Consider the following 54,870-nt stretch of genomic DNA (forward strand, 5'->3'; position numbering starts at 1 on the left):
GCGGCGCGGGGGGCTCGGGCTCGGGCCGCACGGCAGCGGCCGGCGGCGGGGTGCTGGCGGCGGCCAGGGCGACGGGGGCGGTCTCGGAGGGCTGGCGTGACAGCGGCACCGCAAACAGCGAGGGCGCGCCGGCGAAGGCCTGGGGCGCGTTGACGCGGCGCGGCAGGTCGGCGAAGCGGACGAACTGGGTGGGCGTCATCGGTTCCAGCACCAGGTGGCGGGCGACGACCTGGCGAAGGCGGTCCGGCTCGTTCAGCAGCGCCCATTCGGCGCGCAGCACCTGGGCGCGCTCCAGCGCCGCCTCGGTCTGCCGGCGCACGTCGCGCAGCTCGCGTTCGAGCTGCGCGACCGACTGCTTCACCTGGTACAGGTAGTACCCGGCGCCCGCGGCGACGAACATGCACAGGAAGGTCAGCGGTCGGAACATGGCAGTCGCTCCATCGCGCGCAGGCGGGCACTGCGCGCGCGCGGGTTCATCGCCAATTCGGCGGCGCCGGGCCGCACGGCCCGGGAGGTCAGCAGCGAGAATTCCGGCTTCGGCGGCGCCAGCAAGGCGGCCGGGTCGTGTCGGGAGGGAAGGCCCTCGCGCCCGGTGCGGGCGGCGAAGAAGCGCTTCACGATGCGGTCCTCGAGCGAGTGGAAGCTCACCACGACCAGGCGGCCGCCGGGCGACAGCAGGGCGGCCGCGGCGGCGAGCCCCTGTTCGATTTCCGGCAATTCCTCGTTCACGGCCATGCGCAGTGCCTGAAAGCTTCGCGTCGCCGAATCGAGGCCCGACGGATCGCGCGGTATGGAGCTTCGCACAATCGACGCCAAGCGCCCTGTTGTCGTGATGGGCGCGACGGATCTTTCGCGCAGGATGGCCCGCGCGATCTTGCGCGCATGCCGCTCCTCGCCGAGCTCGGAGAGGATCTTCGCCAGCGACTCCGCGTCGAGGCCATTGACCAGCTCGGCGGCCGACGGCCCGTCGCGGCCCATGCGCATGTCGAGCGGCCCCTCGGCGCGGAAGGAGAAGCCGCGCTCGCCCTCGTCGAGCTGGAAGGAGGAGACGCCGAGGTCCATCACCACGCCGTCGAGCGTCGTGACGCCGCGTTCGGCGAGCGCCTCGAGCATGGCGCCGAAGCGGGTCTCGACCAGGTGCAGCCGGCCGGGGAAGCGGGCGGCGAGCGCGGCGCCGCGGGCGATCGCCGCCGGGTCGCGGTCGAGCGCCCAGAGCGTGCAGGGGACGGCCTCGAGGATCGCGGACGCATAGCCGCCGCCGCCGAAGGTGGCGTCGAGATAGGTGCCCTCGGCGCGCGGCGCGAGTGCGGCCACGGCTTCGTCCAGCAGCACCGGGATGTGGCCGCGCGCGCTCATGGGCGGGGCCCGCGCGGCAGGCTGGGACGCTGGGCACGCAGCAGGGCGAGCGCCTCGATCTTGCGGCGCTCGAGCCGGACGGGCTCCCAGATCTGGAATTTCTCGCCCAGGCCCACGAACACCAGCGCTTCCTCGATATGGGCATGCGTCTGCAGCTTGGGCGCGAGCGAGAAGCGCCCCTCGGCGTCGTAGGTCAGCGCCGAGGTGTCGCCGAGCAAGGCGAGGGAGAGCAGCTCCTGCTCCTCGGAATAGGCGTCGAGTGCGGCGAGGCTCGCATCGACCTGTTCCAGGGCAGGTTCGGAAAACCCCTCGATGCAGTCAAGAAGGTGGTGCGGGCGCAGGTAGAAGCTGCGATTCTCGAAGCGCTCCAGGGCCGTGCGAAAGCTTGCCGGGAACGAGACCCGGCCCTTCTTGTCGAGCCTGGCGCTGTGGCTGTCGAGAAACAAGCGCATGAAGCTGAAACGCTGCCCCCCGAACCAGCCGGCCCGCCCGGTTCCCGCGCGGCGGATGCTCCGCTGTACGACCCGGCGGTGCAGCGGCCGACGGAATCCCCCGATTCCGCCGGCTCGCCCGACCATCCCGCCTCTCGATCCCTCGCCCCCCCGAGCTGCGGACCGTCAACGGGATGACATGGGATAGCATGGGAAAATCCGGGAAATCAAGCGTGATTGTCGGTTGGGAAGAAAAGCGATTCGGCCGAGGTGCAAAGCTTTCCAAGGTCTTAACCGGCGCTGCGAGTCTCCGCCGCGTCACGAAGCCGTGCCAACAGCCGTGAGAACTAGCGTTGACTGAATAGACCCTATTTGTTCTTTGAGGGTAAGGTTATCCACAGGGTGTGGATCCCGTGGATAAGTGGTGCCAGATGGCCTGTAAGCCGGGTTCTGTCCCTGCCCGAAGACAGGGGACGACCATTCCTCTGGAGCCTGCGTCACCGCAGGCTTCGCGCGGCCAACCCGAGGGACAGGGCGGAAACGCCCCAGCACCTACGCCTTGCGGCGCTGCGCCGGCCCCTCCTATTCGGCCTTGCTCCCGGTGGGGTTTACCCTGCCGCCCCCGTTGCCGGGGGCGCGGTGCGCTCTTGCCGCACCGTTTCACCCTTGCCTGATGGCCTTGCGGCGACCCGGCGGTTTGTTTTCTGTGGCACTGTCCCTGGGGTCGCCCCCGCCGGTCATTGACCGGCACCGTGTTTCCGTGGAGCCCGGACTTTCCTCCGGCGACGCGATCTCTCGCCCCGCCCGCGGCCGTCCAGCCATCTGGCACCGCGCCGGGTGTGCACTTGGCGGGGGGCGGGGTCAATGTCTAGGTGAGGCTTTTTGGGCATCGGCGCGGCGCTTTTTTGTGCCCTCAGGCGCCGGGCGCCGCCTCCGGCGGCTTGGCTCGCCGGACGACCGGCGTTCGGCCATTCTGCCTCGCGGTCCGCTGCGCGGCCCGATGTGGTGCTTTCAGGCGCCGGGCGCCGCCTCCGGCGGCTTGGCTCGCCGGACGACCGGCGTCGGCCATTCGGCATCGCGGTCCGCTGCGCGGCCCGATGTGGTGCCCTCAGGCGCCGGGCGCCGCCTTCGGCGGGTTGGTTCGCCGTGCGACCGGCGTTCGGCCATTCGGTTTCGCGGTCCGTTGTGCGGCCCCAAGAGTGCGTTCAGGTGCTTGGGTGCTCCACGAGGATGCCGCGGCCGGCGAAGAAGCGGGCGAAATCGGCGAGAGGGACGCGGGCATCGGCCTGCGTCTCCGCGCAGCCGCCCGAGGGGTTGTGCAGCAGCAGCGCGCCATCCGAGACGCCGTGCACCAGCACCAGGTGCCCGCCCTTACCGGGCGCGGGCGCCTCGGGCGTCCGGATCGCGGGATGGACGGAGGCGATGAACACCCCCTCATCCAGCAGCGCCGGGATCGCCGCCGCCTCGAGATCCAAGACGATGCGCGACGCGAGGCCATGCACCTCGGAAAGCCACGTTACGGCCGGTGCATAGACCAGGCCGCGGATGGCGCCGTCCTCGGCCTCGACATAGCCACCACGCGCCCGAAGCGCCCGCATCACCTCAAACGCCGAGGCCTCCACGCCGCGCGCGGCCAGCGCCATGCGCAGACACGCGACGCCGCAGAGGTGATCGGCCCAACGTGCATATTCGCGTGCCGTCGCCGCCCCGGAATTCGCCCATAGCGGATCCTCAGCCGCGTCGCCACCGGCGAGAAACCCGCCGATCAGCGCCGGGCTCTCCCACTGCGCGCGATACGGGATCACGGCCGCGGCAGCGCACTGTCCTGCCGGCACCGCGCCAGCGGCAGCTGTTCGACCGCCAGGATGCGCGTGACCAGCATCGACTTGCGGTCGACATCGACGGCGATGCAGGCACACCCATAGCCATAATAGCCATTGGTCCGCACCCAGTCCCGGGTGGTAAAATCGGGCATCAGATTCATCCCGCGTGCCTCGTGCCCGCCCTGGGCCATCATCGTCCAGGTTCCGTCGCGATCGACCAGCCAGTGATTGCCCGGCGTCGGATTTTGATACCAGCCGCAGCGCCGCTCCGAAGCTTGCGCGACACCCAGCGAGAGCACGAACGCGATGGCCACGCCGAAACAGAGCCGAAGGGGCATGCTTGATCTCCTCACCACCTTGGGGTAATATTCCTAGATCAAAGAGGGGCCTGCGTGGCTGGCTCGCCAACCGGTAAGTTCTTCCGAAAGTAAGGTAAACGCGAAACATTCATTGGCCGATCAGCCGCTTGACCTCCGCCATCAATGTAAGGGATTCGGGATCCCTTACCCCGGTCACCGCCTCCGGCCGATACCGTCGCTGAAACGCCGTCACCGCAGCGGTCAAATCCGCGACGTCGTACCCGATCGCACTCAACAACGCCGCGGCATCGCCATCGTCGCCCACCCCATCCCCTGCCGGAAACACCCCCACCCCCTCCGCCGCAAACTCCGCCCACGGAAACAACTCCCCCGGATCCTGCTTCCGCGTCGGCGCGATATCGGAATGCCCCACTACATTCGCCGCCCCAATCCCGTGTCGCCCGATCACCTCCAGGCACAACTCCAGCACCGCCGCCAACTGCAAAACCGGAAACGCGCGGTACCCCCACTCATGCCCCGGATTGACGATCTCGATCCCCACCGAACTGTCGTTCAGCCCCGTCTCGCCCCGCCAATACGACACCCCCGCATGCCACGCCCGACGCCCCTCCGGCACCAGCCGAAACACACACCCATCCTCCTCCACCACATAATGCGAAGACACCCGCGCGACCGGATCACACAAGCGCGCCAACGCCTCCGCCCCCGTCCGCATCCCCGTGTAATGCAACACCAAATGCCTCACCGATCCCACCCGAGCATCATGGTTCGGCGACACCACCTCCCGGACAAACATCAGACGCGGACGAGACTGGGAGGGAGGGAGAAAGCAAGGCGAGGGGCGCTGCCCCTGGACCCCGCGAGGATCGTGTCGATCCTCGCCCTCCCTTTGTGGGTACTAGTTCTGGGAGCGGTGTGCTTGCTGAAAGGGCCGGGCTGGGGAGGGGGCGCATCGCGCGGACTCCCTCGATCAAGCGAGCTCCACGCGCCCCCTCCCCAACCCGGTTCGCCTCCGGCGAGGCTCAACCCCTTCCCAAGACCCAGGACCACAAACGCGGATCGAGCGGCCACAGGCTCCTCGCGGGGGTCCAGGGGGCAGCGCCCCCTGGCCTCGCTTCCTTCCCCTCTCACAGTTTCCGTTCGCGTTTGATCTTGTCCCAGGCGGCGTTGATGTCGGCGACCTTGTCGGTGGCGCGTTTGATGAATTCGCTGGGGACGCCTTTGGCGGCGAGGCCGTCGGGGTGGTTTTCGCGCATCAGTTTTTTCCAGGCTGCGCGGACTTCCTCGTCCTGGGCGCCGGCGTGGATGCCCAGGACCGCGTAGGGGTCGGGGCCGCGGTCCTGGCCGCGGGGGGCAGCACCTTTGGCGCGTTCCCAGGCGGCGGCGTCGAGGCCGAAATGCGCGTGGACTTTGCGCAGGTAGGCGCCTTCGGAGGTGTTCACGGGGCCGTCGGCGCGCGCGATCTGGACCAGGGCGGCGAGCACGTCTTCGAGCATGGCGCGGTTGTCGGTGAAGGCGGCGCCGAGTTTCTGCGCGAAGGGTTCGTAGTCATCGGCGCTGTCGCGCGCCGCGTCGAACAGGCGTCCGACTTCGGCGAGGTTTTCGGGCGGGACGTGGAAGCTGCGTTTGAAGGCGTCGATTTCGGCGCGTTTGACGGTCCCGTCCACCTTCGCGAGTTTGGCGGAGAGGACCACGACCGAGACCGCGAACAGGCTTTCGCGCCCGCCGATCAGTCCGGCGATGTCGGCGGCGGAGGCGGTGACGCGGGCGGGACCGAGGCCGCCATCGGCCGCGTGCCCCATCGCCGCGCCGACCAGGGCGCCGAGAGGGCCGCCCATGGCGAAGCCGGCGGCGCCGCCGAGAATTTTGCCCCAGAAGCTCAAGGTTCTTCGATGCTCCGCAGAAGTGTCGTGTCTAGCACGTGGCGTGGACGGCCGGCCAACCGGACGATGGCGCGCTGTGGCTCTCGGTCGCGCCCGATGGCGCGCCTTTGCTGATTGTCGTAAGGCGTCAGGGACTTGCTCTTCGGGAGTGGATGGATGGCGGGCTGGCAGTTCTGGGTCGATCGTGGCGGCACTTTCACCGATATTGTTGCCCGCGCCCCGGATGGAAGCCTGACCACCCGCAAGTTGCTGTCAGAAAATCCTGGCCGGTATCGCGATGCGGCGGTGGCCGGGATCCGTGCCGAGCTCGGGCTTGCGGAGGGCGCGAGCATCCCCGCCGGCCTGGTCGAGGCGGTGAAGATGGGCACCACGGTCGCGACCAATGCGCTGCTGGAGCGCAAGGGCGAGCGGGTGCTGCTGCTGGTCAATCGTGGTTTTGGGGACATGCTGCGCATCGGAAACCAGGCGCGGCCGCGGCTGTTCGACCTCGACGTGAAGCTGCCGGAGCTGCTGCATGAGCGGGTCGCCGAGATCGGCGGTCGCGTCGCGGTGGATGGCGAGGAACTGGAGCCGCTGGACGAGGCGGGCGCCCGGGCCGCGCTGGAGGCGGCGTTTGCGGAAGGCCTTCGCGCCGTCGCGATCGTGCTGATGCACGCCTGGGCGCATCCGGCGCATGAGGTCCGGCTCGGCGAGCTGGCGCGCGAGGCGGGCATTACGCAGGTGTCGCTGAGCCATGCGGCGAGCCCCTTGCCGCGCATCGTGCCGCGCGGGGATACGGCGGTGGTGGACGCCTATCTCTCGCCGATCCTGCGCCGTTATGTGGGCCAGGTGTCCGAGGAGCTCGGCCCCGACACGCGGCTGTATTTCATGCAGTCCAATGGTGGGTTGGCCGAGGCCGGCAGCTTCCAGGGCAAGGATGCGATTCTGTCGGGTCCTGCGGGCGGCATCGTGGGGGCCGCGCGCACCGCGGCGATGGCCGGGATCGAGCGCATCATCGGTTTCGACATGGGCGGCACCAGCACCGATGTGGCGCTCTATGCCGGCGAATTCGAGCGCGCCTTCGAGACGATGGTGGCCGGCGTGCGGATGCGCGCGCCGATGATGGCGATCAACACGGTGGCGGCCGGGGGCGGGTCGATCCTGGCCTTCGACGGCGCGCGATTCCGCGTGGGGCCCGAGAGTGCCGGCGCGGTGCCTGGCCCCGCCTGCTACCGGCGCGGCGGGCCGCTGACGGTGACGGATGCCAATGTGATGGTGGGCAAGATCCAGCCCGCGCATTTCCCGGCGATCTTTGGCGCCAATGGCGACGAGCCGCTGGATGCCGGCGTGGTGCGGGCGAAATTCGCGGCCCTCGCGACGGAGATCGGCACCGCGACCGGCACCGCGCCGGACCCGAGGGCGGTGGCGGAGGGGTTCCTGCGCGTCGCGGTGGCGAACATGGCCAATGCGATCAAGCAGGTCTCGATCCAGAAGGGCCACGACGCGACGCGCTTCGCGCTGCAATGTTTTGGCGGCGCCGGCGGCCAGCACGCCTGCCTGGTGGCCGATGCGCTGGGCATGGAGACGGTGTTCCTCCACCCCTTCGCCGGCGTGCTCTCCGCCTATGGCATGGGGCTCGCCGACCAGAGCGTGATCCGCGAGGCCGCGGTGGAGGCGCCGCTGGATGCGGCCACCATGCCGGCGTTGGAAGCGACCCTGGCCACTCTCGAAGCCGAAGGCCGCGACGCCTTGCTCGCGCAGGGGGCGGACCCCGCGCGCTTCGCGGCGGCGCTGCGCCTGCACCTGCGTTACGCCGGCACCGACAGCTTCCTGCCGGTGCAATTCGGCGCGCATGAGGCGGTACTGGAAGCCTTCACCGCCGCGCATCGCCAGCGCTTCGGCTTCGCCACGCCCGAACGCGGCGTCATGGTCGAAGCCTGCGTCGCCGAGGTCACCGCCGCGGGCGAAAAGGTCGAGGAAGCGGCGCTGGCAGAGCGCGCCGTCGGCGAGGCGCCGGAAGCGATCGACCAGGTCGCGCTTTATTCCGATGGCGCCGAGCACAGCGTGCCGGTCTTTGATCGCGCTGCGCTGTGCGCGGCCGACCGCATCGCCGGCCCCGCGCTGATCCGCGAGGCGACGGCCACCACCGTCATCGAGCCCGGCTGGGCGGCGGAGGTGACGGCGCTCAACCACCTGATCCTCCGCCGCGTCGAGCAGCGCGAAGCCGCGCGCATCACCGACACCGGCCGCCCCGACCCGGTGGTGCTGGAGCTGTTCAACAACCTGTTCATGAACATCGCCGAGCAGACCGGCGCGGTGCTGCAGAACACTTCGCTGTCCGTAAACATCAAGGAACGGCTGGACTTCTCCTGCGCTCTGTTCGACGCCACCGGCGCGCTGATCGCCAACGCCCCGCATGTGCCGGTGCATCTGGGCGCGATGGGCGAGAGCGTGCGCACCGTGATCCGCTCGCGCGGCGCGACGCTGCGGCCTGGCGACGTCGTGGCGCTGAACAACCCATACAATGGCGGCACGCATCTGCCCGACGTCACCGTCATCACCCCCGTCTTCGACGCGGCGGGGAGTGAGATCCTGTTCTTCGTTGGCTCGCGCGGCCACCACGCGGATATCGGTGGCCTGACGCCTGGCTCGACGCCGCCCGACAGTTGCACGCTGGAGGATGAGGGCGTTGTTATCGATGACTTCCTTCTCGTCGAGCAGGGCCGCTTCCGTGAGGCGGAGTTCCGCGCGCTGATGGCTGCCGCGCGCTACCCGGCGCGAAGCCCCGACGTGAATGTCGCCGACATCACCGCGCAGATCGCGGCCAATGAGAAGGGCGTGCAGGAGCTGGGCCGCGCCATCGCGGAATGGGGGCTGGAGACGGTGCGCGCATACATGCGCCACGTCATGGACAATGCCGAGGCGAGCGTGCGCCGCGTTCTCGAACGCCTGCCCGATGGCCAGTTCTCGACCACCATTGACGACGGCACGCCGCTCGTCGTTGCCGTGCGCGTGGACCGCGAGAACCGCCGCGCGGTGATCGATTTCACCGGCACCGGCCCCCAGCGCCCGAACAATTTCAACGCCCCCGCCGCAGTCTGCCGCGCCGTGGTACTCTACTGCTTCCGCTGCCTCGTCGGCGAGGACATCCCGCTCAATGATGGCTGCCTGAAACCGCTCGAGATCATCACGCCCGAGGGCTGCTTCCTCAATCCCCGCGCCGGCGGCCCCGGCGGTGGTGCCGCCGTCGTCGCCGGCAACACCGAGGTCAGCCAGATGACGGCCAATGCGCTGCTCGCCGCCCTCGGCGCCTGTTCCTCGGCGCAGGCCACGATGAACAACCTGCTCTTCGGCGACGCGACCTACCAGTATTACGAGACGATCTGCGGCGGCACCGGCGCCGGCCCGGGCTTCCACGGCGCCGGCCCCGTGCAGACGCACATGACCAACACCCGCATGACCGACCCCGAGATCCTGGAACTGCGCTACCCGGTGCGGCTGGAGGCCTTCGCCATCCGCCGCGGCTCGGGCGGTACAGGGGAATGGCATGGCGGCGACGGCGCGTTACGGCGCATCCGCTTCCTCCGCCCGATGCAGGCGGTGATCGTGGCGTCGCGCCGCACCGTGGCGCCGCACGGGCTGCATGGCGGCGGCGATGGCGCGCCCGGCCGGCAATGGGTCGAGCGGCTCGATGGCTCCATCGAATGGCTCGCCGGCAGCGCGAGCGCGACCCTGGCCGCGGGCGAGGTGCTCGGCATCGAAACCCCCGGTGGCGGCGGCTGGGGTTGATGCACGCGGCCGCATGCGAGGGTCCTTCATGACCCGTCGCCGCGCCGCGTTCCTGGTCGGCATCCTCGCCATCCTGGCGCTGTGGCTGGCACCACGCGCCATCAACTGGGAAGGGCAGCGCGAACGCATTGCCGCGCTGGCGACCCGCGAACTCGGCCGCCCGGTCGCGATTTCCGGACCGCTGCGCCTCACCTTGCTACCGCAGCCCATGATCGAGGCGAGCGACGTCGTCGTCGGCGGCGCGCCGGATGATATCGGCGTCGCGGCCCGCGCCCTGCGCGTGACGCTGGCGCTGCCCGCCCTGCTGATCGGCCGGCTGGACCCGCGCGAGGTGGTGCTCGTCGGCGCCGAGATCCGCCTGCCCTGGCCGCCCGGCAATGCGCCGGCGCTGCGGCCTCCCCCCTGGCTCACCACCTTCGATGCGCGCATCGAGGAGAGCCGCGTGCTGATGGGCGAGGTGGCGTTGGAGGATGTCGCCGCGCGCGTCACCTCCGGCGGCTCGCTCGACGCGGTGCGCGCCACCGGCGCCTTTGCCTGGCGCGGCCAGGCGATGAATTTCGCGGCCGCCATTGGTCGCCCCGGCTATGACGGCATCGCCACCTTCGAGCTGAGCGTCGCGGCCGATGGCGCGCGCGCCCAGGTGCGCGGCGTGCTGGTGGAGGATGGCGGCTTCGACGGCCGCATCGAGGCTTCCGGGCCCGACCTCTCCCTTGTGCTGCCGGCGCCGCCCATCGCCTTTCGCGCCGCGGGCAAGCTGCAGGTCTCGGCCGAGCTGCTCGCCGCCGACGACATCGCGATCGACCTCGCGGGCGTCCCGGCAAGGGGGGCTCTTGCGCTGCGGCTGGTGCCGAGTCCACGCCTCGACATCGCGCTCAGCAGCGCCCGGCTTGATCTCGATGCCTGGGCCGCGGCCCTGCGCGCGGCGCCGCCGCCGGTGCTGCCCACCGCGCTCGACCTCGCGGCCGAGGTCGCAAGCTTTCGTGGCGTGCCGCTGCGGCGCCTGCGTGGCGGCGTTTTCCGCGAAGGCGAGCGGGTGACGCTGTCCGACGTCGCCGCCATCCTTCCCGGCGAGATGGCGGTCGATATCGCCGGCGCCTCCGCCGGCCAGCGGCTGGAATTGTCGCTGCGCTTTGCCGGACCCGATCTGCGCACCGCGCTGACCGCGCTTGGCCTGCCGCTGCCGGGCACGCGCCCGGACCGCCAGCGCGCTGTCGAAGGACGCGCGCGACTGGTGCTGGAGGAGGCGCAGTTCGCAATGCCGGAAATGAATGCCCTGGTGGATGGCGCGCGCCTGACCGGCGGCGGCGTGTGGCGCTATGGCGCGCGGCCCTCGGTCGGCATCGGCATCGCGGTCGATCGGCTGGATCTCGACACGCTGCTGCCGGACGCGGCGGATTGGCAGGTGGCAGGGCAGCGGCTGGGCGGCATCGACGGCAACCTCCGCATCGCGGCCGAGGTCGTGGCACTCCGTGGCCAAGCCCTGGAACGCGTCACGCTCGATGCCGGCTTCGAAGCGGGGCGGATTGCGGTACGCCGGCTCTCGGCGCGCGCGGCGGGGGCTGACTTGGCCGTCTCCGGCAGCGTGGCGCTCGGCGCAGTGCCGCGCTTTGCCGACCTGTCCATCGAGGCAACGGCGTCGACAGCGGGTGGGCTACTCGCCCTGCTGCCGGCGACGTGGCAACCAGGCGCCGCCTTTGCCGAACAGCCTCTCGCCCTCCGCTTCAACGGCGCCGGCCCCGCCGATGCGCTGGCGCTGCGCATCGAGGGCGACCTCGCCGAGCTGCGCGTGGAGGCGCAGGTGACGCTCGACCTGGCGCAGGCCCGCGGCCAGGGCGCGCTCACGCTGCGCCACCCCGGCGCGCCGCGGCTGCTCGCTTCCCTCTGGCCCGGGCAGGAGCTCGGCTGGATCGGCGAGGGTTCGCTGTCGGTGATCGCCGGCTTCCTGGTCGGCCCGGCGGGCGCCTCATCGGAGAATTTCGAACTCGTCGCCGGGCAGATCCGCACGCGCGGCACGCTCACGCTTGGCCTCGACGGGCCGCGCCCGGTACTCGCCGGGCGCATCGCCGCCGAGCGCCTGATGCTGCCCGAACCGCCCTGGCGGGGGCGCGAGCCGCTGAGCCTCGACCTGCTCGGCCGATTCGACGCCGAGATCGCGCTCACCGCGCAACGGCTCGAGGTGCCGGATCTGCCGGTGATGGAAGATCTGCGGGTCGGCTTGCGGCTCGCCGGCGGCGAGTTTCGCGCGAGCGGCATCGAGGCACGGATGGCCGGTGGCGCGCTCGCTGGCGAATGGAGCCTGACGCTGGCGCCAGCCGAGGCGCCACGGCTGCGCGCCTCGCTTCGCCTGACCGATGCCGCGTTGACCGGTGCGCTGCTCGGCCTGCCGATCGACGTCACGTCCGGGACGATCAGCGAGGCGGCGCTCGCGCTGGAAGCGATCGGCCACAGCCCGGATGCGCTGGCGGCGGGCCTCGCGGGCCGCGTTCGCATCGGCATCCGTGACGGCGCGCTTCGCGGCATCGATCTCGCGGCGCTGCAAGCCGCCTTCGACCTGCCCGAGCCGGAGGCCGCGCTGCGCCAGTCCCTGCTCTCCGGCAATACCGGCTTCGATCGGCTGGACGTCGTGGCCGAACTCGCCGGTGGCATCGCCCATATCGAACAGGCTGCGATCGCCGCGGGCAATGCCGGGCTCGCCACCGCCGCGGGCCAAGTGGACGTCGCGCGCGGCACGCTCGACGTGGCGATCACGGCGCGACCGGGTGCTGCGGAGGCGCCGGAGGTCGCGCTGCGGGTGCAGGGGCTGGTCGCGGACCCGCGCCGGACGCTGGAACTGTCCGATTGGTTGCGCTGGCGCGCCGCGCGCTAGATCGTTTCGCTTCGCTTGCGCTGCCTTGCGCGCGCGACACGGTCGGATGAATTCGGCACCCGGTGCGGATCGGCGATTGTCGCGCCGGGCCCGACGTTGTTAAATCCCTTCGCCTACTCTCAGGGAAACCGGGAGGGCGATGCTTGAGCGCGCCGATAGGCCGCCTCTGGTCGCCATCCGGTTCGCATTCGCTGGGGAGGGGTTGCATCGCCAGATCAGGGTCGTGCAACGCTTGGCGGCGTTTCGTCGGAGTGCCGAACCATGTTGCCTGTCGGCGACGCGCCGATGCTGTGCTTTACGCCCGAGACCCGTATCGCGACCCCTCGCGGCGAGGTGCGGATGCGCGACCTGCGCGTGGGTCACCTCGTGCTGTGCCAGGGCATCGGCGGCGCGGTGCAGCCGATCAAATGGATCGGCAAGGTCCAGGCGGAAATCGCGCGGCACCCGCGCCCGGAACGGGTGCGCCCAATCCTCATCAAGGCCGGCGCGCTCGAGGATGGCGTGCCGTCGCGCGACCTCCGCGTCTCCCCCGATCACGCGATCCTGCGCGGCATCGTGTTGGTGCCGGCGCGGCTGCTGCTGAACGGCGTGACCATCCTGCAGGAGCAGGACTGGCCCCAGATCACCTATTACCACCTCGAATTGCCGCGTCATTCCGTGGTGATCGCCGATGGCGCGCCGGCGGAATCCTGGCTCGATGACGGCCGGCGGTCGCAGTTCAGCAACAGCGGCGTCACCGTGCGTTTCGTCGATTTCGAGGGGGCCTGCGCCTCGCGCGGGCTGACTTGCTTCCCGGTGCTGCGCGACGAGCGCAGCACCGCGCCGCTGCGGGCGAGCCTTGCCGCCCGCGCCCGCGATCTCGGGTTCCAGGAGGTCGATGAACCCGATATGCGCCTGCGCGTGGGCGAGAGCGTGTTCAAGAGCCAGCTCGCGGGGCCTGGCCGCTACGTCTTCCGGCTGAACGCGGAAGCCGCGACCACCGCGCAGCGCCTCGGCCTCTCGCTCACCTCGCGCGTCTCCACCGAAACGGCCGCGGTCGGGCGCCAGCTGGGTGCCGCAATCTCCGGCCTGATGCTGCGGGCCGGCCATGCCTCGGTTAGCATCGGCGCCGGCGACCCTCGGCTGCGCTCGATCCGCGGACTCGGCGCCCCCGAGGCGCCGCCGCCCGGCGTGCGGGGCGGGCTGCGCCGCTGGATCGAGGGCATCGTCCGCCTGCCGCCGACTCTGCTCGCGGGCCTGCCGCGATTGTTCTCGGCGCAGGGCAACGTGCCGGTCCTGGAGATCGAGGTGTTCCTCGCCGAGCAGGATCCGTTCTGGCTGCCCGCCGAAGCCGGTCCGCCGGCGGCCCCGAAGAAGCGCCGGACTCGCAACACCAAGCTGGCAGCCGCAGCCGCACCGATGGCGCCGCCGATCATGCTGCGCGCCGGGGCGCTCGACCCAGACGACAATCCCTTCAACGTCGTCACGCTGCCCTCAGCGACGGGCATCGCCCTCGCCGAGCGCGAAGACGCGGAGCGCGCTGGCTAGCGGCGCGCCGCCCTCCGCGCGCGCGGCATCCACCTGCCCGATCAGCCCCGTCAGGCTCACGCCGCGATGCTGCGCGATCCGCTCCAGCGCCGTCCAGAAGGCCGGTTCCAGCGCGATTGAGGTGCGGTGGCCCGCCAGGCTGACGCTGCGCTTGGCCAGATGCGGCCCGCTCATCCCGCCTGGTCCCCGCCGGGCGCAAGCATGGCCTCGGGCCGCACCCACTGGTCGAAGGCCTCGCCGCTCAGCGTGCCCAGGCGCACCGCCGCCTCGCGCAAGGTGATGTCCTCGGCGAGTGCGAGCTTGCCGATCGCGACGGCCTTGTCGTAGCCGATATGCGGGTTGAGCGCGGTCACCAGCATCAGCGACTTCGCGACGTTCTCCGCGATGCGGCGCCGGTTCGGCTCCAGCTTGGCCACCATGTGCTCGGCGAAGCTCTCCGCCGCATCGGCGATCAGCCGCGCCGATTGCAGCACCGCCTGGATGATGACGGGCTTGAACACGTTGAGCTGCAGATGGCCCTGCGCACCGGCGATGGTGACGGTGACGTGGTTGCCCATCACCTGGGCGCAGACCATGCTCAACGCCTCCGACTGGGTCGGGTTGGTCTTGCCGGGCATGATGCTCGAAGACAGGCCATCGGCCGGGATCACCAGCTCCGCAATGCCGGCGCGCGGACCCGAGCCCAGCAGCCGCACGTCATTGGCAATCTTGTTGAGCGAAACGGCCACGGTGTTCATCGCACCCGAGAGCTCGACCAGCGCATCATGCGCGGCCATGCCCTCGAAGGGATTCTCACTGGCGCGGAACGGCAGGCCAGTGCGGCCGGCGATGATCTCGGCGAAGACGCGCGCGAAATCGGGGTGGCTGTTCAGCCCGGTGCCGGCGGCCGTGCCGCCCTGGGCCAGCGGCATGAGCCGCGCCATCGCCTCGCGCAGGCGCTCGGCGCCGAGCCGCGCCTGCAATGCCCAGGTGCGGGCTTCCTGGGCGAGGGTCATGGGCACCGCGTCCATCATGTGGGTGCGCGCGATCTTGATGATCTCCGCCCAGTCTTCGGCGCGGGCCTCGAGCCGGGCGGCGAGTGTGAGCAGCGCCGGGATGGTGCGCTCGCTGACCAGCATCGCGGCCGCCATGTGCATCATGGTGGGGAAGTTGTCATTCGAGGACTGGCCTCGATTGACGTGATCATTGGGGTGCACCGGCTTGCGGGTGCCCAGGGGCTCGCCGAGGATCTGGTTGGCGCGATTCGATATCACTTCGTTGGCGCACATGTTGGTCTGGGTGCCGCTGCCGGTCTGCCAGACGACGAGGGGGAATTCCTCGTCGCGTTCGCCGGCGATGATCTCTTCGGCCGCCTGCGCGATGGCATCGGCAACGGTCCCGGAGATTTCACCCAGGCGTCGATTGGCCTCCGCGGCCGCCCATTTATGCAGGCCGACGGCGCGAATTAGCACCGGTGGGAAGCGCTCCGTCCCGATGTTGAACAGGCGCCGGGCGCGTTCCGTCTGCGGTCCCCAAAGCCTTTCGGCCGGGATCTCGATGCTGCCGAGGCTATCTGTTTCAAGCCGTGTGAGGGTCATCGGTACACCTTCATGCCGGCCGTGAATCGCAGCGATGCCGGTCGAACGTCCCGCCATGCACGATGCGGGGCCGACAGTGACATGGCCTAGGCGCCGGAGAAGATCGAGGGCGTCAGGGCGGTCTATGCCGCGAAATTGCTTGCTTCCGGCATCAAGGAATCGGGGGGCCTGCTCGCCCGTCCGAGCAAGCCGCCCATCGGGCGCCGACGCGCGCCGAGGTCGAGGCGTGGATCGATCACGCGCTCGATCGTCGAACCATTCGCCGCAAGGGCGGCGTCAATCCTGGTAGCTGGAGATCTCGATGAGGTTCCCGTCGGGGTCGCGGCAATAGACCGAACGGATCGGTCCCAGCGCGCCATCCTTGAGCTCCGGGCCGGAGGCGATGGTGACGCCGCACCGTGTCAGATGATCGGCGACCTCTTCGGCCGCCACGGTCACGATGAAGCACAGGTCCTGGCTTCCCGGCGCCGGGGCGACGCCCGACCACCATTCCTCCTGGCTCATGCTCGCCGGACGGAGGTTGATCTTCTGCCCACCGAAGGAGAGAGCGGTGCGGTTATGCGGCCCGAATGCCACCACATCCATGCCCAACACCCGCTGATACCACGATGCCATGACACCCACGTCGCGGCAGGTGATCACCAGGTGGTCGAGCCGATCGACTGCGAAGCGCATGCGGACCCCTATTTTCGCGGACAGCACCCCATAGCCGTGCCCCGCGACCGTGTCACGCATGCTCACCCCAGGCGGAGATCCCGCCTGGTTCGCGCGCGGGATGGTGCGCTCAGCGACGCCAGGCGCCCGGCGAGTAGCGCCAGCGCTCCCCTTCCTGCTGCCAGGCCGGGCCTTCGTAGCGATAGCCGCGGCGCTCGGGAACGTGCCGCGCGCGGACCCAGTCATGGCGGTTGTTGCGCCACTGCCAATGGCCGGGCACCGCGACGTAACCGCGGCGCGGCGGCAGTTCGCGCGTGTCGCGCGGCGGCGGCGGTGCGCGATCGACGAAGACCGGTCCGCGCTGGGCCTGGGCGTCCTGCGCCAGGGCAAGGGAGCCAGCGATCGTCCCTCCGGCGAGTGCGAAGAACAGCGAGCGACGTTCGAGCATAGCATTGGTCCCTTTCCGGGATTGGAAAGGATAACAAGCGAAACGGTTCAGGGTTTCCGCGCGGTGACCTCGATCTCGATGCGCATGGCATCGGTCTGCAGCCCGGCATGGATCAGCGTCGAGGCCGGCTTCGCCTTGCCGAGGAAGCGCTTGACCACCGGCCAGCACGGCTCCCAGTCGGCGCGGTTCGGCACGATGAACAGGACGCGCACGACGTCATCGAGGCTTGCGCCGGCCTGGGCCAGCGCCGCGGCGATGTTCTCGAAGCATTGCGTGGCCTGGCCCACGACGTCATCGACGATGGTCATCTTCGCATAGTCATAGCCGGTGGTGCCGGAGACCCAGATGTCCTGACCGATGACGACGGCGCGGGAGTAGCCGATTTCCTCCTCGAAGCGGGAGCCCGAGGAGATGAGGGTTCGCGTCATGCGCAGCGCTCCGGACGGTGTTTGCGTTGAGTGGATGCGGGGTTGGTCAGCAGCTTGCCCGGCGGCCGGATCGGGCGCGAGACGAGGTTGCCGCCGCAGTTCGGGCAGGCATTGCCGAGGCGGGTCTCGGCGCATTCGCTGCACCAGGTGCATTCGAAGCTGCAGATGAGGGCGAGGGGGCTGTCGGGCGGCAGGTCCCGGTCGCAGCATTCGCAGTTGGGGCGGAGTTCCAGCATCGGTGGTCTCCGGTCAGGGCGCAGGCAGCGCCAGGTGCAGGGCCGCGACCAGCAAGGCTGCGGCGAGGAGCAAGGCGATGCTACGCAGGTGGTTCCACGCGGTCCAGCGCGGCGCGTAGGCGCGCCAGAGATCGGTGGCCGCCCCGGTGCCGCGCTCGAGCGCCGTGTTCAGCGGAAGATGCACCGTCATGGTCACCGCGATCGCGCCCAGAGCATGGATGACGCTGGCCGCGCAAGCGCACGAGGCGGCGTCACTGCGCCCCTCACGCCAGGCCGCGAGGGCGCCGAGCAGCGCAAATATCGAGGGCCCGAAGAACACGAAGGCGAAGAGTGGCGTCATGATGCGCGAGTTGATCGCGCGCATCACCGCCACTGCTGTTTCGGGTGTCCCCGCCGCGAAGCCCCGCATCACCGGTCCGGAGAAGGCATAGTAGAGGCCAGCCGAGAGGATGGCCGCGATCAGCGCGATCCCGATGAGGACCAGCGTCAGCATCGCGGCCTCTCTGGCTACTCCAGCCCCTCGTAGAAATCATTGCCCTTGTCGTCGACGACGATGAAGGCGGGGAAATCCTTCACCTCGATCCGCCACACCGCCTCCATGCCGAGCTCGGGATATTCCAGCACCTCGACCTTGGTGATGCAGTCCTGCGCGAGCCGCGCGGCCGGCCCGCCGACGGAGCCGAGATAGAAGCCGCCATGCGTCTTGCAGCTCTCCCGCACGGCGCGCGAGCGGTTGCCCTTGGCGAGCATGATCAGCGATCCGCCGGCCGCCTGGAAGGTCGGCACGTAGCTGTCCATCCGTCCGGCCGTGGTGGGCCCGAAGCTTCCCGTGGCCATCCCCGTCGGCGTCTTCGCGGGGCCGGCGTAATAGACCGGATGGTCCTTGATGTAGTCGGGCAGACCAAGCCCCGCATCGAGGCGTTCCTGCAGCTTCGCGTGCGCGATGTCGCGCGCCACCACGATGGTGCCGGTCAGCGACACGCGCGTCTTGACCGGCAGCGCCGAAAGGGTTGCGCGGATCTCGGCCATGGGCCGCGCAAGGTCGATGGCCACGACTTCGCCGCCCAGTATGTCCTCGGTGTGCTCGGGCAAATACTGAGCCGGGTCGTGTTCCAGCTGTTCGAGGAAGACGCCCTCGGCGGTAATCTTCGCCTTCACCTGGCGGTCGGCCGAGCAGGAGACGCCGATGCCGATCGGCAGCGATGCGCCGTGCCGCGGCAGCCGCACCACGCGCACGTCATGGCAGAAATACTTGCCGCCGAACTGCGCGCCGATGCCGAGATTCTGCGTGAGCTTGTGCACCTCCGCTTCCAGCGCGCGGTCGCGGAAGGCGTGGCCGGACAGGTTGCCGCTCTCCGGCAGCGCGTCGAGCCATTTGGTGGATGCGAGCTTCACCGTCTTGGCCGTCGTCTCCGCGCTGGTGCCGCCGATGACGATCGCCAGGTGATAGGGCGGGCAGGCGGAGGTACCCAGCGTCTTCACCTTCTCCTCGATGAAGGCGAGCAGCTTGGGCTTGTTCAGCACCGCGCGGGTCTGCTGGAACAGGAAGGTCTTGTTGGCCGAGCCGCCGCCCTTGAGCACGAACATCAGGTGCAGCTCGTCGGCATGGTGCTCGCCGGGATTCGCATAGATGTCGAACTGGACGGGGAGGTTGTTGCCGGTGTTCACCTCCTCGAACATCGAGAGCGGGGCCATCTGCGAATATCGCAGGTTGGTCTCGGTGTAGGTGCGGTGGACGCCGTAGCTCAGCGCCTCCTCCTCGTCGCCCTCGACCCAAACGCGCTGGCCCTTCTTGCCGAATACGATCGCCGTGCCGGTGTCCTGGCACATCGGCAGCACGCCGCCGGCGGCGATGTTCGCGTTCTTGAGCAAGTCGAGCGCGACGAAGCGATCATTCGCGCTGGCTTCGGGATCATCGAGGATCCTGGCGAGTTGCTGGAGATGCGCGGGGCGGAGAAGATGGCTTACCTCCCGGCACGCGGCGAAGGCGAGCTGCTCGAGCGCAGCGGGCGTCACCTTCAGGACGCGCTTGCCCTCGACCTCGATGGTGGAGACGCCGCCGATGTCCAGCTTGCGATACGGCGTCGTGTCCTCGCCCAGCGGAAACATCGGGCTATAGCGGAAGCCCGCCGGGCGGGGCGCTGCGGCGGTGTCGAGCGGCGGTGTCATGGCACTATCCTGCGGCGAAGCCGGTCTCGGCTCAGCCCTCCTTGGCGGGGCGGCGACGGAACGCGTCGAGGCTGACGACCTGCGCGGGCGGCGTCTCCTCGGCGACATCGGGGAATTGCGGCATCTCGGGTGCGGCCGGCACCTGCTCGACGGCGGACTGGAAGCGCAACCCGTAGCGGATCTGCGGATCGGCGAAGGCGGTCAGCGCGGCCAGCGGAATGCTCAGGGCCGAGGCGACGCCGCCGAACGACAACCCGACCGAGAAGCGCTGCGCCGCCCGGTCCACGATCAGATCCCAGAAGCGGTGCTGCAAGACGATGGTCATCTCCTGCGGATAGCGCGCGCGCAGGTGACCCGGCATCTCGACGCCGGGGAAATCGGTGCGGAAGGTGATATAGAAATGATGCTCGCCGGGCAGGCCATGCGCCGCCGCGTGCTCCAGCGCGCGCACCACCACCTCGCGCAGGGCCTCTTCGGTCCAGCGGTCGTACGGCAACAGGCTTTCGGGCGTCGGTGCGTCGTCGGTCATGGGAACCCCTGAACCTCAGGAAGTCAGTGTAGGGCGGAAGCCTTAACCAGAAAAGACCGAAGCAAAGTGGGGGGCTTCTGTTGCCCGGTGCCCCCCGAACCGCGCTTACCTATCTCTAGGCAGCGAGCGCCACGTTCTCACGAACGTTATCGTTGGCACTTGTGATTTAGCCCGATGACGGCGGTACAATGCCGGGCAAAAGCAGCGTCTTTACCGCGCGCGTCGAAGCTATTTCGTCCCCCCTGGCCGCCCCCGATAAAGGGTCTGGTCAATTTGGTGGAGACGCCGAGTACTGCCCCCGGGTCCGCAACGCTTATTCCACGCAACGTTTATCGCCATAGCCGCAAGCGGCAGGAGCGATATAGGGCATCGCCGCGCGGATTGCGAGGGCGCTGGGCCAGGGCTATGCCGGACCTCCACCACCCCCCGGAGTCGTCCGCATGGCATTGAGCAGCGAGCAGCAGGCCGAGATCGACCTCTCGCGCGCAGCACCCACGCCGACGCTGCGCCCCACGGTGCCGGCGCTGGAGGCCATGCTGTTCCAGGCGATGCCCGTGCTCGACCACGGTTTTGTTCGCGTCGTCGACTACATGGGTGATGACGCCGCCGTAGTGCAGGCCGCCCGCGTCTCCTATGGCCGCGGGACCCGCGCGGCCAACGAGGATCGCGGGCTGATCCGCTACCTGATGCGGCATCGGCACTCCACGCCCTTCGAGATGTGCGAGATCAAGTACCACGTGAAGCTGCCGATCTTCGTCGCGCGGCAATGGATCCGCCACCGCACCGCCAACGTGAACGAGTACTCGGCCCGCTACTCCATCCTGGACCGGGAATTCTACATCCCCGCGCCGGAGGCGCTGGCCGCGCAGTCGGACGACAACCGCCAGGGCCGCGGCGCGGTGCTGGAAGGCGAGGAGGCGACGCGCGTGCTCGCCCTGCTGCGCGAGGACGCCAGCCGCAATTACGACCACTACGCCTGGATGCTCAATGCTGACGATGCCGGCCGCGTGCTGGACCCCGGCCGCCAGGGCCTGGCGCGCGAACTGGCGCGGATGAACCTGACACTCAACGCCTATACGCAGTGGTATTGGAAGACGGACCTGCACAATCTGCTGGGCTTCCTGAGCCTGCGCGCCGATGCCCATGCGCAGCACGAAATCCGCGTCTATGCGGACGCCATGCTCGACACCGTGCGCGCCTGGGTCCCGCATTGCTTCGAGGCGTTTTCCGACTACCGGATGGGTGCGGTCTCGCTCTCAGCGCAGATGCTGGACATCGTGAAGCGGCTGCTCGCCGGCGACCCGGTCGAACAGCCCGGCAGCGGCCTGTCCAAGCGCGAATGGCGCGAGCTGATGGCGATGCTGGGGCGCGACGCCTGAGCGGCAAGCGCGCCCCCGCACGCCGCGCGAAGGCGCCGGCGCGCATCCGTGGCGTGCGCTGGTGGGCGGTCGCCGCCATCGCCGCGACGGTGCTGATCGGGCTGCCGCTGGCGCATGCCTTCATCGGCGAATTGGGCGCGGTGCTGCTCGGCACCTTCATCGGTGGCTTCGCGCTCGGCCGTGCGACGGCGCGCTGACGCCACGGCCTCGTGACGCGGCACGCGGGTGACACGCCCCATATCCGACGCGTGGCCAGGGTCCTGCTCATTGCTGTGGCATTTCTCGGTGCGGTGGCGCTGCTCGCGCGGTTCCTGCCGCCCGCCTGGCATCCGCGCACGCCGGTCGACCTGACGGCGGCGCCGAACTGGCTGGCCGCGAGCAAGCTCGCCTGGATGCGCCAGGATCCGGAGGCGTGCTTCGCCGCTTTCGCGGCATCCGCCATTCCCGTCACGCGGGTGCCGGATCGCCCCTCCACGACTGGGTGCGAGACGGAGAACGCGGTGCGCCTGCCCAGCGTGCTGCGCACCATCCCGGCATCACCGACGCTCAGCTGCCCGATGGCCGCCGCCTGGACGATGTTCGAGCGCCATGGCCTGCAGGCGGCGGCGCGCACGCATCTGGGGCAGGAGGTGGCGGGCATCCGCCATCTCGGCACGCAATCCTGCCGCAACATCGGCGGCGGCACGGTGCGCAGCCAGCACGCGACCGCGAACGCCATCGACATCGCCGGCTTCATCTTGCGCGACGGGAGGGAGGTGCGCGTGGCGCCGGACTGGCCAGGGAGTGGCCGCGACGCCGCCTTTCTCCGGGCGGTGCGCGACGCCGCCTGCCGCTGGTTCCGCGTGGTGCTCAGCCCGGACTACGACGCGGCGCACCGCGACCATTTCCACCTGGACATGGGACCCTGGAGCAGCTGCCGCTAGTCGATGACGATGCGCGGTCCCGCCGGTGCCGCCGCGCCCTCCAGCTTCGCCCAGAGCCGCGCCGCGATGGCGCGGTAGGTGGCGGCCGCGTCGCTCTCCGGCCGGGCGGCGACGATCGGCGTCCCGGCATCGGCGAGTTCGCGGATCTCGAGCGTGAGTGGCAATTCGCCGAGGAACTCGGTGCCCAGCCGCACGGCCTCGCTGCGCGCCCCGCCATGGGAGAAGATCTCCGAGCGGTGGTTGCAGTTCGGGCAACAGAAATAGCTCATGTTCTCGATCAGGCCGAGCACCGGGACACTGACCTTCTCGAACATTCGCACGCCGCGCCTGGCGTCGATCAGCGCCACGTCCTGCGGCGTGGAGACGATCACCGCACCGGCCAGCGGTACGCGCTGGCTCATCGTCAACTGGGCGTCGCCGGTGCCTGGCGGCATGTCGACCACGAGGATGTCGAGCGGCCCCCAGGCGACCTGGCCCAGCATCTGCTCCAGCGCGCCCATCACCATCGGGCCGCGCCATATCATCGGCGTTTCCTCCTCGACCAGGAAGCCGATCGACATCGCCTTGAGGCCCCAACGCGAGAGCGGGATCAGGCGGTTGCCCTCGCTGCGCGGCTTCTCGCGCGTGCCCAGCATCTGCGGCAGGGAGGGGCCGTAGATGTCGGCGTCGAGCAGCCCGACCTTCAGCCCCTGCGCGGCCATCGCAACGGCGATGTTCACCGCCGTGGTCGACTTGCCGACGCCGCCCTTGCCCGAGGCGATGGCGATGATGAAACGCGTCTCCGGCATCAGCATCGGCCCCTGGCCGGCCGGCGCGTGCGGCGCGCGCTTCGGCGCGGCGGCCGGCGCCGCGTCGCGATGGGCCGTGAGGATCACCGTCGCCGAGAGCACGCCCGGCACCGAAGCGGCGGCGCGCTCCGCCGCGGCGCGCACCGGCTCCATCGCCGCGGCGCGCGCGCGCGGCACTTCCAGCGTTACCTGCACCATGCCCTCGCGCGCCAGCACGCCTTGCACGAAACCGCCCGCGACGATGTCCTGGCCGGTCTCGGCATCCCGCACGCTTGCCAGGGCGGCCCGCACCCGCGCTTCCAGAGTTTCGCCCATCGCTTGAAAAATCCCCGATCCCGGACAATATCCCGAAGAACGGGCGTCCCTTTGATGACCCGCGCCCTACATGGTGGGGCGCGACCAGACAATCACCCCATCGGTCACACCGCACGCGGTTGACGCAACGGGCTTCCGCTGGAACACCAGCGCCATACTAGGCCGCTTGCCCGCACAGGGGCCGGCGGCCAACGACGAGAGCGGAGAGACACGGCCCGATGCCCTGGAACAACAGCGGCGGCAACAGCCCCTGGGGCAATCCGCGCCCGCAGGGCCCCTGGGGTGCGCCGCCCCCGCCCGGCGGCAACAACCAGGGCGGCGGCAGCGGCCGCGGCCCGGACCTCGACGACCTGATCCGCCAGGCGCAGGACACGGTGCGCCGCTTTCTGCCCCGGCGCGGCGGCGGCAAGGGTCTTGGGCTGCTCGCCATCCTGCTGATCGGCGGCTGGGGCCTCACCGGCTTCTACCGCGTGGAGCCGGACGAGGTCGGCGTCGTGACCCGCTTCGGGGCCTTCACCGGGCGCCTCGCGCCCTCGGGCCTCAATTATCACCTGCCCTGGCCGATCGAGGCGGCGGCGACGCCGCGCGTCACCACCGAGAACCAGATCTTTATCGGCTTCCGCCCGAGCGATCCCGCCGCGACCCGTGCCGTCGCGGTCCGCGACGTGCTCGAGGAATCGCTGATGCTCACCGGCGACGAGAACATCATCGACATCGACTTCGTGGTGCGCTGGCGCATCCGCGATGCCGGCGAGTTCCTGTTCAACACGCGCAATGTCGAGCAGACCATCAAGTCCGCCGCCGAGAGCGTGATGCGCGAGGTCATCGGCCGCACGCCGATCCAGCCGGCACTCACCGAGGCGCGCGGACAGATCGCCGAATCCGTGCGTCTGGGCACCCAGACCATCCTCGACCAGTATCGCGCAGGCGTCATCGTGACCTCGGTCGAGCTGCAGAAGGTCGACCCGCCGGCCGCCGTCATCGACGCGTTCCGTGACGTGCAACGCGCGAACGCCGACCGCGAGCGCCAGCGCAACGAGGCCGAGGGCTACCGCAACGGCATCATCCCCGCCGCCCGCGGCGAGGCCGAGCAGATGATCCAGGCCGCGACCGGCTTCCGCGACAGCCAGACCGCGCGTGCGCGTGGTGAAGCCGGGCGCTTCATCGCCGTGCTCACCGCCTACCAGGCCGCGCAGGACATCACCGTGCGCCGCATGTATCTCGAGACGATGGAGGAAATCCTCCGCCGCAATCCGACCGTGCTGGTCGATGACCGGCTGCAGGGCCTGGTGCCCTTCCTGCAGCTCAACGACCAGGGCGCCCCGCGCACGCCGAGCGCGCGCCCGGGCGAACCCGGCACGCGGCCACCGCCGCTGCCCATCGCACCCACCGGTGCGCTGATGAACACACGCCCGCCGGGGGCCACACGATGAGCCGTTCCATCGCCGCGATCGGCTTCATCGCCATCGCGCTTCTCATCCTCGCCACGTCCTTCTTCACGGTGCACCAGACGCAGCACGTGCTGGTCACGCGCCTGGGCGAACCGGTGCGCGTGATCAGCACGCCGGGCCTGCAGATGAAGATCCCGTTCATCGAGACGGTGATCTCCTTCGACCGCCGCCTGCTCGACTTCGACGCGCAGGGCACCGAGGTGATCCTGGGCGACCAGCGCCGGCTCGTGGTCGACAGCTTCACGCGCTATCGCATCACCGATCCGCTGCGCTTCTTCCAGGCCTCCGGCGGCACCGAGGGCGGCATCCGCCTGCGCCTGCAGCCGATCGTCTCCTCCGCGATCCGCAACGTGCTCGGCAACGAGCCGCTGCTTGCGGTGCTCTCGACCGAGCGTGCCCGCGTCATGGGCGAGATCCGCAACCGGGTGAACGAGCAGGCGCTCGGCTTCGGCCTCGAAGTGGTCGATCTGCGCATCCGCCGCGCCGACCTGCCCGAGGAGAACACGCAGGCCATTCTCAGCCGCATGCAGTCCGAGCGCGAGCGCGTCGCGCGCGAGGCCCGCGCCGAGGGCGCCGAGCAGGCGCAGCGCATCCGGGCTAATGCGGATCGCGAACGGACGGTGCTGATCGCCGAGGCGCAATCCTCCTCGGAAATCCTGCGCGGCGAAGGCGAGCGCGAGGCCATCCGCATCTTCGCCGAGGCCTTCCAGCGTGACCCGGTCTTCTACCAGTTCTATCGGACCATGCAGGCGTATCGCGAAGCCTTTTCCGGCGGAGAGACGCGCCTGATCCTGACGCCGGACAGCGAGTTCTTCCGCTACCTGCGCGAAAGCCCCGCCGGCAACGCGCGCTGATTGCGCCGGGGGCGGTAACGCCCCCGGCTGCGCGGCGCCGGTGTCACGCTTCGTTGCAGCGCAAACCTCTTCCCCTGGGCGCCGCGGCGCACAATTGTAACGTCGCCAACAAACCGAGGTGGCCACCCTTGCGCATTTCCCCGATCGCCGTCGCCCTTGCCCTCGCCTTCACGGGTGTCGCCCACGCGCAACCGGCCCCAGCGCCGAACGCGGCGCAGCCCGCGCCGCTGCCCAACGCGCCGCAAAGCTTCGCACCGCTCGCGCGGCAATTGCTGCCGGCGGTGGTGAACATCTCCACCTCGCAGAACGTGCAGGCGCGCGCCGGCCGGCCGGATGCGCCTGAGACGCCGCAGGCGCCGCCGGGCAGCCCGTTCGAGGAATTCTTCCGCGACTTCTTCAACCGCAATCGTCCGCCAGGTGCGCCGGGCGCGCCGGGCGCACCCGGCCCCGATGCGCAGCGCCCGCGCCGCGCGCAGTCCCTGGGTTCGGGCTTCATCATCGACACCTCGGGCCTGGTGGTCACCAACAACCACGTCATCGATGGCGCCGACGAGATCAACGTAATTTTGGCGGACAACACCTCGATCCGCGCCGAGCTCGTCGGCACGGATACGCGCACCGACATCGCGGTGCTGCGCATCCGCACGGACCGCACGTTGACCGCGGTGCCCTGGGGCAATTCGGACGAGGCCAGCGTCGGCGACTGGGTGCTGGCGATCGGCAATCCGTTCGGCCTGGGTGGGACGATGACGGCTGGCATCGTCTCGGCCCGTGGCCGCGACATCCGCCAGGGCCTCTATGATGATTTCATCCAGACCGATGCCGCCATCAATCGCGGCAATTCGGGCGGCCCGCTGTTCAACATGCGCGGCGAAGTCGTGGGCATCAACACGGCGATCTACTCCCCGACCGGCGGGTCGATCGGCATCGGCTTTTCCATCCCGTCGAACCTCGCGCGCAACATCGCCTCGCAGCTCGCCGATGGTGGCCGCGTGCGGCGCGGCTGGCTCGGCGTGAACATCCAGCAGGTGACCGACGAGATCGCCGAGAGCCTGCGCGTCCCCGGTGGCACGCGCGGCGCGCTGATCGCGCGTGCGCAGGAAGGTGGGCCGGCGGCGGCCGCCGGCATCCGCAGCGGCGACGTGGTGCTGCGCTTCAACGGTGCCGAGGTGCGCGACATGCGCTCGCTGCCGCGCATCGTGGCCGACACCCGCGTCGGCAGCACCGCGCCGGTCGTCATCTGGCGCGATGGCCGCGAGGAAACCGTCACCATCACGGTGGGTGAGCTTCCCGCCGAGCAGGCTGCCGCTGCGAGCACGCCCGCGACACCGCCCGGCCAGCCGCCGCGCCCGGCGGAACTTGCCGGCCTTGGCCTGCGCGTCGCCCCGATCTCGGCCGAGCTGCGCGAGCGCTTCTCGCTGCGTGCCGAGCAGCGTGGTGTCGTCATCGTCGAAGTGGCACCCGACAGCCCGGGCGCCGAGCGCGACCTTCGCGCCGGCGACGTGATCGTCGAGGTCCAGCAGGAGCGCGTGAACACGGTCGCCGAATTGCAGGAGCGCATCGAGCGCCTGCGCCGGCAGAACCGGCCGAGCGCACTGCTGCTGGTCGAAAGCGGCCAAGGCCAGCGCTTCGTCCCGCTCCGGCTCGGCATCCCGCGCCCGGCGCAGTAAGGCATGGCGCGGCGCGCGCTTAGCGGCGCGCGCCGCCCAGCAATCCGCGCAGGATATCGACGGCGTTCGGTGCGCGCGGTGCGTCCGAGCTGCCGACTGGCGGTGCAGGGGTCGGTGCTGGTGCCGTCGGCGCCGTACCTTGCCGGCCACCGCGGGCTGCCAGCAGCGCGGCGCCGCAGTCGGGCAGGGCAGGATTGCCGCCGCCCAGCGCCTCGGCGGCGCCTTCCAGCGTGCGGTCCGGGGTGCGCTGGGCACCGAGCAGGGCGCCCAGCCCGGCCGCTGCCGCCGCGGCGGCATCGATCCGCCCCAGGCGAGGTGCGGTCAGTGTGCCCGAGATGGGCACCGGGGCGCGCAGGTTGATGATCGCCGTGCGCAGATCCGGCAGCATGCGCAGGTCGATGCGCTCGTCGCCCAGGTTGACGGTGCCGGTGGCGCCGATCCGTCCCAACGAGGTCTCGGCCAGGAAGGTCTCGGCGCGCAGGATCCCGCGCGCGGCCGGGGCGCGTAGGGCCAGGCATCTCAGCGGCAAGCCCTCCGGCGGGACGCCCTGCGGCACCAGCACCCGGATCAGGTCGGGCGGGATGCCGGCGAGCATGGACGGCGCGATGCGCCCATCCACGAGCGCCAGGCCGATGAAGCCGTCGAGCGAGGCGGCCAGGGCACGCGTATTCGATCCGGCGCCGCTGAGCGCCAGATCCACGTCGAGGCGGCCATTGCCGAGCCGGTCGCCGACCGCCGCCCGCAATGCCGCGAGGTCCAGCCCCTCGGCATGCAAGGCGAGGCGCATGGCTGGCGGCGCGACGCTCGCATCCACGCCAATGCTGCCCGCAATGGGACCGCCAGGCGAGGTCGCCGTGATCGGATCGAGCAGCAGCCGGCCCTCGCGCAGCACCAGATGCGTCGTGACGGCGCGCAGCGGCAGCTCCGCACCAAGGATCAGCGTGCTGATGGTGAGCTGCAGATCCGCATCCGCGCCGCGCAGCGAATCGACGTTCAGCGCCACGTCCGGGATGACGCGGCGTGGCCCGGGGGCGGGCGGTGCCGCCGCGGCGGGTTGCGCCGGCGCCACCGGAACCGTGGCCGGCGTTGCCGGTGCGGTCGTCGGCGCCGAACCGGTCGCCCCTGTGAGATCAAGCCGTTCGGAGGCGAGCGTTCCCGAGATGCCAAAACGCGCACCTAGAGCCAGCGTCACCGCGCCGGCGACATCGCCGGCGCTGCTCGTCGCGCGCAGGTCGGCGATCGCGACCTGTCCCGGCGCCGGGATCGTCACCCGTCCGGCGGCGGTCAGGTCGCGCAACGGCGGGACCCGCACACCGGCCAGCGCGCCGAATGCGGCGGCATCGGGGATGCGCGCCGTCATGGCCAGATCCAGGCCCGCGCCCGTGAACACTACGCCGCTCATCCCCTGCGCCCGGACCTCGGCATTCGCCGCGGCCAGCGTCAGGTCGACCGGCATGGAAGCATCCGGCGACGCCTGCTGAAGCACAACGAGCGTGCCGGCCGTTCCGCGCAGCGTCAGCGGCGTGGTACCGAGCATCGCCTCGGCTGTCAGGCTGATGGGCGCGTCGCTCGCCTCGGCCAACATTGCCAGCCGTCGCAGCGCCAGGCCGGGCCGCAGCGCCCCGAGATCGACGCCGCCGATGCCGAGGCGCAAGCCGTCGATCACCGGCGCCCCCGCCACCTCATGCGCCGTAAGGCGGAAGGTGACGTCGGCGCCCGGTGGCAACGCGGAGAGCCGCGGCAGCAGCGCGGCCAGGCGATCCGTCCGGTCGAGCGTGCCCTCCGCGGTCCCGCGCCAGCCGCGCAGGCGGGCCGGCTCGCTCGCCTCGCCCTCAATGGCGAGGGTGGCGCCCTCGGCGTCCAGCGCCAGCCGCAGCGGCCAGGGCGCGACCGGCGCCATGAAGCCGGCGATGGTCCCGCTCTCGCCCTGCAGGCGGATCGCGGTGCCGTTGACGGTGACGCGCGCTTCATGCGCCAGCCGCTGCCCGGAGGCGCGGGTCGCGAGGCGTTCGATCAGCAGGGTATGCGCGGTACCGGTCGCCCCGTCGCGATAGATGACGCTGCCGCCGGTGAGCGTGAGCGCGCGCAGGCCGAAGGCCATCCCGGCGCTGGGCTCCCGCGGTGGTGCGGGCACGCTGTCCGCGGGTGGCGGGCCAGGCGGGCGGTTCGCCGCGAACAGCCAGTTCGGCCGTCCCTCAGCATCGGTCTCCAGCAGCAGATGCGGCTCGACCAAAGTGAGGCTGCGGATGTCGATCTCGCGCGAGAGCAGCGGCAGCAGCGCGAGGCGCAACTCGATGCGCCGGGCGGTCAGCATCTCAGGCGCCGACCCACCGGGTGCATTGGCCAGCGCGATGTCGTCGATGGCGATGGTGGGCACGATGGAGGTGGTGAACGAGATCGGCCCGCTGAGCGTGAGGCGCCGTCCCGTCGCTGATTCCACGGCCGCGGTGATGCGCGGCTTCAGCGCCTCGGTATCGAGCGTGAGGACCAGGACCGTCGCACTCGCAACCGGCAACAGCAGGATGATCGCGAGGACGATCAGCAGGCGGCGCCAGATCCGGCGTGGTGTGGCTTGCGGCATCGGCGACCCCTTCTTCGCCTGAAGATGGGGTCGCCGCGTCGCGATGTCAGGCGGCGATCTCGACCAGGACGAGTTCAGCATCCTCCTGCGCGGTAATTGCGATTTCGCGCTCATCGCGGATCGCCGCACCGTCGCGGGCCTGGAGCGCGACGCCGTTCACGGTCACGGCACCCGTCGCCGGCACCAGGTAGGCGGCGCGGCCGGGGGAGAACAGCTGCGTCAGGGTCTGGCCCTTCTTCAGCGTCGTCGCCATCACCGCCGCATTGGCGTTGATGTGCAACGCGTCGCCCGCGGCATCCTCGGGCCGACCGGAGGCCAGCACCTCGAAGCCGCCTTCGCGCGTCGTCTTCGGGAAGGCCTTGGCACCCCAGCTGGGCTTGGCGCCGCGCTCATCCGTCTCGATCCAGATCTGGAAGAGGCGGGTTGTCACCTTCTCCTTGTTGTACTCGGCGTGGACGACGCCGCTGCCCGCCGACATCACCTGCACGTCGCCGGCTTCGGTGCGGCCTTCGTTGCCGAGGCTGTCCTGGTGGGTGATCGCGCCTTCGCGGACATAGGTGATGATTTCCATGTCGCGGTGGGGATGCGGGTCGAAGCCCTTTCCGGCGGCGATCTCGTCATCGTTCCAGACGCGCAGCTTGCCCCAGGAGTCGCGGGCGGTGTTGCGGTAGTGGCCGAAGGAGAAATGATGGTTGGCGTTGAGCCAGCCGAAATTGGCCTTGCCGAGGCTGGCGAATGGGCGGTGCTCGATCATGGGTCTGTCTCCGATGCCGCCTATGGGGCGGCGTTGCGGATGAGATAGGGCGCCGGGTGCAGGCTCGCCATAGCGGCCCGGCGATGGCCGTAATGGCGTGCCGGTGATGACGCCGTCGAGCCGCCAACGCCACGAACACCAAAAATCAAGAATGAAAGAACGGGGCCGGGGAAATTCCTTACCCCGGCCTTCTTCCTTGCTCAATGCGCTCCTAGCGGCACATCAGAACGGGAATATCCGCATTCTCCAGCACGTGCCTCGTCACCCCGCCCAGGATCAGCTGGCGCAGGCGCGAATGGCTGTACCCGCCCATAACCAGAAGGTCGGCGGCGAAGTCGCGCGTGGCGCCGAGCAGCCCCGCACCCACTTCGCGCGTCATCGGCTTGAAGGTGGTGATTTCGGCGGCGATGCCGTGCCAGCGCAGGTATGTCTGGATACCCTCCGCGGGCGGGCCGCGGCGCTGGTATTCGGCAGCCGTGAGGATGCGCACCGCATTCGCCTTGTGCAGCCAGGGCAGGGCGGCGGCGACGGCGGCCGCACTTTCGGCGGTGCCGTTCCAGGCGATGCAGACCCGACTGCCGATTTCGGCGGGCGCCTCTCGCGGCGCGATCAGCACGGGACGGCCGGAGTCGAACAGAACGGCGTGCAGCGCGTCGGAGGAGGAGACATCCTCGCCGGCCTCGGGGTGCGGCACCACGGCGATGTCGTAGAGGCGCGATTGCTGCGCCACGACCTCTTCCTCACGCCCGGCGACGGAGGAGAAGGACAGCGTCGGCGCGTCGGCCTTGGCGGCGGTGTCCGGGTCCTCGGCGAGGGTCACGCCGGAGGCGGCGGAGGCAAAGCGCTCGAACAGGCCGCGCACGCGGCCGGCGCGGTCGCCGCTTTCGCGTTCGGTCGCAGCCATCATCTCCTCGATCATCGCGCCCGACAGGCCTTCGCCCGCGAGCGGGGCCACGTCGCGCGCATCCACGCGCACATGCAGGCAGTGGACATGGGCGTGCCAGATGCGCGCGGTGATCAGCGCGGTGGCGAGCGCCGATTCACCCGCGGCGGTGCCGGTGAGCGGCAGCAGCAGACGACGATAGGCCATGGCGATGCTCCCGTTGGGCGAGTGTGCGCGACTATCGCGAGAGGTGCGCGGCAAAGGCAAGCGTTTCGCAGTATACCATCGTGTCGCCGCATCCGCGATCACCCTGGCACGAGCGCGAGCGCCTTGGTGAGAAGTGCCGGATCCAGCGCATCGACGCGGTGCCAGGCGATGGCGCCGGGATCGGCGGCCGCGGTCCGCGCGAGGACCGCGGCATCGGCATCCGACGCATCCCCGCGCCGCGCCGCAATGCGCGCCTGCAGCACGGGCAGCGGCGCCTCCAGCCACAGCCCGGTGAATACCGCGCCGGCGCGCCGTGCCGTTGCCTCGATCTCCGCACGCATGGCCGGGTCGTACCAGACCGCGTCTGCGACGACGCCATGCCCCGCCGCCAGCGCCGCGCCGGCTGCGGCGAACAGGTCCGCGTGCACCTTCGCCGATGCCTCGGGCCGGTAGGACTCAGGCGGCAACCTGGTCTCCGGCGCGACGCCGTGCTGGCGCTTCCTGATCTCGTCGGATCGCAGCAGCAGGGCGCCGGGCGCGGCGCCGATCGCCGGCGCCAGCGCGCGGGCCAGGTGGGACTTGCCGGTGCCCTGCAGCCCGCCGATCGCGACCAGGTGCTGCGGGCGCGGCTCCAGGTAGTCGAGGGCGGCCTTGCGATACGCCTCGGAGGGATGGCCGCGCCGGGCTTCCACATGTGCGCGGATCAGCGCGCGCAGCGACAGGAAGATCGGCAGCGCGGCCAGGAACCCGCCGTCGCCCGTCACGGCCACGTAGCGGTTCAGCACGCGGTTCGCCGCCGCCCGGCCGTGGCGATGCTCGAGGTCCATGAGCAGGAAGGCGAGGTCGTATCCGGTGTCGATGGTGGCCAGCTCCTCGTCGAATTCGAGTGCGTCGAAGGGCGTGGGCCGTCCGTCGAGCAGGCAGAGATTGGCCAGATGCAGGTCGCCATGGCAGCGGCGGAAAAACCCCTGCGCGACGCGGGCACGCAGCAGGGGCGCGACGGCGGCAAGCATGGCCTCCGGCCGCCATTCGTCGAGTGCGAGGCCCACCGCAAGTCCGGCCGCTCGATTGCCCTCGATGACCCGTTGCATGGCGGCGGGGGCATCGCCCGCGCGGCGCGGTGCGGCCGCGTGCAGCGCGGCGACCGCATCGGCGATGGCGTCCAGCATCTCGGGCGGGATTTCCTCCATCACATCGAGGAAGGTTCCGGGCGCGAGGGGTGCCATGCGCAGCACCCATTCGAGTGCCTCGCCCTCGCCGCCCAGGCGCAAGCCGCCACCGGGTGCGCGGGTCACCGCGACCACGTCGCGGTACAGCGCCGGCGCGGTTGGCGCGTTGAGCGCCAGTTCGCGGCGGCAGAACGCCTCCCGCGACCCAAGGGTCGAGAAATCGAGGAAGCCGAGAGCGACGGCCTTCTTCATCTTCAGCGCCTCGGCCGCACCCACGTAGACCGCGCTGATATGCGTCTCGATCGGCGTTGCGCCGGTGTGGCGGGCGAGGAACGCCGCCACCTCGGCCTGCGACGCCGGGATGGTCACGGATACAGCGCTTCGATCGACCAGCCTTCGGAAGCGCGATGGAAGACGCGGCGCTCATGCAGGCGGAAGGGCATGTCGCGCCAGAACTCGATGCGCGACGGCACCACCCGGAAGCCGGACCAGAAGTCGGGGCGGGGGATCTCGCCGATCGGGTATGTCATGGTGATCTCCGCCACCCGCTTCTCCAGTGCGAAGCGCGACTCGAGCGGGCGCGACTGCCGGCTGGCCCAGGCGCCGATCCGCGAGCCGCGCGCGCGGGAGGCGTAGTAGGCATCGGCCTCCGCGGCGGTCACGGCCTCCACCTGGCCCTCGACCCGGACGGAGCGCGCCAGCGTCTTCCAGTGGAAGCAGAGTGCGGCCTGCGGGTTGGCCGCCAGCTCCCCGCCCTTGCGGCTTTCGAGGTTGGTGTAGAAGACGAATCCGCGCGCATCGACATCCTTGAGCAGCACCATCCGCGCCGACGGCGCGCCGGTCGCCGTGCTGGTCGCCAGGCACATCGCGTTGGGGTCGTTGGGCTCGGAGGCCGTGGCCTCCGACATCCAGGTGCCAAACAGGGCGATCGGGTCCTCGGTGGTGGGGTCCATGCGGTATCCTGGGTGGCCTTGGGGGGTTGAAGGGGGTATGGCGCATGTGCCACCACACTCCCCGCTCTACAACCAGGCGAGACCTCCGGCGCCATGAATGACGCGACCCCGATGACCTCCCTGCCGACCGGTACGCTGATGCAGGGCCGCCGCGGTCTGATCATGGGCGTGGCGAATGACCGTTCCATCGCCTGGGCGATCGCGCGCGCCGTCGCGGCGCAGGGGGCGGAGCTGGCCTTCACCTATCAGGGCGAGGCGCTGGAGAAGCGCGTCCGGCCGCTGGCGGCGAGCGTGCAGTCCGACATCGTGCTGCCCTGCGATGTCAGCTCGGACGAGGACATGGACCGCGCCTTCGCGGTGCTGGCCGAGAAATGGGGCAAGCTCGATTTCCTGGTCCACGCCATCGGCTTCGCCGACAAGCAGTTCCTGCGTGGCCGCTTCATCGACACGCCGCGCGAGGCGTTTCTCCAGGCGCTCGACATCTCCTGCTATTCCTTCGCCGCTGCCGGACGCCGCGCCGCGGCGATGATGCGCGAGGGCGGGTCGTTGCTGACGCTCAGCTATCTCGGTGCGGAGAAATGGGTGCCGCACTACAACGTCATGGGCGTGGCGAAGGCCGCGCTGGAGGCCTCGGTGCGCTACATGGCGGCCGACCTTGGCCCCGACGGGGTGCGGGTGAACGCGATCAGCGCGGGGCCGATCAAGACGCTGGCGGCGAGCGGGATCGGCGATTTCCGCTACATCTTGAAATGGAACCAGTACAACGCGCCGATGCAGCGCAACGTGACGCTCGACGAAGTGGGCGGGGCGGGGCTGTACCTGCTCTCGCCGCTGTCCACGGGCGTGACGGGCGAGGTGCATCATGTTGATTGCGGCTACCACGTCATCGGGATGAAGCACCCCGACGCGCCGGACCTGACGATCGAGAAGGGCTGAGGTCCGCGCCATCGCGGCCTTCGACGACCATGTCGCACAACACCTTCGGCCACCTGTTCCGCGTCACCACCTGGGGCGAAAGCCATGGGCCGGCGATTGGCTGCGTCGTGGATGGCGTGCCGCCGCGCATCCCGCTCACCGAAGCTGATATCCAGCCCTTTCTCGACCGCCGCCGTCCCGGCCAGAGCAAGTTCGTGACGCAACGGCAGGAGCCCGACGTCGTCCGAATCCTATCCGGCGTCATGGACGGCATGACCACCGGCACGCCCATCGCGCTGCACATCGATAATGAGGACCAGCGCTCCCGCGACTACGGCGAGATCAAGGACCGGTTCCGGCCTGGGCACGCCGACATCACCTATGAGTTGAAATACGGCATGCGCGATTATCGCGGGGGTGGCCGTTCCTCGGCGCGGGAGACCGCGATGCGGGTCGCCGCCGGTGCCATCGCGCGCAAGGTGCTGGGCGCGGGCGTGGTGTTGCGCGGGGCGCTGGTGAATATTGGCGGCGACGCGGTGGACCGGAACCACTGGGATTGGGCAGAGGTCGAGCGCAACGCCTTCTGGTGCCCCGACCCGGTCGCCGCCGCGCGGTGGGAGGCGATGCTGCTGGAGGCGCGCAAGGCCGGCTCCTCGCTCGGCGCGATCATCGAGATCGAGGCGACCGGCGTCCCGCCCGGCCTCGGCGCGCCGATCTATGCGAAGCTCGATGCTGACATCGCCGGCGCGCTGATGGGTATCAACGCGGTCAAGGGTGTCGAGATCGGTGACGGCTTTGCCGCCGCTGCGCTGTCCGGCGAAGGCAATGCGGACGAGATGCGCATGGAGCCCGATGGCCGCGTGCGGTTCGAATCCAATCATGCTGGCGGCATCCTGGGCGGGATTTCGACCGGGCAGCCCATCGTCGCGCGCTTCGTGGTGAAGCCCACCTCCTCGATCCTGACGCCGCGGCGGTCCGTCGATCGCGCGGGCAGGGACGTCGAGATCGTTACCAAGGGTCGGCACGACCCGTGTGTCGGCATCCGCGCGGTCCCGGTGGGTGAGGCCATGCTCGCCTGCGTGCTGGCCGACCACCTGCTGCGCCACCGCGCGCAGAACCCGGACGCGCCGGACGTGGCACGGCTTCCACGAAACTGACGCATCCGTGAATACTTGACGGCTGCACTCGGACAAGCGAACATTCTGTTGCAAAGCAACATGGCGTCGTGACGTCGCGTGCCGGGGCAATCCCGGTGACGCGGTCGGCGGTGTCATGGTCAGCAAGGAAGATCCGCAGTGGACGACATGCCGCCCGCAGGCCAGGCGCTTTCCGGCTTTCTCCGGCTTTGTGGGACTCGCGTGTTCGAGAAACGGCTCACGGAGCTGGGCCGGCGCACGCAATCGGGTGCCTTGCAGGGCCGCGCGGCCCAGCAGCGCCATGCGTTGGAATTCGCCCTCGCCCGCGTCGCCGACCCGCGCACGCCGAACCGGGCGAGCCTCGCCGAGCGCCGCATTGGGGATTTCGCCCGCGGCGTGACCGCACTCGCGACATCCCTGCCGCCCATCGCGCGCCGCCGCCTGAAGGACCAGGTCGAGGCGGCGCTGCAGGGAGAGGCGACCCTGGTGCCGCTGTTCCACCTCGTCCGCACCGCCGCCCTGCACAAGGCGCGCGGATTTACCGTGCGCTTCTGCGGCCTGCTCGACGAGGCGCCGTTCGACCTCACCATCGCGCGCGACGGCGTCGAGGCGGAGATCGCATGCGAGACCATCTCCGCCGAGGAAGGCCGGCCGCTGCACAAGGGCGACTGGTACGCGCTGGTCGACCGGATCAATCCCGAGCTGCAGACCTGGCTCGCGGCGCATCCGGGCCGCTATCTTCTCAAGATGACGCTGCCCGAGGGTGTGAGCTCGGGCCAGCAGCTGGCCGAGTTGCACCGGCGCATCTCCGACCTGCTTCAGGCGGAGAAGCGCCAGGACCACAGCGCCGGCGCCGTGCTGAAGCTTGATCCCCTGGTGCTCGCCGGGGCGCAGGCCGCGCCCGGTCTTTCGGCGCAGCTGCGCGCCCAGTTCGGGCGCGAAGCGCATCTCGCCGTCACCACGTCGGCCGAGGGGCGCGGAGTCTTCGTCATGGCAGCACGGGCCGGGCGCGAGGATGAGATTTCCGCCGCCGTGTGCCGACGCATGGCGATGGCGGCGCCCACGCGCCTGTCCGGGCGCAAGCCGGGCATCCTGGCGATGTTCCTCGACGACCTCGACCGTGCCGAATGGCGGGCGCTGCGCTCCACACTGGAACTTGAAGGAGCGGCGCGCCGCTTCCTGACGGACCCGGCGGCGCGGCCGCTTGTTGCGATCACCTGCGCCTCGCGCATGGAGCTTTATGGCCTTGCGGAGCCCGATTCGGCGCCGGGCGGCGAGCTGCGCTTCCGCAATCCGCTGCACCCGGCGGCCAAGAACGCGGCGCTGGCGGCGGCGGTCACGTCTTCGGTGTAGTGCCACAATCCTGAAACCGCCCTGACACCGGCGCGTTTCCGTCATGTTCATCACTGCATATTCAGTCTGACGGAATGGCGTGCGGCCCCCGACGCAAAGGATTTGTCTGGCCATGAGCGAGCTGGTTGTTGATCGGAAGCGCGAGGAAAAGCTCGCGGAGATCGAGCGCCTGCTGAACGACCCCGAGGCGGAGATGGACGCGCATCGCGTCTGGGCTCTCCTGGCCGAGGTTGCGCGCCCCGCGGTTCATCCCCGGTAGAGTGCGCCGATCAGGAACTCCCGGTTTCCTTCCGGCCCGGTGATCGGGCTTTCGGTGATGCCGAGCACGCGCCAGCCCGGCAGAGATGACCACCACGCCTCAATGGCGGCGCAGACCTCCGCATGGATCGCGGGGTCGCGCACGACACCACCCTTACCAACTTTGCTTGGTCCTGCCTCGAACTGCGGCTTGATCAGCGCGCAGGCGAAGGCGCCTGGTGCGGCCAGGGCAAGGGCGGCCGGCAGCACCACGCGCAGGCCGATGAACGCGGCGTCGCACACGATCGCATCGATGGGGTCGGGGATCAGGTCGCGCGTCAGGTGACGCGCGTTGGTGCGCTCCAGCACACTCACCCGCGGATCGTTGCGAAGCTTCCAATCCAACTGTCCGTTTCCAACATCCACGGCATAGACGTGGCGCGCGCCGTGATGCAGCAGCACGTCGGTGAAGCCGCCGGTCGAAGCCCCGATGTCGAGGGCCGTGCGCCTGGTCGCATCGAAGCCGAAATGCGCAAGGCCATGGTCGAGCTTGAGCCCGCCGCGCGATACCCAGGGATGGTCCTGGCCGCGCAGCGTGAGCGGCGTCTCGGCCGTGACCTGATGGCCCGCCTTGTCGATCCGCAGCTCCCCGGAAAACACTTTCCCCGCCAGGATCAGCGCCTGGGCGCGGGTGCGGGTCTCGACGAGGCCGCGTTCGACGAGCGCCTGGTCCGCGCGCAGCTTCGCCATCAGGAACCGGTGCGCGCCGGGGGCATGGTCGTCATCGCCGGACGCTGACGGTGCGCGGCCGAACGGTCAATCGGCGGCCTGCACAGCCACCGCGATCTCGTTGCGGCGGAGCGGCGGCAACGTCCAGGGCGGATCGTAGAACCAGGAGAACGGCTCGCCCGCGACGCGCCACCTGGTCGCCGGGAGCTCGGCGAACAGGCGCCGGCGCGCCGCGGCCACGGCCTCGGGGCCGGTGCTGCCGGCATAGCGCAGCACGGCGACCGTCTCGGCCGGCACCGTGACGATCCTCACCCGGTCATCGAGCGGCACCGGCGGCGTGCGGAGTGCTGCGGGCAGGAAGAAGCGGATGCGGAAGCCGCCGCCGGCCTGCGGTAGCTGCGCGACGGGCGCCGTCATCGCGATGCGCGTGGGCTCCTGCGCGACGGGCGCGGTCATTGCGATCCGCTGCTCGCCGGAATTGCCGCCGAAGATGTAGCGGGCGAGGCGATTGAATCCTTCGTTGCGGCTCGCCGTCTCGTCGGCCTCCACCATCGTCTCGGCGGCAAGCCTGGGTGCATAGCGGCGGATCTCGATGTCGCCGAAGCGGGCGAGGCTCTCGAAGGCCGGCTCCTCGGTGCCCGACCTCACCCCGACCACGGAGCAGGCCCCGAGGACCACCGCCGACACGCCGGCCGCCAGTTTCTGCAGCATCGAAGCCCCTCCATCACCGGCGCCATATGGGGCGGGTTCAGGCCGCCGCCATCGCCGCGGCCAGGCCGATTGCCGGGGATGTGAGCGGCACCCGGCCCCGGCACAAGGCGGCGGCGGGTGCCATGGAGGCCTGGGCGAGCGCCACCTCGGTCGCACCGGCGGCGTATGCGGCCTCGGCCGCCGCCGCGATCAGCCCGTGATAGGTGGCAAGGTCGCCCGCTTTGCGCGCATTCCAGGCGCCGGCGACCAAGCTGACCTCCAGGGTCGCGCCGGTCTTCGCCGCCGCTGTCGCGAACAGCGCCTCGGTCGGTGCCAGCGTGGTCGCGACGGTGCACAGCACCGCCACGCGGCCGCCATCCCGCGTCGCAGCCTGGGCCAGCGCGGCATCCACGCGCAGGCAGGGGATGGGCGAGGCGATGCCCTCGACCGAGGGGCCGAGCGTCGAGCAGGTCAGCAACACCACCTCCACATCCGCCTCGCAGGCGAGGGCGAACAGCGCGTCGCGCGTCGCATCGCGGATGGGTGGGGTCAGCCCGCCTGCGGCTTCGGCAGCGGCCAGCAGGTCCGGGCGCGCGACATGGACAAGCCGCGCACCGGGCGGGCAGGCAGCGTCGAACAGCGCGATGTTGGATTCGGCGCTGTGCAGGCAGGCGATGAGCGTCATGCAGGCAGGCTACACCGGATTGCGCGGCCCATGCACCAGCGCCTGGATGAAGGCGAGCTTCTGCACCACGCTCGGCGACAGCACGAATGGGTAGAGGTCTGGCGCGCCCATGCAGCGGTTGAGGCTGTTCATCGCCGCGGTCAGCGGGACCCAGGCAGCGATCACCCGCTGGATCTTCGTCTCCGCATAGGGGTCGAAAACAGCGGAGGTGGTCAGCGCGCCGCTATCATCCGCATCGGGATGGATGCCGATGCCGAAGGACTGCGCCATCTCCAGCGTGTCCACGATGTGCAGGTAATGCGCCCAGGTCTCGGCGAAATCCTCCCAGGCGTGGCTGGTGGCGTAGCTGGAGACGAAATCGCCCTGCCAGTCCGGAGGCGGGCCCTGTTCGTAGTGGCGCTTCAGCGCCGCATCGTAGTCTTCGCTGTCGTCGCCGAAGAGTTCGCGGCATCGGGCGAGCTGGTCGGGGTTGTCGCGGACCAGGCGATCCCAGAAATAATGCCCCGATTCATGGCGGAAATGACCCAGGATCGTCCGGTACGGCTCGCCCATGGCGGAACGCCGGCGGGTGCGCTCGGTATCGTCCGCCTCGGAGAGGGCGAGGGTGATGAGGCCGTCATCATGGCTGGTCATCACCGGCTCGGCCGTGTCGGCGAGAATGTTGAAGGCGAGGCCGTTCACCGCATCCTCGATGCGCGTGGGCATCGGCAGGTCCAGGCGGAGGAAGCTGTACATCGCGCGGCGCTGGGCTTCCTGGATCTTGCGCCAATCGGCGAGGTGCGCCGGGTCGTCGAGGTTCGGGATGGTCTGGTTGTGGCGGCATGACCGGCAATAGGCGTCGGTGGTGCCCTCCGGGACGAACCAGTTGCACGCCGCGAGGCCGGCATTTTCGCAGACCAGCCGCGAGGGCTCGATCGCGTGAAAGGCATTGTCGTCTGGCTGGTATGCGAGCGCGGTGCCGCAGGCGACGCAGGCCGAGTTTTCGAAATAGACCGGCTGGGCGCAGGTCGGGCAGGCGAAGAGGCGCATGGGGGGAGGCTCCGTAAACCGTGTTCACAACGGAGCGCCAGCGCGGCGGTTGCGAAGGCGGGGGGAAAAGAATTCCCCCGCGCCTGTTTGGGGAGGTCAGTTCCGGGCCTTGTCGACCAGCGCGCCCTTGGTGATCCAGGGCATCATGGCGCGCAGCTTCGCACCCACTTCCTCGATCGGGTGTTCGGCCAGGCGGCGACGGGTGGCCTTGAAGGAGGCCTGGTTCACCTTGTTCTCCAGCATCCAGTCGCGGGCGAATTTGCCGGATTGGATGTCGGTGAGAACGCGCTTCATCTCGGCCTTGGTCTCGGGCGTGATGATGCGGGGGCCGGTGACGTATTCGCCGTATTCGGCGGTGTTGGAGATCGAGTAGTTCATGTTGGCGATGCCGCCCTCATAGATGAGGTCGACAATCAGCTTCACCTCATGCAGGCACTCGAAATAGGCCATCTCGGGGGCGTAGCCGGCTTCGCAGAGCGTCTCAAAGCCCGCCTTGATGAGTTCGACGAGGCCGCCGCAGAGGACGGCCTGCTCGCCGAACAGGTCGGTTTCGCATTCCTCCTTGAAGGTGGTCTCGATGACGCCGGAGCGGCCGCCGCCGATGGCGGAGGCGTAGGAGAGGGCGATTTCGAGGGCGTTGCCGGAGGGGTTCTGGTTCACGGCGACGAGGCACGGCACGCCGCCGCCCTTGAGGTATTCGCCGCGAACCGTGTGGCCGGGCCCCTTGGGCGCGATCATGAAGACGTCGATGTCGGCGCGCGGGTCGAGCAGGTTGAAGTGCACGTTGAGGCCATGGGCGAAGGCGAGGGCCGCGCCGGGCTTCATGTTGGCGTGCAGGCTCTCGCGGTAGAGGTCGCCCTGGCCTTCATCGGGGGTCAGCACCATGACCACATCGGCCCAGGCGGCGGCCTCGGCGGGGGGCAGGACCTTGAAGCCGGCGGCCTCGGCCTTCTGGGCGCTGCCGCCGGGGCGGAGGCCGATGACGACATCATTCACGCCGGAATCGCGCATGTTCATGGCATGGGCATGGCCCTGGGAGCCGAAGCCGATGACCGCGACCTTCTTGGCCTTGATCAGGTTCACGTCGGCGTCGCGGTCGTAGTAAACGCGCATGATTGCGCTCTCCTTTGTTCGTTAGTCTCGGGTGGGCGTGGTGTTACAGGCTGCGCGCACCGCGCGCGATGGCGACGGCGCCGGTGCGGGAAATCTCGGCAAGGCCGAGCGGGCGCATCAGCGCGCAGAAAGCGTCGATTTTCTCCGCACTGCCGGTCATCTCGAACACCGCGCTCTCGGGCGTGGCGTCCACCACCCGCGCGCGGAATGCATCGGCGAGACGCAGCGCCTCCATCCGTCCCTCGCCGCGGCCGACCACCTTGATGAGTGCGAGCTCGCGCACGAGGTGCGGGCCTTCCAGGGCCAGGTCGCTGACCTTGTGAACTGGGACCAAGCGGTCGAGCTGGGCCTTGATCTGGTCGATGATCATCTCCGTCCCCGTCGTCACGATGGTGATGCGTGACAGGCGGCGCAGCTCATCGACCGGGGCCACGGTCAGGGATTCAATGTTGTAGCCGCGGCCGGAGAACAGGCCGATCACGCGCGCCAGCACCCCGGCCTCGTTCTCGACCAGCACGGCGATCGTCGCCGTGCGCTGCAAGGTCTCGCTCATCGGATCACACCAGCACCTTGCCTTCGTCGGTCACACCCGCGACGCCACCCTCCTGGTCGGGGCCGAGGATCATCTCGTTGTGCGCCGCACCCGAGGGGATCATCGGAAAGCAGTTCTCATCCTTGGCGACGCAGATGTCGGCGATGACGGGTCCATCATGGGCGATCATCTCGCGGATGACGCCGTCGAGGTCCGATGCATCCGTCGCGCGCAGGCCCTTGGCGTGGAAGCTTTCGGCGAGCTTCACGAAATCGGGCAGGGCGGCGGAGTAGCTTTCCGAATAGCGGCCGCCATGCAGCAGCTCCTGCCACTGGCGCACCATGCCCATGTATTCGTTGTTCAGGATGAACACCTTCACCGGCAGCCGGTACTGCGCGAGCGTGCCCATCTCCTGGATGTTCATCAGGATCGAAGCCTCGCCGGCGATGTCGATGACCAGTGCGTCGGCGTGCGCGATCTGCACGCCCATCGCGGCCGGCAGGCCATAGCCCATGGTGCCCAGGCCGCCCGAGGTCATCCAGCGGTTCGGCTTCTGAAACCCAAAGTACTGCGCGGCCCACATCTGGTGCTGGCCGACCTCGGTGGTGATGAAGGTCTCGCGACCCAGTTCGCGGGTGATTTCGTAGAGGCGCTTGACCGCGTGCTGCGGCTTGATGATGCGGCCTTCCTGGCGGTAGCGCAGGCAATCCTTGCCGCGCCAATCCTCGATGATGCGCCACCAGGCGGCCAGCGCCGGCTTGTCCTGCGGGGTCTCGTCGGCGCGCCACGCAGCGATCATCGCGGCGAGGATGGCGCCGGCGTCGCCTACGATCGGCACATCGACCTTGACGTTCTTGTTGATCGAGGAGGGGTCGATGTCCGCATGGATCTTCTTCGAGTGCGGCGAGAAATGGCTCAGCTTGCCGGTCACGCGATCATCGAAGCGTGCGCCGATGTTCAGCATCACGTCGCAGCCATGCATCACGAGGTTCGCCTCGTAGGTGCCGTGCATCCCGAGCATTCCCAGGAACTGCTTGTCGTCGGAGGAGAAGGCGCCCAGGCCCATCAGCGTGTTGGTCACCGGGAAGCCGGTGAGGTGGGCCAGTTCCGTCAGCAGGTGCGAGGCCTCAGGGCCGGCATTGATGACGCCGCCGCCGGCATAGATCACCGGGCGCTTGGCACCCTTCAGAAGTGCTACCGCGCGGCGGATCGCACCCGCATCGGGCTGCGTCACGGGGCGGTAGCTGCGGTGCTCGGCGGTCGCGGCCTCCACATAGGGGGCCTTGGCGATCAGGATGTCCTTGGGCAGGTCGATCACGACCGGGCCCGGTCGGCCGGAGCGCGCGACGTAGAAGGCCTCGTGCACCGTCCGCGCGAGGTCGGCGGATTTCTTGACCAGGTAGTTGTGCTTCGTCGCGGGACGCGTGATGCCGGTGGTGTCCGCCTCCTGGAAGGCGTCATTGCCGATCAGGTGCGTCGGCACCTGGCCGGTCAGGCAGACCAGCGGGATGGAATCCATCAGCGCGTCGAGCAAGCCGGTCACCGCATTGGTCGCGCCGGGGCCGGAGGTCACCAGCACGCAGCCGACCTTGCCAGTCGAGCGCGCATAGCCCTCGGCCGCATGCACCGCGGCCTGCTCGTGGCGCACCAGGATGTGGCGGATGGCGTTCTGCTGGAACAGCGCGTCGTAGATCGGCAGCACCGCGCCGCCGGGATAACCGAAGATGACCTCGACACCCTGCTCCTTGAGCGCGCGCAGGACGACTTCGGCGCCGTTGAGCGTCAGGGTTTCGGCGGGCGTTGCGTTGGTCATGCGTCTGGCTTTCCTCGTAACCTGCCCCCGGGCAATCGCCTGGGGAAGGCGCGCAGCCTTAGACCCCTGACCAGGGGGCGTCAACGAAGCTTTGCAGAAATGCGAAGAATTGTGCCCGATCGCTTTCTGAAAATTGCGCAAGACCCGCGTATCGCGCATTGATCCTATGCGTTGCGGCTGGGTCGGCCAGTTCCTGGTGCCGGAACCAGGTGGCTTGGCGCTTGGTGTACTGCCCGGTGTTGAGGATGGCGCGGGCGCTTGCCGCCTCGATCGTCATGGTCCCGGCGAAGTGGGCGGCGAGCTCCGGCACGCCGTGCGCGCGCATCGCCGGCAGGGCCGGGTCCAGGCCGCGCGCGACAAGCTGCCGCACCTCGTCGATTGCGCCGGTCGCCAGCATCGTGCCCCAGCGCCCGGCGATGGCGTCGCGAAGTGTCGTGCGCGGCGGGTCGAGCAGGACCGCCGCGAAACGCCACGGCGCCGGCGCATCGCAAGCCATGGCCTGCCAGGCGGCAATGCCTTGGCCGGTGGCGACAAGCACCTCCCAGGCGCGGGCGATGCGCTGGCTGTCGGAGGGGCGCAGCGTCGCCGCGCTGTCCGGATCGCGGGCCGCTAGCCGGGCGTGCATCGCCGCAGGACCTTCGTTGGCGAGCAAGTCACGCGCCGCGCTGCGCACCTCGTCCGGGATGGCGGGCATGGGCGCGATGCCCGCTCGCAGCGCGCGCAGATACAGGCCGGTGCCGCCGCACAGGATCGGCACTCGCCCGGCCGCCCGCGCCGCGGCCATCGCCTCCAGCGCGGCGGCGCGCCACCAGGCAACGGAAGCGGCCTCCGCCGCATCGCGCACGCCGTAGAGCGCATGCGGCACAAGCGCTTCCTCCTCCGGGGTCGGCCGCGCAGTCAGCACGCGCAGATCGCCATAGACCTGCATGGAATCGGCATTGATGACAGTGCCGCCGACCCGCTGCGCGATCTCGATCGCCAGCGCCGACTTCCCGGAGGCGGTCGGCCCGGCGACGATCAGCGCCCAAGGTTGATCCGTCATCATCGCGCGTGCATACGCCCATTCCCATGGATCATGTGCTGACCCTCATCGCCGCGCCGGGCGCCCTCACCGTCGAACATCTCAATACGGTCCGCGCGGCGCTGCGCGCCATCGCGGCCGAAGCCGGCAGTCCCGACTGGCTCGCCGAGGCGGAAGCCGCCGACATCCCGTTCCGTGCCATCAGCCCCGACCTCGCGGGCGCCGCCGCCCGGCACGCTTTGGACGAGGCTCCGGTCGACGCCATCGCGCAGCCGCTGGAGCAGCGCCGCAAGCGCCTGCTGGTCGCCGACATGGACAGCACCATCGTCACCTCCGAGACGCTCGACGAGCTGGCCGCCTATGCCGGCCTGAAGGAGAAGATCGCCGCGATCACCAAGCGCTCGATGAATGGCGAGCTCGATTTTGCCGAGGCGCTGCGCCTGCGCGTGGGCATGCTCAAGGGCCTGTCCACCGAGGCGCTGGAGCGCACCTGGGAGGCCACCGCGCTGACGCCGGGGGCCGCGACGCTCATCGCCACCATGCGCGCCGATGGCGCCTTCTGCTGTCTCGCCTCGGGCGGTTTCACCTTCTTCACCGGACGCGTCGCGGCGCAGATCGGCTTTGACATGCACGTCTCGAACATCCTGCTCAAAGAGGACGGCAAGCTCACCGGCACGGTGGCCGAGCCGATCTTCGACCGCGACGCCAAGCTCACGACGCTCAAGCGCCTCGCCGCAGAGAGGGGCCTGCCGCTGGCAGCGACGCTCGCAGTGGGCGACGGCGCCAACGACCTCGCGATGATCCAAGCTGCGGGGTTGGGCGTCGCGTTCCGCGCGAAGCCTGTGGTCGCGGCGGCGGCGCGCGCGCGGGTCGATCACGGCGACCTGCACGCGCTGCTGTTCGCGCAGGGGTATCGCCGGGCCGAATTCGCCGCCTAGGCGGCGACGGGGTCGCCAGTCTCGGGCACCAGGCCGGCGGCGTGGATGCCGGCGACCGCGCAGACCTCATCCTTGTCCGAGGCATCGCCCGAGACGCCCACCGCGCCCAGCACTTCGCCCTCGGGCGACTTGATCAGCACGCCACCGGCGACCGGCACCGCGCGCCCGCCGGCGAGGTCCGACAGCGCGTTGGTGAAGCCGGGCACGCCGGTCGAGCGCCGCGCCAGCTCGCGCGTCCCAAAACCCAGCGCCATGGCGCCGAACGCCTTGCCCTCGGCGATCTGCGGCCGCATCAGCGAGGCGCCATCCTCGCGCAGCATCGCTTTGAGGTGGCCGCCGGCATCGAGCACCACGACGGTGAGCGGGGCGAGCGACAGCTCGCGCCCCTTGGCCAGCGTCTCCTGCGCGATGATCAGCGCGGCGCTGAGGCCGACGCCGTGATGGAAGCCGGAAGGTGCCGTATGGGCCATGAGGGTCGCTCCGCTGGTGTTCGCGTCTCTCTGCCCTGGACCGGCATCCCCGTGAAGCCCCTACCTCAGCGGCCGACCAGCACGATGACGACGCCCAGCACCACCGCCAGTGCCCCAAAAATGTCGCTGCGTGTGGGCGCCTCGCGCAGGTAGAATCGGCTGAACAGAAGGGTGAAGATGATCTCCACCTGCCCCACCGCGCGCACCAGCGCGACCGGCGCGAGGGCAAATCCCGTGAACCAGCAGCAGGATCCGCAGGCGGAGAGCGCGCCGACCTTGGCGCTGTCGCGCCAGGTGGAGAAGACCGCGCGGATCTGCCCCGGCTCGCGCACCAGCAGGTAGCTGCCCTGCATCACCGTCTGCATCGCGTTGGTGACGACCAGCGTCTCGATCGCGCTCAACACGATGTCCGGCCCGACCAGCGATTGCGTCGCCGACTTGATCACGACGGAGGTGAGCGCGAAGCAGAACCCCGCGCTCAGGCCGCACAGCGCCGCCGGCTGGATGGTGGCGCGCAGCGCCTCGCCGAGGCTTCCCACGCGGCCGGCGAGCGAGAGGTACAACGTGCCGCTGACGCAGATTGCGATTCCCAGCCAGGACACCGCGGAGAGCAATTCCCCCAGCAGGATCAGCGCGAGGACCGCGCCCTGTACTGCTTCGGTCTTGGCATAGGCGGTGCCCACCGCGAAGCCGCGGAAGCCGAAGGCCATGATGAGCAGGTTGGTGCCGAGGATCTGCAGCAAACCGCCGCCCGCGCAGTAGATCAGGAACCACAGGTTCGGCGAAGACAGCGCGCCGCCGAACACCGCGAGATAGGCGCCCAGGATGGCGAACCCCACCGGCACGCCATAGAGGTAGCGCACCACCCCCGCGCCATTGATCGAAAGCTGCCCGCGGAGCCGCTGTTGGAGCGCCGTGCGCCAGGTCTGGAAGAACGCTGCCAGCAGCGTCGCGGCGAGCCAGAGGGACATGCCTCCGCGATACCGCGTTGCTCAGGTCGCGTCGAGTTGCAGCCCCTCGCGCTGGATCACCGCGCGCCACTTCACGATCTCGGCCTGCACGAAGGCGGTGAAATCGGGCACCGAGCCATACAGGGAGACACCGCCCATCTGCACGAGCCGCGCCTTCATCGCATCCGTCGCGTCCATCGCGCGCATCGCCTCGTTCAGCGCCTGGGTCGCGGCGTTCGGAACCGCGGACGAATAGAACATGCCGAACCAGGTGTTCACGTCGAACTGCGCGAGCTCGGGCATCGTCTCGCGCGCGGCGGGCAGGTCGGGCAGCTCCGCGTTGCGCTCGGCGCTGCTGACGGCGAGTGCGCGGACCGTGCCCGCCCGCACCTGCTGGATGCCGCTCGAGAGGTTGTCCCACATGTACTGGATGTTGCCGGCGACCAGTTCGACCATCGCGGGGCCGGCGCCGCGATAGGGGATGTGGATCGCCTCCGTCCCGGTCGCCTGGTTGAACCACACGCCGGTGAGGTGCGGGCTCTGCCCGACGCCCGGCGAGCCATAGCTCAGCCGGCCGGGATTGCGCTTAAGGTGCGCCACCAGCTCGGGCAGGGAGTTCGCCGGGACCGAGGGGTGCACCACCAGCACGTTCGGGCCCTTCACCACGCCGGCCACGGGCTGGAACTGCTCGGGGCGGAAGGGCAGGTTGCGGAACAGGGAATAGGCGATCGCCTGCGGCCCGATATTGCCCGACAGGATGGTGTGGCCATCGGCCGGGGCGCGCAGCACCTCCTGCGTGCCGATGATGCCGCCGGCGCCGGAGCGGTTCTCCACCACCACGTTCACGCCCCAGGCCTGCTGCAGATGCGCGCCGACCAGCCGGCCGGCGATGTCGGAGGTGCCGGCGGGTGCGGCGGGCACCACGATCCGCACCGGCTGCGTCGGCCGCCAGGTGGATTGCGCGCGCGCGATGGCGGGTGCGGCGAGAAAGGGCAGCGCGAGGGCTGCGCGGCGGGCGATGGTCATGGACGGTTTTCCCCAGAGTTCGTTGCGCGCAGGATGCCCGCGCGCGCGGGATCACGCCAGCGGGGCGGCCGCGGCCAGGTGCACGCCGATGCTCTCGGCCTCGCACCGCACGATGGCGTATTCGATGGGTGCGGCGCGCTCGATGGCCGGCTGGCCGGCGGCGAACTTCACCTCGAAGGCGGTGCCGCGCAGCGAGGAGGTGGGGATGCCCCGCCAGCTACCGGCGAGCGCGCGATGGGTGTGGCCGTGGAACATGTGCCGGATGCGGGCGCGATGCGGTTCCAGCACCGACAAGAGCGCCGCGCCGTCGAGCAGCCGGATCGCGTCCATGCCGGGGATGCCGATCGGCATCGGCGGGTGGTGCAGGAACAGCAGCACCGGCCCGTCGCCCTCCGCGAGGCGATCGGCGAGCCAACCGAGCCGCACCGCGCACAGCGTGCCGTGCGGCGCCCCGGGGGTGAGCGTGTCGAGCAGGATGCAGCGCCCGGCGGGGGTCTCGAAGGCTTGCTGGCAGAACCCGTTGACGTCCAGCGGCGTGTCCGGGAACGCCGCCGCGAAGGCCGCGCGGTCGTCATGGTTGCCGAGCATCAAGTGCGTGGGGCAGGGCAGGGCTTCCAGCATCCGCGCCAGTTCCCGGTAAGCATCGGGCTCGCCGTCGCGCGCCAGGTCGCCGCTGAGGATCGCAAAGGCGAAGGGCGTGGTCGCGGCCTCGGCGGCGATGGCGGCCACCGCGGCCGCAAAGCGCGCATTGGTGTCCTGGCCGAACAGCAATTCGTCCGGCGGGGCGATGTGCGGGTCGGTCAGATGCAGGAAGTGGAACGGCGTCATGCGCGGAGCCTAGCGTCGCCCGCGCAGCCAGGCGAGCGTGCCCCAGAACCCCGCGATATCGGCCCAGGCGCGGCCGCCGCGCAGCGTCAGCGCATGGCCGATCGCCTTGCCGGCATGGTGGCGCAGCCGGCCCAGCGCCTCCGCCTTGCCGCCATGTTTTTCGAGATAGCGCAGCCGCGACCAGGCGAGGTGATAGGCCTTGATCCAGGCGACGCGGCGCGACGGCGCCGAGGATTTCCCGCCGGCATGCCCGGCACGCGCCGCGGGCACCACCACGATCGAGCGCCCCATCGCGCGCGCCGCGGCGCAGAGGTCGTCATCCTCGTAGTAGAGGAAGAACGCCTCGTCGAAGCGCAGCCCGTCGGCGCGGCGCAACAGCATGCACGCACCGGAGACGAACTCCGCGCAGAACGGCGCTGCGGGCCAGGACTCGCTCCGGCGGTTGCGATCCAGCGCTCGCCGCCGCACCTGCGCCGCATCCCAGGAGCGCACCGGCTTCCCGTCATCGTCGAGCAGCGCGGGTGCGAGGATGGCGGCATCGGGGTAGGCGTCGGCGGCGGCGATGAGGGTGCCGAGCGCGCTGGTGGCGATCCGGCCATCGGGATTAAGCAGCAGGACGAGTTCGCGCGACGCCGCCGCGATCCCCGCATTGCACCCCGCCCCAAAACCGCGATTCTCCGGCTGGGCCAGGATGACCGCGCCGGGCCGCGCGGCGCGCGCGACCGCGAGCGTGTCATCCGGGCTCGCATTGTCGACGATGATGGTTTCCACCGCCTCGGGCAGCGCCCGCAGCGCCTCGGCGATCACGCCGGCGCTGCGATAGGTGACGATGACGACCGAGAGGCGCAGCAGCGGGGGCCTGAACGCTCCCGCGGGTTCTTCCCTGGCGATGGTCAAGGAAGGGCCAAGGCTTACTGCGCCACCATGCCGCGATTGGTCACGGTGATGCGCGAGGCCTGGCAGACATCGACGTTCATCAGGTCGGCGCGGCGCCCATTCACCCAAACCACGCGGAAATCATAGCCACCCGGATTGGCGGCGACGAAGTTCATCGACTGCCCCGGCTGAAGAACACGCTGGCCGAGCTGGTCCACGCCGAAGCTCGCGAGGCGGGACGAGCTGAAATACAGCTCGCGCACCGTCACGTTGGACTGGTTGACGACGGTGAATCGGGTGTCGCAGGCCTGCCGCGGCACCTGCTGCACGATGGGCTGGACGTACTGCGCGCCCTGGCCCGCGGTCTGCGGCACGACGCAGCCGGCGAGGCCCAGGCTGCCCAGCACGGCGAGGGCGGCGAACACTTGGCGGCGGATCATGCGCTTTTTCCCCTATGATGAAGCGGCGCGACCGTAACGTTCCGCCAGGGCGAGGGCAATCGATCAGCGAGGGTCGATCGGCGATTCCGGCGCGCCGCCTGCCTCGATGGCCAGCCCGGCTGCGAGCAGCAGGTCCTCGCGGTAGCGCCCCGCCAGCAGTTGCACGCCGACCGGCACCGACCCGACCATTCCTGTGCTGACGGTCAGCCCCGGCAGCCCCATCAGCGGCAGCCCCACCTGGGTCAGCTGCGCCTCGATGATGCGGCGGAAGGCCTCGGGGCTTTCCACATCCTCCAGGTCGCGGAATGGGAGTTCGGCGGAGACCGGCGTGATGGCGACGGGGTAGCGCTCGAAGAACGCCATCCATTGCCGGATGAAGCCGGCGCGCGCCTGCAGCGCGTCCATGAAATCATTGGTGTCGGGCAGGGGGCACAGCGCCTCCATCTGGGCGAAGACGAATTGCGCGTCGGCATCGCCCTCGTCGACCAGGGCGGTGTTCATCCCGCGCCGCGATTCCGCGAGCCACAGAAGCGCCTGCAACGCGGCCGGGCGGCGCAGCGGCGGGGTGTCCACCTCCTCCACGATCCACCCGGCGGCCTCAAGCCGCCGGCCGGCGTCGCGCATCGCGTCCTGCACCGCGGCGTCGACGACCAGGCCGTCGGGCGCGAGGCAGAGTGCGGCACGCTGCGGCGCGGCGGGGCCGTGATGCGCGACATCGACCCACCAGGGGTCGCGGATGTCGCGCGCGCGCATCGCGTCATAGGCGAGGGCCACGTCGCCGATGCTGCGCGCGATCGGGCCGGACACGGCCATCATCTGCGCGCCCACCTGGCGCTCCGGCCCCGAGGCGTTCCAGGCCGGGATGCGCCCGAGCGTGGGTCGCAGCCCATGCACACCGCAGGCATAGGCCGGGTAGCGGATGGAGCCGCCGATATCCGTGCCATGCGCGATGGCGCCGATGCCCGCCGTCACGGCCGACGCCGCACCGCCCGAGGATCCGCCCGGCGTGATGCCGGCGTCACGGGGATTCTTCGTGTGGCCATGCAGCGAATTGCGCGTGAACCAGCGCAGCGAGAAGGCGGGCGTGTTGGTGCGCCCGAGCAGCACGGCTCCCGCCTTTCGCAGATTGCTCACCACCGGGCTGTCCTGCTGCGCAACCAGGCCCTTCTGCAGCCGCAGGCCGTTGGTGGTGGCGTAGCCTTCCTGGTCGGTGTTGACCTTGATGGTGGTGGGCACGCCGGCCATCAGCCCGGCATCGTCGCCGCGCGCGATGGCCGCGTCGATCGCGGCAGCCTGGGCCAGCACCTCGTCGGGGCGATGCTCGATCACCGCGTTGAGCGCCGGGTTCACGGCGTCGAGCCGCGCCAACGCATCGCGCGCGACCTCGGTCGCGGAGAGCTGGCGCGAGCGCACGAGGGCGGCGATCTGGGTGGCGGCGAGGCGCCAATACTCGGTCATGCGGCAGCTCCTTCGAACATGGCAGCGATCGCGCCGGGATCGACATCCTCGATCCGGGGGGGAGTCCAGCGCGGCGCGTTGTCCTTGTCCACCAGCACGGCGCGCACGCCCTCGCGGAAGTCGGGGTGGTGGTTCACCACCACGCGGGTCAGCGCCAATTCGGTCGCGAGGCAGGCGGGCAGCGACTGGCGGCCGCCGCGGGCGAGCAATTCATGCGTAGCGAACAGGGAGGTGGGCGAGGCGTGGCGCAGCGCCTTCACCTGGGCAGCTGCCCATTCCGAGGGTTCGGCCTCGAGTGCTGCGAGAATAGAGGGGATCGAGCCAGCGCCGAAGCAGGCATCGATGGCCTCGGCATGGGCGGCGAAGCTGGCGGGCGGCGGCGGCTCGGCGTGGCGCGCGACGGCGCCCGCGTCGCCCGTGGCAAGGGCCGCACGCAGCGCGTCGAGCCGCTCGCGCGGGACGAAATGCGTCGCGAGCCCGGCATGCACCGCATCTGCCCCGTGCAGCCGCGCGCCGGTCAGCGCCAGCCACAGGCCGAGATGGCCGGGCAGGCGCGGCAACGCGAAGCTGGTGCCGACATCGGGGAACAGCGCGATGGCGGTCTCGGGCATCGCGAGCATCGCCTGCTCGGTGACCACGCGATGACTGCCATGGATGGAGACGCCGATGCCGCCGCCCATGCACACGCCGTCGATCAGGCTGATCCAGGGTTTTTCGCAATCCGCGATCGCCTGGTTCACCGCGTATTCGCTGCTGAAGAAGCGCTCCACGGTCGCGGCATCGCCGGCGATGGCGGCGGTGCGGATGGCGCGCACGTCGCCCCCGGCGCAGAAGGCGCGCCCGCCCGCACCTTCCAGCACGATGGCCGTCACCCCGGCGTCGTCGCGCCATTCCGCGATGGCCTCGGCGAAGGCGTCGATCATGCCCTGGTCGAGCGCGTTCAGCGCGCGGGGCCGGTTCATGGTGAGCCGCGCGAGCGGGCCCGCGCGTTCGGCGATGAGGGAGGGTTCGGTGGCGCTCATGCGGGTGTTCCTGGCCTGTCCGTTTCGCCTAGCCTCTGGCCCGACATGGGGCAAGCCGCGTTGACGCGCCGGCGCCGCGTCGCGCATGCACCCCCGTATGCACGCGCCCATCCTGGTCATCGAGTCGCTGCGCCACGCCGGGCCCACCGGCGCGACGCTGTTCGACGGGCTGGACCTCACCATCGCGCGCGGCGAGTGGGTGACGCTGCTGGGCGGCGTGGGCGCGGGCAAGACCACGCTGCTGCGCCTGATCGCCGAGCAGGGCTGGTCGAAGGTCTCCGCGCGGCTGGTCGCACCGCCGCGGCCCTCGCTGCCCTGGCAGGGCTGCGCCCAGCGCCTTGCCCAGCCGCTGCGCAGCGGCGGACTGCCGCGCGCCGAGGCGGAGATGCGGGTGCGCCAGGCACTCGCCCGCGTCGGCCTCGCCGAGCAGGCGGACACGCTGCCGAGCGCGCTGTCCGAAGGTGCTTCCGCGCGCCTGGCGCTGGCGGCGGCCATGCTTTCGGGCGCGGGGCTGCTGCTGCTCGACGGCCTGGCCGATGCGGGCCTCGCCGCCGCGCTGCTGGAGTGGCGGCGGGAGAGCGGGGTCGCCGTGCTGTGCGCCGTGCGCGACGCGATGCCGGCGGCAGGCCTGGGCGACCGGGTCGCCGTACTGGCCGGCGGGCGCATCGTGCAGCAGGGGCTGGCGCAGGCGCTGTTCGACACCCCCGCCGATGCCCGCGTTGCAAGGCTCATGGGACCGTGCACGCTACTGCCCGGACGGCTGCTCGACGGCGAGGATGAGGATGGCTTCGCGACCATGGTGCTCGACGGTGGCACCCGGCTGCTCGGCCGCGCGCCGGCGGTGCAAGTGGGCGAACGCTGCCTCGCCTACGTCCGGCCAGGTCGCGTGGTGGTCGCCAGCGGCGCCGCGGGAGATTTCGGCGAGGGTGCGCTTCCGGCCCGCGTTCTGGAGCGGCGTGCGCTGGGCGATGTCGTCGCGCTGCGCCTCGCCCTCGCGGATGGCACGGACTTGCTGGCCCATCGGCCGGCGGGCGGGGCAGCCCTGCCGGCGCCGGGTGCGCAGGCGGTGGTGCTGCTGCCGCCACAGGATGTCGTGATCCTTCCCGAAGCCGGGCTTGTGGGCCGGGCGCCGCGCGCGACATAAGGGTCGCCAATCACAGAACGGGAAACACCATGTCGGTCATGCAGCGTCGCGGTTTGCTGGGTCTTGTCGCCGGGGGTGCGATCCTCGCTTCCCTTCCACACCGCGTCTGGGCCCAGGCCGCGGCACCGGCGGCGCCGACCGGCCCCTTCACCCTGCCCGACCTGCCCTACGCCCCGGCCGCCAACGAGGCCGCGATCGACGCGCGCACCATGGAAATCCACCACGGCTTCCATCACCGCGCCTATGTGAACAACCTCAACACCGCCGCGGCCGCGAACCCGCAGCTGGGCCAGATGCAGCTGGACGAGCTGCTGATGCGCATCGGCCAGCTGCCCGAGGCGGTGCGCACGGTGGTGCGCAACAGCGGCGGCGGGCACGCCAACCACTCCATGTTCTGGCAGATCATGGGCGGCGCGGGCGGCGAGCCCAGCGGCGAGTTGGCCGCCGCGATCACGCGGGACTTCGAGAGCTTCGCCACCTTCAAGACCCGCTTCGAGGCCGCCGGCAACGGCGTGTTCGGCTC

Annotated in this window: 54 protein-coding genes and 2 other RNA genes (1 of these 56 only partly in view); 16 read left to right on the plus strand and 40 right to left on the minus strand. The window is 70.2% G+C overall.

What is annotated here, in order from left to right; genetic code table 11:
- The 8 genes from ftsL to GXW79_RS11520 all read right to left on the minus strand — a co-directional run.
- Positions 1–427: cell division protein FtsL (gene ftsL, locus GXW79_RS11485; RefSeq protein WP_456315832.1), on the minus strand; the 427-nt coding region annotated here is incomplete at its 3' end.
- Positions 412–1,356, minus strand: coding sequence for a 16S rRNA (cytosine(1402)-N(4))-methyltransferase RsmH (rsmH, locus tag GXW79_RS11490; RefSeq protein ID WP_211874536.1), 945 nt, complete (start codon positions 1,354–1,356; stop codon positions 412–414). The genes ftsL and rsmH, both read right to left, overlap by 16 nt.
- A complete protein-coding gene (locus tag GXW79_RS11495) occupies positions 1,353–1,808 on the minus strand; it encodes a division/cell wall cluster transcriptional repressor MraZ (RefSeq protein ID WP_211874537.1) in 456 nt (151 codons plus the stop codon). The genes rsmH and GXW79_RS11495 overlap by 4 nt, the downstream gene beginning before the upstream one ends.
- A 402-nt stretch (positions 1,809–2,210) precedes the next feature.
- Positions 2,211–2,613: RNase P RNA component class A (gene rnpB / locus GXW79_RS11500), an RNA gene on the minus strand.
- A 379-nt stretch (positions 2,614–2,992) separates the two neighbouring features.
- A complete protein-coding gene (locus GXW79_RS11505) occupies positions 2,993–3,592 on the minus strand; it encodes a hypothetical protein (protein ID WP_211874538.1) in 600 nt (199 codons plus the stop codon).
- Positions 3,589–3,948 carry a DUF4087 domain-containing protein gene (locus GXW79_RS11510; protein ID WP_211874539.1) on the minus strand — a complete coding sequence of 120 codons (360 nt, stop codon included), beginning with the start codon at positions 3,946–3,948 and terminating at the stop codon, positions 3,589–3,591. The genes GXW79_RS11505 and GXW79_RS11510 overlap by 4 nt, the downstream gene beginning before the upstream one ends.
- A 109-nt stretch (positions 3,949–4,057) precedes the next feature.
- Positions 4,058–4,726 (minus strand): N-acetylmuramoyl-L-alanine amidase, encoded by a 669-nt coding sequence (locus tag GXW79_RS11515; protein WP_211874540.1) that lies wholly within the window; start codon positions 4,724–4,726, stop codon positions 4,058–4,060.
- A gap of 331 nt (positions 4,727–5,057) precedes the next feature.
- Complete coding sequence (locus tag GXW79_RS11520; RefSeq protein WP_211874541.1) at positions 5,058–5,813, minus strand: TerB family tellurite resistance protein; 756 nt, start codon at positions 5,811–5,813, stop codon at positions 5,058–5,060.
- 156 nt (positions 5,814–5,969) lie between these two features.
- Here GXW79_RS11520 and GXW79_RS11525 point away from each other — a divergent pair, with 156 nt between their 5' ends.
- The 3 genes from GXW79_RS11525 (at position 5,970) to GXW79_RS11535 (ending at position 13,974) form a co-directional block, all read left to right on the plus strand.
- Positions 5,970–9,581 (plus strand): hydantoinase B/oxoprolinase family protein, encoded by a 3,612-nt coding sequence (locus GXW79_RS11525; RefSeq protein ID WP_211874542.1) that lies wholly within the window; start codon positions 5,970–5,972, stop codon positions 9,579–9,581.
- 28 nt (positions 9,582–9,609) lie between these two features.
- Positions 9,610–12,447: an AsmA family protein gene (locus GXW79_RS11530; RefSeq protein ID WP_211874543.1), complete on the plus strand. Its 2,838-nt coding sequence runs from the start codon at positions 9,610–9,612 to the stop codon at positions 12,445–12,447.
- A 261-nt stretch (positions 12,448–12,708) separates the two neighbouring features.
- Positions 12,709–13,974, plus strand: a complete 1,266-nt coding sequence (locus GXW79_RS11535) for a Hint domain-containing protein (protein ID WP_211874544.1) — start codon at positions 12,709–12,711, stop codon at positions 13,972–13,974.
- Here the strand turns inward: GXW79_RS11535 and GXW79_RS11540 are convergent.
- From GXW79_RS11540 to ssrA, 10 genes are all read right to left on the minus strand, one after another.
- Positions 13,921–14,148 (minus strand): ribbon-helix-helix domain-containing protein, encoded by a 228-nt coding sequence (locus tag GXW79_RS11540; protein WP_211874545.1) that lies wholly within the window; start codon positions 14,146–14,148, stop codon positions 13,921–13,923. The two genes, GXW79_RS11535 and GXW79_RS11540, sit on opposite strands and share 54 nt — an antisense overlap.
- Positions 14,145–15,551: a class II fumarate hydratase gene (locus GXW79_RS11545; RefSeq protein WP_211874546.1), complete on the minus strand. Its 1,407-nt coding sequence runs from the start codon at positions 15,549–15,551 to the stop codon at positions 14,145–14,147. Before GXW79_RS11545 ends, GXW79_RS11540 begins: the two co-directional genes overlap by 4 nt.
- Positions 15,552–15,827: 276 nt before the next feature.
- The gene (locus GXW79_RS11550; RefSeq protein WP_211874647.1) at positions 15,828–16,226 is read right to left on the minus strand and encodes a VOC family protein; all 399 of its coding nucleotides are present in this window, start codon (positions 16,224–16,226) and stop codon (positions 15,828–15,830) included.
- 109 nt (positions 16,227–16,335) lie between these two features.
- Positions 16,336–16,653, minus strand: a complete 318-nt coding sequence (locus GXW79_RS11555; RefSeq protein ID WP_211874547.1) for a YXWGXW repeat-containing protein — start codon at positions 16,651–16,653, stop codon at positions 16,336–16,338.
- 47 nt (positions 16,654–16,700) lie between these two features.
- Positions 16,701–17,081, minus strand: a complete 381-nt coding sequence (locus tag GXW79_RS11560) for a RidA family protein (protein ID WP_211874548.1) — start codon at positions 17,079–17,081, stop codon at positions 16,701–16,703.
- On the minus strand, positions 17,078–17,317 hold the full coding sequence (locus GXW79_RS11565) for a DUF1272 domain-containing protein (RefSeq protein WP_211874549.1): 240 nt from the start codon (positions 17,315–17,317) through the stop codon (positions 17,078–17,080). Before GXW79_RS11565 ends, GXW79_RS11560 begins: the two co-directional genes overlap by 4 nt.
- Before the next feature lie 13 nt (positions 17,318–17,330).
- Positions 17,331–17,810 carry an anthrone oxygenase family protein gene (locus tag GXW79_RS11570; protein ID WP_211874550.1) on the minus strand — a complete coding sequence of 160 codons (480 nt, stop codon included), beginning with the start codon at positions 17,808–17,810 and terminating at the stop codon, positions 17,331–17,333.
- Between the two features lie 14 nt (positions 17,811–17,824).
- Complete coding sequence (locus GXW79_RS11575; protein ID WP_281414720.1) at positions 17,825–19,486, minus strand: fumarate hydratase; 1,662 nt, start codon at positions 19,484–19,486, stop codon at positions 17,825–17,827.
- Between the two features lie 31 nt (positions 19,487–19,517).
- Positions 19,518–20,015, minus strand: a complete 498-nt coding sequence (locus tag GXW79_RS11580; RefSeq protein ID WP_211874551.1) for an SspB family protein — start codon at positions 20,013–20,015, stop codon at positions 19,518–19,520.
- 65 nt (positions 20,016–20,080) lie between these two features.
- Positions 20,081–20,406, minus strand: a transfer-messenger RNA (tmRNA) gene (gene ssrA / locus GXW79_RS11585).
- A gap of 49 nt (positions 20,407–20,455) precedes the next feature.
- On the opposite strand from ssrA, the gene thyX reads away from it, so the two are divergent.
- Genes thyX through GXW79_RS11600 form a run of 3 tightly spaced genes read left to right on the plus strand, consistent with a single transcriptional unit; the run spans position 20,456 to position 22,317 of the window.
- Positions 20,456–21,394, plus strand: coding sequence for an FAD-dependent thymidylate synthase (gene thyX / locus GXW79_RS11590; RefSeq protein ID WP_211874552.1), 939 nt, complete (start codon positions 20,456–20,458; stop codon positions 21,392–21,394).
- 53 nt (positions 21,395–21,447) lie between these two features.
- Positions 21,448–21,591: a hypothetical protein gene (locus GXW79_RS11595; RefSeq protein ID WP_211874553.1), complete on the plus strand. Its 144-nt coding sequence runs from the start codon at positions 21,448–21,450 to the stop codon at positions 21,589–21,591.
- 51 nt (positions 21,592–21,642) lie between these two features.
- A complete protein-coding gene (locus tag GXW79_RS11600; RefSeq protein ID WP_367614888.1) occupies positions 21,643–22,317 on the plus strand; it encodes an extensin-like domain-containing protein in 675 nt (224 codons plus the stop codon).
- Here GXW79_RS11600 and GXW79_RS11605 read toward each other — a convergent pair.
- Positions 22,314–23,420: an Mrp/NBP35 family ATP-binding protein gene (locus tag GXW79_RS11605; protein WP_211874554.1), complete on the minus strand. Its 1,107-nt coding sequence runs from the start codon at positions 23,418–23,420 to the stop codon at positions 22,314–22,316. The genes GXW79_RS11600 and GXW79_RS11605 overlap by 4 nt on opposite strands.
- A gap of 218 nt (positions 23,421–23,638) precedes the next feature.
- Here GXW79_RS11605 and hflK point away from each other — a divergent pair, with 218 nt between their 5' ends.
- The 3 genes from hflK (at position 23,639) to GXW79_RS11620 (ending at position 27,395) form a co-directional block, all read left to right on the plus strand.
- Positions 23,639–24,853, plus strand: coding sequence for an FtsH protease activity modulator HflK (gene hflK / locus GXW79_RS11610; RefSeq protein ID WP_211874555.1), 1,215 nt, complete (start codon positions 23,639–23,641; stop codon positions 24,851–24,853).
- Positions 24,850–25,725 carry a protease modulator HflC gene (gene hflC / locus GXW79_RS11615; RefSeq protein ID WP_211874556.1) on the plus strand — a complete coding sequence of 292 codons (876 nt, stop codon included), beginning with the start codon at positions 24,850–24,852 and terminating at the stop codon, positions 25,723–25,725. The genes hflK and hflC overlap by 4 nt, the downstream gene beginning before the upstream one ends.
- A gap of 128 nt (positions 25,726–25,853) precedes the next feature.
- Positions 25,854–27,395 carry a DegQ family serine endoprotease gene (locus GXW79_RS11620; protein WP_211874557.1) on the plus strand — a complete coding sequence of 514 codons (1,542 nt, stop codon included), beginning with the start codon at positions 25,854–25,856 and terminating at the stop codon, positions 27,393–27,395.
- A gap of 19 nt (positions 27,396–27,414) precedes the next feature.
- Here the strand turns inward: GXW79_RS11620 and GXW79_RS11625 are convergent, their stop codons facing one another.
- The 5 genes from GXW79_RS11625 to pdxH all read right to left on the minus strand — a co-directional run bounded on the left by GXW79_RS11625 (position 27,415) and on the right by pdxH (position 33,942).
- Positions 27,415–29,976 (minus strand): AsmA family protein, encoded by a 2,562-nt coding sequence (locus GXW79_RS11625; RefSeq protein WP_211874558.1) that lies wholly within the window; start codon positions 29,974–29,976, stop codon positions 27,415–27,417.
- Positions 29,977–30,022: 46 nt separating this feature from the next.
- Positions 30,023–30,730 carry a pirin family protein gene (locus GXW79_RS11630; RefSeq protein WP_211874559.1) on the minus strand — a complete coding sequence of 236 codons (708 nt, stop codon included), beginning with the start codon at positions 30,728–30,730 and terminating at the stop codon, positions 30,023–30,025.
- Between the two features lie 211 nt (positions 30,731–30,941).
- Positions 30,942–31,820, minus strand: coding sequence for a universal stress protein (locus GXW79_RS11635; RefSeq protein WP_211874560.1), 879 nt, complete (start codon positions 31,818–31,820; stop codon positions 30,942–30,944).
- Between the two features lie 98 nt (positions 31,821–31,918).
- On the minus strand, positions 31,919–33,358 hold the full coding sequence (locus GXW79_RS11640) for a bifunctional aminoglycoside phosphotransferase/ATP-binding protein (protein ID WP_211874561.1): 1,440 nt from the start codon (positions 33,356–33,358) through the stop codon (positions 31,919–31,921).
- Positions 33,355–33,942: a pyridoxamine 5'-phosphate oxidase gene (pdxH, locus tag GXW79_RS11645; RefSeq protein ID WP_211874562.1), complete on the minus strand. Its 588-nt coding sequence runs from the start codon at positions 33,940–33,942 to the stop codon at positions 33,355–33,357. The genes GXW79_RS11640 and pdxH overlap by 4 nt, the downstream gene beginning before the upstream one ends.
- Before the next feature lie 93 nt (positions 33,943–34,035).
- Here pdxH and fabI point away from each other — a divergent pair, with 93 nt between their 5' ends.
- The 4 genes from fabI (at position 34,036) to GXW79_RS11665 (ending at position 37,605) form a co-directional block, all read left to right on the plus strand.
- Positions 34,036–34,878 carry an enoyl-ACP reductase FabI gene (gene fabI, locus GXW79_RS11650; protein WP_211874563.1) on the plus strand — a complete coding sequence of 281 codons (843 nt, stop codon included), beginning with the start codon at positions 34,036–34,038 and terminating at the stop codon, positions 34,876–34,878.
- 29 nt (positions 34,879–34,907) lie between these two features.
- Positions 34,908–36,014 (plus strand): chorismate synthase, encoded by a 1,107-nt coding sequence (aroC, locus tag GXW79_RS11655; RefSeq protein ID WP_211874564.1) that lies wholly within the window; start codon positions 34,908–34,910, stop codon positions 36,012–36,014.
- A gap of 147 nt (positions 36,015–36,161) precedes the next feature.
- The gene (locus GXW79_RS11660; RefSeq protein WP_408901554.1) at positions 36,162–37,346 is read left to right on the plus strand and encodes a hypothetical protein; all 1,185 of its coding nucleotides are present in this window, start codon (positions 36,162–36,164) and stop codon (positions 37,344–37,346) included.
- 112 nt (positions 37,347–37,458) lie between these two features.
- Positions 37,459–37,605, plus strand: a complete 147-nt coding sequence (locus tag GXW79_RS11665) for a peptide chain release factor 1 (protein ID WP_211874566.1) — start codon at positions 37,459–37,461, stop codon at positions 37,603–37,605.
- Here the strand turns inward: GXW79_RS11665 and GXW79_RS11670 are convergent.
- From GXW79_RS11670 to miaA, 8 genes are all read right to left on the minus strand, one after another.
- The gene (locus tag GXW79_RS11670) at positions 37,593–38,333 is read right to left on the minus strand and encodes a TlyA family RNA methyltransferase (protein WP_211874567.1); all 741 of its coding nucleotides are present in this window, start codon (positions 38,331–38,333) and stop codon (positions 37,593–37,595) included. The two genes, GXW79_RS11665 and GXW79_RS11670, sit on opposite strands and share 13 nt — an antisense overlap.
- A 66-nt stretch (positions 38,334–38,399) precedes the next feature.
- Positions 38,400–39,023, minus strand: coding sequence for an SOUL family heme-binding protein (locus tag GXW79_RS11675; RefSeq protein ID WP_246503942.1), 624 nt, complete (start codon positions 39,021–39,023; stop codon positions 38,400–38,402).
- Between the two features lie 37 nt (positions 39,024–39,060).
- The gene (locus GXW79_RS11680; RefSeq protein ID WP_211874568.1) at positions 39,061–39,687 is read right to left on the minus strand and encodes a hypothetical protein; all 627 of its coding nucleotides are present in this window, start codon (positions 39,685–39,687) and stop codon (positions 39,061–39,063) included.
- Between the two features lie 9 nt (positions 39,688–39,696).
- Positions 39,697–40,716: a zinc-binding metallopeptidase family protein gene (locus tag GXW79_RS11685; protein ID WP_211874569.1), complete on the minus strand. Its 1,020-nt coding sequence runs from the start codon at positions 40,714–40,716 to the stop codon at positions 39,697–39,699.
- Between the two features lie 96 nt (positions 40,717–40,812).
- Complete coding sequence (gene ilvC / locus GXW79_RS11690; protein ID WP_211874570.1) at positions 40,813–41,829, minus strand: ketol-acid reductoisomerase; 1,017 nt, start codon at positions 41,827–41,829, stop codon at positions 40,813–40,815.
- Between the two features lie 43 nt (positions 41,830–41,872).
- A complete protein-coding gene (gene ilvN / locus GXW79_RS11695) occupies positions 41,873–42,382 on the minus strand; it encodes an acetolactate synthase small subunit (protein WP_211874571.1) in 510 nt (169 codons plus the stop codon).
- 4 nt (positions 42,383–42,386) lie between these two features.
- Positions 42,387–44,174, minus strand: a complete 1,788-nt coding sequence (locus GXW79_RS11700; RefSeq protein WP_211874572.1) for an acetolactate synthase 3 large subunit — start codon at positions 44,172–44,174, stop codon at positions 42,387–42,389.
- Positions 44,175–44,232: 58 nt separating this feature from the next.
- Positions 44,233–45,216 (minus strand): tRNA (adenosine(37)-N6)-dimethylallyltransferase MiaA, encoded by a 984-nt coding sequence (gene miaA, locus GXW79_RS11705; protein ID WP_211874651.1) that lies wholly within the window; start codon positions 45,214–45,216, stop codon positions 44,233–44,235.
- Positions 45,217–45,242: 26 nt separating this feature from the next.
- Here miaA and serB point away from each other — a divergent pair, with 26 nt between their 5' ends.
- The gene (gene serB, locus GXW79_RS11710; protein ID WP_211874573.1) at positions 45,243–46,133 is read left to right on the plus strand and encodes a phosphoserine phosphatase SerB; all 891 of its coding nucleotides are present in this window, start codon (positions 45,243–45,245) and stop codon (positions 46,131–46,133) included.
- Here the strand turns inward: serB and GXW79_RS11715 are convergent.
- From GXW79_RS11715 to GXW79_RS11750, 8 genes are all read right to left on the minus strand, one after another.
- Complete coding sequence (locus tag GXW79_RS11715) at positions 46,130–46,603, minus strand: GlcG/HbpS family heme-binding protein (protein WP_211874574.1); 474 nt, start codon at positions 46,601–46,603, stop codon at positions 46,130–46,132. The genes serB and GXW79_RS11715 overlap by 4 nt on opposite strands.
- Positions 46,604–46,668: 65 nt before the next feature.
- Positions 46,669–47,574 (minus strand): EamA family transporter, encoded by a 906-nt coding sequence (locus GXW79_RS11720; protein ID WP_211874575.1) that lies wholly within the window; start codon positions 47,572–47,574, stop codon positions 46,669–46,671.
- A 21-nt stretch (positions 47,575–47,595) separates the two neighbouring features.
- Positions 47,596–48,579: a Bug family tripartite tricarboxylate transporter substrate binding protein gene (locus GXW79_RS11725; protein WP_211874576.1), complete on the minus strand. Its 984-nt coding sequence runs from the start codon at positions 48,577–48,579 to the stop codon at positions 47,596–47,598.
- Between the two features lie 51 nt (positions 48,580–48,630).
- On the minus strand, positions 48,631–49,407 hold the full coding sequence (locus GXW79_RS11730; RefSeq protein WP_211874577.1) for a metallophosphoesterase: 777 nt from the start codon (positions 49,405–49,407) through the stop codon (positions 48,631–48,633).
- Positions 49,408–49,416: 9 nt separating this feature from the next.
- A complete protein-coding gene (locus GXW79_RS11735; RefSeq protein WP_211874578.1) occupies positions 49,417–50,304 on the minus strand; it encodes a glycosyltransferase family 2 protein in 888 nt (295 codons plus the stop codon).
- Between the two features lie 14 nt (positions 50,305–50,318).
- On the minus strand, positions 50,319–50,723 hold the full coding sequence (locus tag GXW79_RS11740; RefSeq protein ID WP_211874579.1) for a hypothetical protein: 405 nt from the start codon (positions 50,721–50,723) through the stop codon (positions 50,319–50,321).
- A gap of 63 nt (positions 50,724–50,786) precedes the next feature.
- Positions 50,787–52,181: an amidase family protein gene (locus GXW79_RS11745; protein WP_211874580.1), complete on the minus strand. Its 1,395-nt coding sequence runs from the start codon at positions 52,179–52,181 to the stop codon at positions 50,787–50,789.
- Positions 52,178–53,203 carry an enoyl-CoA hydratase/isomerase family protein gene (locus tag GXW79_RS11750; RefSeq protein ID WP_211874581.1) on the minus strand — a complete coding sequence of 342 codons (1,026 nt, stop codon included), beginning with the start codon at positions 53,201–53,203 and terminating at the stop codon, positions 52,178–52,180. Before GXW79_RS11750 ends, GXW79_RS11745 begins: the two co-directional genes overlap by 4 nt.
- A 97-nt stretch (positions 53,204–53,300) precedes the next feature.
- On the opposite strand from GXW79_RS11750, the gene GXW79_RS11755 reads away from it, so the two are divergent.
- Together GXW79_RS11755 and GXW79_RS11760 are read left to right on the plus strand one after the other, a co-directional pair.
- Complete coding sequence (locus GXW79_RS11755) at positions 53,301–54,347, plus strand: ATP-binding cassette domain-containing protein (protein ID WP_211874582.1); 1,047 nt, start codon at positions 53,301–53,303, stop codon at positions 54,345–54,347.
- 29 nt (positions 54,348–54,376) lie between these two features.
- On the plus strand, positions 54,377–54,870 hold the 5' portion of the coding sequence (locus tag GXW79_RS11760; RefSeq protein ID WP_246503943.1) for a superoxide dismutase. 244 nt of this gene lie beyond the right edge of the window; 494 of the gene's 738 nt are visible here — the first part of the coding sequence; it begins with the start codon at positions 54,377–54,379; the stop codon falls past the right edge of the window.

The sequence above is a fragment of the Plastoroseomonas arctica genome (assembly GCF_018128965.1).
Lineage (GTDB): Bacteria > Pseudomonadota > Alphaproteobacteria > Acetobacterales > Acetobacteraceae > Plastoroseomonas > Plastoroseomonas arctica.

What these genes read in the sequence shown, in the direction of transcription:
- GXW79_RS11635 (WP_211874560.1), bottom strand. Translation starts at nt 31,820, where the DNA reads ATGGCCTATCGTCGTCTGCTGCTGCCGCTCACCGGCACCGCCGCGGGT.
- GXW79_RS11515 (WP_211874540.1), bottom strand. Translation starts at nt 4,726, where the DNA reads ATGTTTGTCCGGGAGGTGGTGTCGCCGAACCATGATGCTCGGGTGGGA.
- hflK (WP_211874555.1), top strand. Translation starts at nt 23,639, where the DNA reads ATGCCCTGGAACAACAGCGGCGGCAACAGCCCCTGGGGCAATCCGCGC.
- GXW79_RS11700 (WP_211874572.1), bottom strand. Translation starts at nt 44,174, where the DNA reads ATGACCAACGCAACGCCCGCCGAAACCCTGACGCTCAACGGCGCCGAA.
- rsmH (WP_211874536.1), bottom strand. Translation starts at nt 1,356, where the DNA reads ATGAGCGCGCGCGGCCACATCCCGGTGCTGCTGGACGAAGCCGTGGCC.
- thyX (WP_211874552.1), top strand. Translation starts at nt 20,456, where the DNA reads ATGGCATTGAGCAGCGAGCAGCAGGCCGAGATCGACCTCTCGCGCGCA.
- pdxH (WP_211874562.1), bottom strand. Translation starts at nt 33,942, where the DNA reads ATGGACCCCACCACCGAGGACCCGATCGCCCTGTTTGGCACCTGGATG.
- GXW79_RS11535 (WP_211874544.1), top strand. Translation starts at nt 12,709, where the DNA reads ATGTTGCCTGTCGGCGACGCGCCGATGCTGTGCTTTACGCCCGAGACC.
- GXW79_RS11575 (WP_281414720.1), bottom strand. Translation starts at nt 19,486, where the DNA reads ATGACACCGCCGCTCGACACCGCCGCAGCGCCCCGCCCGGCGGGCTTC.
- GXW79_RS11530 (WP_211874543.1), top strand. Translation starts at nt 9,610, where the DNA reads ATGACCCGTCGCCGCGCCGCGTTCCTGGTCGGCATCCTCGCCATCCTG.
- GXW79_RS11545 (WP_211874546.1), bottom strand. Translation starts at nt 15,551, where the DNA reads ATGACCCTCACACGGCTTGAAACAGATAGCCTCGGCAGCATCGAGATC.
- GXW79_RS11680 (WP_211874568.1), bottom strand. Translation starts at nt 39,687, where the DNA reads ATGACGCTCATCGCCTGCCTGCACAGCGCCGAATCCAACATCGCGCTG.
- GXW79_RS11510 (WP_211874539.1), bottom strand. Translation starts at nt 3,948, where the DNA reads ATGCCCCTTCGGCTCTGTTTCGGCGTGGCCATCGCGTTCGTGCTCTCG.
- GXW79_RS11560 (WP_211874548.1), bottom strand. Translation starts at nt 17,081, where the DNA reads ATGACGCGAACCCTCATCTCCTCGGGCTCCCGCTTCGAGGAGGAAATC.
- GXW79_RS11525 (WP_211874542.1), top strand. Translation starts at nt 5,970, where the DNA reads ATGGCGGGCTGGCAGTTCTGGGTCGATCGTGGCGGCACTTTCACCGAT.
- GXW79_RS11565 (WP_211874549.1), bottom strand. Translation starts at nt 17,317, where the DNA reads ATGCTGGAACTCCGCCCCAACTGCGAATGCTGCGACCGGGACCTGCCG.
- GXW79_RS11685 (WP_211874569.1), bottom strand. Translation starts at nt 40,716, where the DNA reads ATGCGCCTCTTCGCCTGCCCGACCTGCGCCCAGCCGGTCTATTTCGAA.
- GXW79_RS11755 (WP_211874582.1), top strand. Translation starts at nt 53,301, where the DNA reads ATGCACGCGCCCATCCTGGTCATCGAGTCGCTGCGCCACGCCGGGCCC.
- GXW79_RS11720 (WP_211874575.1), bottom strand. Translation starts at nt 47,574, where the DNA reads ATGTCCCTCTGGCTCGCCGCGACGCTGCTGGCAGCGTTCTTCCAGACC.
- GXW79_RS11750 (WP_211874581.1), bottom strand. Translation starts at nt 53,203, where the DNA reads ATGAGCGCCACCGAACCCTCCCTCATCGCCGAACGCGCGGGCCCGCTC.
- GXW79_RS11745 (WP_211874580.1), bottom strand. Translation starts at nt 52,181, where the DNA reads ATGACCGAGTATTGGCGCCTCGCCGCCACCCAGATCGCCGCCCTCGTG.
- GXW79_RS11675 (WP_246503942.1), bottom strand. Translation starts at nt 39,023, where the DNA reads ATGCTGCAGAAACTGGCGGCCGGCGTGTCGGCGGTGGTCCTCGGGGCC.
- GXW79_RS11625 (WP_211874558.1), bottom strand. Translation starts at nt 29,976, where the DNA reads ATGCCGCAAGCCACACCACGCCGGATCTGGCGCCGCCTGCTGATCGTC.
- GXW79_RS11660 (WP_408901554.1), top strand. Translation starts at nt 36,162, where the DNA reads ATGCCGCCCGCAGGCCAGGCGCTTTCCGGCTTTCTCCGGCTTTGTGGG.
- miaA (WP_211874651.1), bottom strand. Translation starts at nt 45,216, where the DNA reads ATGACGGATCAACCTTGGGCGCTGATCGTCGCCGGGCCGACCGCCTCC.
- GXW79_RS11665 (WP_211874566.1), top strand. Translation starts at nt 37,459, where the DNA reads ATGAGCGAGCTGGTTGTTGATCGGAAGCGCGAGGAAAAGCTCGCGGAG.
- GXW79_RS11580 (WP_211874551.1), bottom strand. Translation starts at nt 20,015, where the DNA reads ATGACCGACGACGCACCGACGCCCGAAAGCCTGTTGCCGTACGACCGC.
- GXW79_RS11630 (WP_211874559.1), bottom strand. Translation starts at nt 30,730, where the DNA reads ATGATCGAGCACCGCCCATTCGCCAGCCTCGGCAAGGCCAATTTCGGC.
- ilvN (WP_211874571.1), bottom strand. Translation starts at nt 42,382, where the DNA reads ATGAGCGAGACCTTGCAGCGCACGGCGACGATCGCCGTGCTGGTCGAG.
- GXW79_RS11715 (WP_211874574.1), bottom strand. Translation starts at nt 46,603, where the DNA reads ATGGCCCATACGGCACCTTCCGGCTTCCATCACGGCGTCGGCCTCAGC.
- hflC (WP_211874556.1), top strand. Translation starts at nt 24,850, where the DNA reads ATGAGCCGTTCCATCGCCGCGATCGGCTTCATCGCCATCGCGCTTCTC.
- GXW79_RS11730 (WP_211874577.1), bottom strand. Translation starts at nt 49,407, where the DNA reads ATGACGCCGTTCCACTTCCTGCATCTGACCGACCCGCACATCGCCCCG.
- GXW79_RS11740 (WP_211874579.1), bottom strand. Translation starts at nt 50,723, where the DNA reads ATGATCCGCCGCCAAGTGTTCGCCGCCCTCGCCGTGCTGGGCAGCCTG.
- GXW79_RS11725 (WP_211874576.1), bottom strand. Translation starts at nt 48,579, where the DNA reads ATGACCATCGCCCGCCGCGCAGCCCTCGCGCTGCCCTTTCTCGCCGCA.
- ilvC (WP_211874570.1), bottom strand. Translation starts at nt 41,829, where the DNA reads ATGCGCGTTTACTACGACCGCGACGCCGACGTGAACCTGATCAAGGCC.
- GXW79_RS11670 (WP_211874567.1), bottom strand. Translation starts at nt 38,333, where the DNA reads ATGGCGAAGCTGCGCGCGGACCAGGCGCTCGTCGAACGCGGCCTCGTC.
- fabI (WP_211874563.1), top strand. Translation starts at nt 34,036, where the DNA reads ATGAATGACGCGACCCCGATGACCTCCCTGCCGACCGGTACGCTGATG.
- aroC (WP_211874564.1), top strand. Translation starts at nt 34,908, where the DNA reads ATGTCGCACAACACCTTCGGCCACCTGTTCCGCGTCACCACCTGGGGC.
- GXW79_RS11495 (WP_211874537.1), bottom strand. Translation starts at nt 1,808, where the DNA reads ATGCGCTTGTTTCTCGACAGCCACAGCGCCAGGCTCGACAAGAAGGGC.
- GXW79_RS11540 (WP_211874545.1), bottom strand. Translation starts at nt 14,148, where the DNA reads ATGAGCGGGCCGCATCTGGCCAAGCGCAGCGTCAGCCTGGCGGGCCAC.
- GXW79_RS11550 (WP_211874647.1), bottom strand. Translation starts at nt 16,226, where the DNA reads ATGCGCTTCGCAGTCGATCGGCTCGACCACCTGGTGATCACCTGCCGC.
- GXW79_RS11555 (WP_211874547.1), bottom strand. Translation starts at nt 16,653, where the DNA reads ATGCTCGAACGTCGCTCGCTGTTCTTCGCACTCGCCGGAGGGACGATC.
- GXW79_RS11570 (WP_211874550.1), bottom strand. Translation starts at nt 17,810, where the DNA reads ATGCTGACGCTGGTCCTCATCGGGATCGCGCTGATCGCGGCCATCCTC.
- GXW79_RS11605 (WP_211874554.1), bottom strand. Translation starts at nt 23,420, where the DNA reads ATGGGCGAAACTCTGGAAGCGCGGGTGCGGGCCGCCCTGGCAAGCGTG.
- serB (WP_211874573.1), top strand. Translation starts at nt 45,243, where the DNA reads ATGGATCATGTGCTGACCCTCATCGCCGCGCCGGGCGCCCTCACCGTC.